Annotated in this window: 55 protein-coding genes and 7 pseudogenes (1 of these 62 only partly in view); 28 read left to right on the top strand and 34 right to left on the bottom strand. The window is 43.8% G+C overall.

Annotated elements, in window-relative coordinates; genetic code table 11:
- Positions 1-252 carry the 5' end (the start) of a sodium-dependent bicarbonate transport family permease gene (locus tag MiAbW_RS07860; protein ID WP_151695635.1) on the bottom strand. The gene continues 729 nt to the left of window position 1, outside the view, so only the first 252 of its 981 coding nucleotides appear in the window; the start codon lies at positions 250-252; its stop codon lies beyond the left edge, outside the window.
- A 234-nt stretch (positions 253-486) separates the two neighbouring features.
- Here MiAbW_RS07860 and rimI point away from each other — a divergent pair, with 234 nt between their 5' ends.
- The 4 genes from rimI to MiAbW_RS07835 all read left to right on the top strand — a co-directional run bounded on the left by rimI (position 487) and on the right by MiAbW_RS07835 (position 3611).
- Complete coding sequence (gene rimI, locus MiAbW_RS07850) at positions 487-1065, top strand: ribosomal protein S18-alanine N-acetyltransferase (RefSeq protein ID WP_151695633.1); 579 nt, start codon at positions 487-489, stop codon at positions 1063-1065.
- Between the two features lie 38 nt (positions 1066-1103).
- Positions 1104-2294 carry a glycosyltransferase family 4 protein gene (locus MiAbW_RS07845; protein WP_151695632.1) on the top strand — a complete coding sequence of 397 codons (1191 nt, stop codon included), beginning with the start codon at positions 1104-1106 and terminating at the stop codon, positions 2292-2294.
- A gap of 95 nt (positions 2295-2389) precedes the next feature.
- Entirely contained in the window at positions 2390-3007 is a 618-nt protein-coding gene (locus tag MiAbW_RS07840) for a CP12 domain-containing protein (RefSeq protein WP_036388153.1), read from the top strand.
- A gap of 97 nt (positions 3008-3104) precedes the next feature.
- On the top strand, positions 3105-3611 hold the full coding sequence (locus MiAbW_RS07835) for a DUF1269 domain-containing protein (RefSeq protein ID WP_151695631.1): 507 nt from the start codon (positions 3105-3107) through the stop codon (positions 3609-3611).
- 225 nt (positions 3612-3836) lie between these two features.
- Here MiAbW_RS07835 and MiAbW_RS07830 read toward each other — a convergent pair whose 3' ends face one another.
- Together MiAbW_RS07830 and acs are read right to left on the bottom strand one after the other, a co-directional pair.
- Positions 3837-4244, bottom strand: coding sequence for a hypothetical protein (locus MiAbW_RS07830; RefSeq protein WP_151695630.1), 408 nt, complete (start codon positions 4242-4244; stop codon positions 3837-3839).
- Between the two features lie 417 nt (positions 4245-4661).
- Positions 4662-6632, bottom strand: coding sequence for an acetate--CoA ligase (gene acs, locus MiAbW_RS07825; protein WP_151695629.1), 1971 nt, complete (start codon positions 6630-6632; stop codon positions 4662-4664).
- Between the two features lie 251 nt (positions 6633-6883).
- On the opposite strand from acs, the gene psaC reads away from it, so the two are divergent.
- Positions 6884-7129, top strand: coding sequence for a photosystem I iron-sulfur center protein PsaC (gene psaC, locus MiAbW_RS07820; RefSeq protein WP_002764973.1), 246 nt, complete (start codon positions 6884-6886; stop codon positions 7127-7129).
- 102 nt (positions 7130-7231) lie between these two features.
- On the opposite strand, the gene MiAbW_RS07815 is transcribed toward psaC, so the two are convergent.
- Positions 7232-7921, bottom strand: coding sequence for a Uma2 family endonuclease (locus MiAbW_RS07815; RefSeq protein WP_151695628.1), 690 nt, complete (start codon positions 7919-7921; stop codon positions 7232-7234).
- Between the two features lie 75 nt (positions 7922-7996).
- On the opposite strand from MiAbW_RS07815, the gene MiAbW_RS07810 reads away from it, so the two are divergent.
- The gene (locus MiAbW_RS07810) at positions 7997-8725 is read left to right on the top strand and encodes an ABC transporter ATP-binding protein (protein ID WP_151695627.1); all 729 of its coding nucleotides are present in this window, start codon (positions 7997-7999) and stop codon (positions 8723-8725) included.
- A 2-nt stretch (positions 8726-8727) separates the two neighbouring features.
- Here MiAbW_RS07810 and MiAbW_RS07805 read toward each other — a convergent pair whose 3' ends face one another.
- The gene (locus tag MiAbW_RS07805) at positions 8728-9498 is read right to left on the bottom strand and encodes a class II glutamine amidotransferase (protein ID WP_151695656.1); all 771 of its coding nucleotides are present in this window, start codon (positions 9496-9498) and stop codon (positions 8728-8730) included.
- 443 nt (positions 9499-9941) lie between these two features.
- Between MiAbW_RS07805 and thrC the strand changes: the two genes are divergently transcribed.
- Entirely contained in the window at positions 9942-11051 is a 1110-nt protein-coding gene (gene thrC, locus MiAbW_RS07800) for a threonine synthase (protein WP_151695626.1), read from the top strand.
- Between the two features lie 30 nt (positions 11052-11081).
- On the opposite strand, the gene hisB is transcribed toward thrC, so the two are convergent.
- From hisB to MiAbW_RS07785, 3 genes are all read right to left on the bottom strand, one after another.
- On the bottom strand, positions 11082-11711 hold the full coding sequence (hisB, locus tag MiAbW_RS07795; RefSeq protein ID WP_151695625.1) for an imidazoleglycerol-phosphate dehydratase HisB: 630 nt from the start codon (positions 11709-11711) through the stop codon (positions 11082-11084).
- A 105-nt stretch (positions 11712-11816) separates the two neighbouring features.
- On the bottom strand, positions 11817-13340 hold the full coding sequence (locus tag MiAbW_RS07790; protein ID WP_151695624.1) for an energy transducer TonB: 1524 nt from the start codon (positions 13338-13340) through the stop codon (positions 11817-11819).
- Between the two features lie 172 nt (positions 13341-13512).
- Positions 13513-14196, bottom strand: coding sequence for a hypothetical protein (locus tag MiAbW_RS07785; RefSeq protein WP_151695623.1), 684 nt, complete (start codon positions 14194-14196; stop codon positions 13513-13515).
- Between the two features lie 577 nt (positions 14197-14773).
- Between MiAbW_RS07785 and MiAbW_RS07780 the strand changes: the two genes are divergently transcribed.
- From MiAbW_RS07780 to plsY, 3 genes are all read left to right on the top strand, one after another.
- The gene (locus MiAbW_RS07780; RefSeq protein ID WP_151695622.1) at positions 14774-14953 is read left to right on the top strand and encodes a replication restart DNA helicase PriA; all 180 of its coding nucleotides are present in this window, start codon (positions 14774-14776) and stop codon (positions 14951-14953) included.
- A gap of 257 nt (positions 14954-15210) precedes the next feature.
- Complete coding sequence (locus MiAbW_RS07775) at positions 15211-16236, top strand: ABC transporter ATP-binding protein (RefSeq protein WP_151695621.1); 1026 nt, start codon at positions 15211-15213, stop codon at positions 16234-16236.
- A 183-nt stretch (positions 16237-16419) separates the two neighbouring features.
- Complete coding sequence (plsY, locus tag MiAbW_RS07770; RefSeq protein ID WP_151695620.1) at positions 16420-17076, top strand: glycerol-3-phosphate 1-O-acyltransferase PlsY; 657 nt, start codon at positions 16420-16422, stop codon at positions 17074-17076.
- Between the two features lie 568 nt (positions 17077-17644).
- On the opposite strand, the pseudogene MiAbW_RS20665 reads toward plsY, so the two are convergent.
- From MiAbW_RS20665 to MiAbW_RS07750, 3 genes and pseudogenes are all read right to left on the bottom strand, one after another.
- Positions 17645-17704, bottom strand: a pseudogene (locus MiAbW_RS20665) (hypothetical protein); the annotation flags it as partial.
- Positions 17701-17925, bottom strand: coding sequence for a hypothetical protein (locus MiAbW_RS07760; protein WP_151695618.1), 225 nt, complete (start codon positions 17923-17925; stop codon positions 17701-17703). The pseudogene MiAbW_RS20665 and the gene MiAbW_RS07760, both read right to left, overlap by 4 nt.
- A 203-nt stretch (positions 17926-18128) precedes the next feature.
- Positions 18129-18377, bottom strand: a complete 249-nt coding sequence (locus MiAbW_RS07750) for a nucleotidyltransferase family protein (protein WP_238707218.1) — start codon at positions 18375-18377, stop codon at positions 18129-18131.
- A 224-nt stretch (positions 18378-18601) separates the two neighbouring features.
- Between MiAbW_RS07750 and crtH the strand changes: the two genes are divergently transcribed.
- The 4 genes from crtH to MiAbW_RS19985 all read left to right on the top strand — a co-directional run bounded on the left by crtH (position 18602) and on the right by MiAbW_RS19985 (position 22726).
- Complete coding sequence (crtH, locus tag MiAbW_RS07745) at positions 18602-20113, top strand: carotenoid isomerase (protein ID WP_151695617.1); 1512 nt, start codon at positions 18602-18604, stop codon at positions 20111-20113.
- Positions 20114-20418: 305 nt separating this feature from the next.
- Complete coding sequence (locus MiAbW_RS07740) at positions 20419-22098, top strand: ABC1 kinase family protein (RefSeq protein WP_151695616.1); 1680 nt, start codon at positions 20419-20421, stop codon at positions 22096-22098.
- A 142-nt stretch (positions 22099-22240) separates the two neighbouring features.
- On the top strand, positions 22241-22411 hold the full coding sequence (locus tag MiAbW_RS19990) for a hypothetical protein (protein ID WP_238707217.1): 171 nt from the start codon (positions 22241-22243) through the stop codon (positions 22409-22411).
- A gap of 9 nt (positions 22412-22420) precedes the next feature.
- The gene (locus MiAbW_RS19985) at positions 22421-22726 is read left to right on the top strand and encodes a DsrE family protein (RefSeq protein ID WP_238707216.1); all 306 of its coding nucleotides are present in this window, start codon (positions 22421-22423) and stop codon (positions 22724-22726) included.
- A gap of 96 nt (positions 22727-22822) precedes the next feature.
- Here MiAbW_RS19985 and MiAbW_RS07730 read toward each other — a convergent pair whose 3' ends face one another.
- Complete coding sequence (locus MiAbW_RS07730; RefSeq protein WP_151695615.1) at positions 22823-23881, bottom strand: tocopherol cyclase family protein; 1059 nt, start codon at positions 23879-23881, stop codon at positions 22823-22825.
- 2 nt (positions 23882-23883) lie between these two features.
- Between MiAbW_RS07730 and MiAbW_RS07725 the strand changes: the two genes are divergently transcribed.
- Positions 23884-25134 (top strand): FGGY-family carbohydrate kinase, encoded by a 1251-nt coding sequence (locus MiAbW_RS07725; protein ID WP_151695614.1) that lies wholly within the window; start codon positions 23884-23886, stop codon positions 25132-25134.
- 121 nt (positions 25135-25255) lie between these two features.
- On the opposite strand, the gene MiAbW_RS07720 is transcribed toward MiAbW_RS07725, so the two are convergent.
- Together MiAbW_RS07720 and glmU are read right to left on the bottom strand one after the other, a co-directional pair.
- Entirely contained in the window at positions 25256-25837 is a 582-nt protein-coding gene (locus MiAbW_RS07720) for a thioredoxin family protein (protein ID WP_151695613.1), read from the bottom strand.
- A gap of 169 nt (positions 25838-26006) precedes the next feature.
- Positions 26007-27350 (bottom strand): bifunctional UDP-N-acetylglucosamine diphosphorylase/glucosamine-1-phosphate N-acetyltransferase GlmU, encoded by a 1344-nt coding sequence (gene glmU, locus MiAbW_RS07715; RefSeq protein WP_151695655.1) that lies wholly within the window; start codon positions 27348-27350, stop codon positions 26007-26009.
- A 191-nt stretch (positions 27351-27541) separates the two neighbouring features.
- Between glmU and MiAbW_RS19555 the strand changes: the two genes are divergently transcribed.
- From MiAbW_RS19555 to MiAbW_RS07700, 4 genes are all read left to right on the top strand, one after another.
- Complete coding sequence (locus MiAbW_RS19555; protein ID WP_172967351.1) at positions 27542-27709, top strand: hypothetical protein; 168 nt, start codon at positions 27542-27544, stop codon at positions 27707-27709.
- A 92-nt stretch (positions 27710-27801) separates the two neighbouring features.
- Positions 27802-28545 (top strand): DUF561 domain-containing protein, encoded by a 744-nt coding sequence (locus MiAbW_RS07710; RefSeq protein ID WP_151695612.1) that lies wholly within the window; start codon positions 27802-27804, stop codon positions 28543-28545.
- A gap of 206 nt (positions 28546-28751) precedes the next feature.
- Positions 28752-30011 carry a dihydrolipoamide acetyltransferase family protein gene (locus MiAbW_RS07705; protein ID WP_151695611.1) on the top strand — a complete coding sequence of 420 codons (1260 nt, stop codon included), beginning with the start codon at positions 28752-28754 and terminating at the stop codon, positions 30009-30011.
- Positions 30012-30275: 264 nt separating this feature from the next.
- Positions 30276-31223, top strand: coding sequence for a PRC-barrel domain-containing protein (locus MiAbW_RS07700; protein WP_151695610.1), 948 nt, complete (start codon positions 30276-30278; stop codon positions 31221-31223).
- Positions 31224-31372: 149 nt separating this feature from the next.
- On the opposite strand, the pseudogene MiAbW_RS07695 reads toward MiAbW_RS07700, so the two are convergent.
- From MiAbW_RS07695 to MiAbW_RS07680, 4 genes and pseudogenes are all read right to left on the bottom strand, one after another.
- A pseudogene (locus MiAbW_RS07695) lies at positions 31373-31609 on the bottom strand (DUF29 domain-containing protein); the annotation flags it as partial.
- Positions 31610-31692: 83 nt separating this feature from the next.
- Positions 31693-32073: a hypothetical protein gene (locus MiAbW_RS07690; protein WP_002794467.1), complete on the bottom strand. Its 381-nt coding sequence runs from the start codon at positions 32071-32073 to the stop codon at positions 31693-31695.
- A 4-nt stretch (positions 32074-32077) separates the two neighbouring features.
- Positions 32078-32344 carry a hypothetical protein gene (locus MiAbW_RS07685; RefSeq protein WP_002733164.1) on the bottom strand — a complete coding sequence of 89 codons (267 nt, stop codon included), beginning with the start codon at positions 32342-32344 and terminating at the stop codon, positions 32078-32080.
- 355 nt (positions 32345-32699) lie between these two features.
- Positions 32700-34364, bottom strand: coding sequence for an AIPR family protein (locus MiAbW_RS07680; protein WP_151695609.1), 1665 nt, complete (start codon positions 34362-34364; stop codon positions 32700-32702).
- A 393-nt stretch (positions 34365-34757) separates the two neighbouring features.
- On the opposite strand from MiAbW_RS07680, the gene MiAbW_RS07675 reads away from it, so the two are divergent.
- Together MiAbW_RS07675 and MiAbW_RS07670 are read left to right on the top strand one after the other, a co-directional pair.
- Entirely contained in the window at positions 34758-37223 is a 2466-nt protein-coding gene (locus tag MiAbW_RS07675; protein ID WP_002732350.1) for an ATP-dependent Clp protease ATP-binding subunit, read from the top strand.
- A gap of 77 nt (positions 37224-37300) precedes the next feature.
- A complete protein-coding gene (locus tag MiAbW_RS07670) occupies positions 37301-37582 on the top strand; it encodes a hypothetical protein (protein ID WP_151695608.1) in 282 nt (93 codons plus the stop codon).
- Positions 37583-38221: 639 nt separating this feature from the next.
- Here the strand turns inward: MiAbW_RS07670 and MiAbW_RS07665 are convergent.
- From MiAbW_RS07665 to MiAbW_RS07635, 6 genes are all read right to left on the bottom strand, one after another.
- Complete coding sequence (locus MiAbW_RS07665) at positions 38222-38632, bottom strand: GtrA family protein (protein WP_151695607.1); 411 nt, start codon at positions 38630-38632, stop codon at positions 38222-38224.
- 17 nt (positions 38633-38649) lie between these two features.
- Positions 38650-39615, bottom strand: coding sequence for a glycosyltransferase (locus tag MiAbW_RS07660; protein ID WP_151695606.1), 966 nt, complete (start codon positions 39613-39615; stop codon positions 38650-38652).
- A gap of 23 nt (positions 39616-39638) precedes the next feature.
- Entirely contained in the window at positions 39639-40271 is a 633-nt protein-coding gene (locus MiAbW_RS07655; protein ID WP_042790398.1) for a class I SAM-dependent methyltransferase, read from the bottom strand.
- Between the two features lie 189 nt (positions 40272-40460).
- Complete coding sequence (locus tag MiAbW_RS07645; RefSeq protein WP_151695605.1) at positions 40461-41213, bottom strand: class I SAM-dependent methyltransferase; 753 nt, start codon at positions 41211-41213, stop codon at positions 40461-40463.
- A gap of 19 nt (positions 41214-41232) precedes the next feature.
- Positions 41233-42405 (bottom strand): glycosyltransferase family 2 protein, encoded by a 1173-nt coding sequence (locus MiAbW_RS07640; RefSeq protein WP_151695604.1) that lies wholly within the window; start codon positions 42403-42405, stop codon positions 41233-41235.
- A gap of 337 nt (positions 42406-42742) precedes the next feature.
- Complete coding sequence (locus MiAbW_RS07635; RefSeq protein WP_002756689.1) at positions 42743-42955, bottom strand: Hfq-related RNA-binding protein; 213 nt, start codon at positions 42953-42955, stop codon at positions 42743-42745.
- A 61-nt stretch (positions 42956-43016) separates the two neighbouring features.
- Here MiAbW_RS07635 and dapF point away from each other — a divergent pair, with 61 nt between their 5' ends.
- Positions 43017-43862 (top strand): diaminopimelate epimerase, encoded by an 846-nt coding sequence (gene dapF, locus MiAbW_RS07630; RefSeq protein WP_151695603.1) that lies wholly within the window; start codon positions 43017-43019, stop codon positions 43860-43862.
- Between the two features lie 58 nt (positions 43863-43920).
- On the opposite strand, the pseudogene MiAbW_RS07625 reads toward dapF, so the two are convergent.
- Positions 43921-44031, bottom strand: a pseudogene (locus MiAbW_RS07625) (high light inducible protein); the annotation flags it as partial.
- 226 nt (positions 44032-44257) lie between these two features.
- On the bottom strand, positions 44258-46336 hold the full coding sequence (locus MiAbW_RS07620) for a thioredoxin domain-containing protein (RefSeq protein WP_151695602.1): 2079 nt from the start codon (positions 46334-46336) through the stop codon (positions 44258-44260).
- Positions 46337-46413: 77 nt separating this feature from the next.
- Here MiAbW_RS07620 and MiAbW_RS07615 point away from each other — a divergent pair, with 77 nt between their 5' ends.
- The gene (locus tag MiAbW_RS07615) at positions 46414-47022 is read left to right on the top strand and encodes a chromophore lyase CpcT/CpeT (protein WP_151695601.1); all 609 of its coding nucleotides are present in this window, start codon (positions 46414-46416) and stop codon (positions 47020-47022) included.
- Here MiAbW_RS07615 and hemB read toward each other — a convergent pair.
- The 3 genes from hemB to MiAbW_RS07600 all read right to left on the bottom strand — a co-directional run bounded on the left by hemB (position 47019) and on the right by MiAbW_RS07600 (position 50108).
- Entirely contained in the window at positions 47019-47999 is a 981-nt protein-coding gene (gene hemB / locus MiAbW_RS07610; RefSeq protein WP_151695600.1) for a porphobilinogen synthase, read from the bottom strand. The genes MiAbW_RS07615 and hemB overlap by 4 nt on opposite strands.
- Positions 48000-48115: 116 nt before the next feature.
- A complete protein-coding gene (gene folE, locus MiAbW_RS07605; protein WP_002752393.1) occupies positions 48116-48772 on the bottom strand; it encodes a GTP cyclohydrolase I FolE in 657 nt (218 codons plus the stop codon).
- Between the two features lie 661 nt (positions 48773-49433).
- Positions 49434-50108: a cadmium resistance transporter gene (locus MiAbW_RS07600; RefSeq protein ID WP_151695599.1), complete on the bottom strand. Its 675-nt coding sequence runs from the start codon at positions 50106-50108 to the stop codon at positions 49434-49436.
- Between the two features lie 336 nt (positions 50109-50444).
- Between MiAbW_RS07600 and MiAbW_RS07595 the strand changes: the two genes are divergently transcribed.
- The gene (locus MiAbW_RS07595) at positions 50445-51707 is read left to right on the top strand and encodes a sulfonate ABC transporter substrate-binding protein (RefSeq protein WP_151695598.1); all 1263 of its coding nucleotides are present in this window, start codon (positions 50445-50447) and stop codon (positions 51705-51707) included.
- 458 nt (positions 51708-52165) lie between these two features.
- On the opposite strand, the pseudogene MiAbW_RS07590 reads toward MiAbW_RS07595, so the two are convergent.
- Positions 52166-53091, bottom strand: a pseudogene (locus tag MiAbW_RS07590) (LysR substrate-binding domain-containing protein).
- Positions 53092-53237: 146 nt separating this feature from the next.
- Between MiAbW_RS07590 and MiAbW_RS07585 the strand changes: the two are divergent.
- Both MiAbW_RS07585 and MiAbW_RS07580 read left to right on the top strand, forming a co-directional pair.
- Positions 53238-53921, top strand: coding sequence for a cadmium resistance transporter (locus MiAbW_RS07585; protein WP_151695597.1), 684 nt, complete (start codon positions 53238-53240; stop codon positions 53919-53921).
- Positions 53922-54055: 134 nt separating this feature from the next.
- Positions 54056-54193 (top strand): annotated as a pseudogene (locus MiAbW_RS07580) (DUF202 domain-containing protein); the annotation flags it as partial.
- Positions 54194-54286: 93 nt separating this feature from the next.
- Here MiAbW_RS07580 and MiAbW_RS07575 read toward each other — a convergent pair.
- The 4 genes from MiAbW_RS07575 to MiAbW_RS07560 form a co-directional block, all read right to left on the bottom strand.
- On the bottom strand, positions 54287-54472 hold the full coding sequence (locus MiAbW_RS07575) for a type II toxin-antitoxin system HicA family toxin (protein ID WP_151695596.1): 186 nt from the start codon (positions 54470-54472) through the stop codon (positions 54287-54289).
- On the bottom strand, positions 54469-54681 hold the full coding sequence (locus MiAbW_RS07570) for a type II toxin-antitoxin system HicB family antitoxin (RefSeq protein WP_151695595.1): 213 nt from the start codon (positions 54679-54681) through the stop codon (positions 54469-54471). Before MiAbW_RS07570 ends, MiAbW_RS07575 begins: the two co-directional genes overlap by 4 nt.
- A 219-nt stretch (positions 54682-54900) precedes the next feature.
- Complete coding sequence (locus MiAbW_RS07565; RefSeq protein ID WP_151695594.1) at positions 54901-55413, bottom strand: hypothetical protein; 513 nt, start codon at positions 55411-55413, stop codon at positions 54901-54903.
- A gap of 215 nt (positions 55414-55628) precedes the next feature.
- Positions 55629-56078: a hypothetical protein gene (locus MiAbW_RS07560; RefSeq protein WP_151695593.1), complete on the bottom strand. Its 450-nt coding sequence runs from the start codon at positions 56076-56078 to the stop codon at positions 55629-55631.
- 288 nt (positions 56079-56366) lie between these two features.
- Between MiAbW_RS07560 and MiAbW_RS20660 the strand changes: the two are divergent.
- Both MiAbW_RS20660 and MiAbW_RS07545 read left to right on the top strand, forming a co-directional pair.
- Positions 56367-56488: pseudogene (locus MiAbW_RS20660) on the top strand (IS4 family transposase); the annotation flags it as partial.
- Between the two features lie 103 nt (positions 56489-56591).
- Positions 56592-56997: pseudogene (locus MiAbW_RS07545) on the top strand (cadmium resistance transporter); the annotation flags it as partial.
- Positions 56998-57193 lie beyond the last annotated feature (196 nt).

Here is a 57193-nt window from a genome sequence, read left to right as displayed (position 1 = left end):
AGTGTAAATGGGAACGATGCAAGCCATAACCACAGAGGCAATCAAAGTTAAAGCAATTTGGTTATTGATGCCACTTTCCGCTAGTTCATAACCTCCCTTGAACCCAATCGCCATCAACAGATAGAGAGAAAAGAGTTTAGGCAGTGGTTGGGGAATCTCTAGGTCGGATTTAAAAAATACTGCCAGCATTCCCAAGAAAAAGAACAAAACCGGCGGATTGAGAATATTGAACAGGATTAAGCTGCCATCCATAGGTTTGCGTACATTGAGTTATTTCAATCTATACTATTCGATTTTGACAATATTGAGAAAATGTTAAGAAGCCGATTAAAACGCTTAACGATGGCCGCTCAAAAAAATTAAGATGGACGATGTTTCAGTGATCGGTGATCAGTTAAGCTGTACTGAATCTAAACTGCGTCTTGAAAATTTTAGTACAAATGCTCGAACTGCCTCTCCTCGCTCCCTTCTCCCTTTCCCCGATAAATGCAAAAAATCCAGCTTAAAACCCCAAAATCTGCCCATCTTGCCGCCATGGTGTCCATCGATCGCAGCAGTCTAGGGGGCATTTGGACCCTATCCGGTTATGAACGGGAATTAAACAGCCCCAACAGTGAATTATTAATTCTTACCCTGGACCAGAAGGACGAAACCCTAATCGGATTGGCTTGTTTTTGGGCAATTCTCGAAGAAGCGCATATTACCCTCCTGGCAATTTATCCCGACTATCAAAGACAAGGATTAGGAAAACTGCTTCTCTACAAACTGCTTGAGAAGGCTGTACAAAGACAACTGGAAAGGGCTACGCTAGAGGTGAGGGTATCGAACCAGTCAGCGATCGCACTCTACGAGCATTTTGGCTTCCGCGTCGCTGGAGAGCGGAAAAATTATTATTCGCAAACTGGTGAATCAGCCCTAATTTTCTGGCGCAACGATCTACAAACGGCCGCTTTTCAGGAACAATTAAGCAAGTGGCGACAAGAAATCCTCTCCAGACTGGCGCGGGGAGAGTGGGAATTAGAGGAAGAAACCAGAGCCAAAATAGATACCATGGGGATGTCATGATTACCTACAAGCTTAAATCAGGTCGAGGTTAGGGAAAAATGAGGATTTTAGTGTTGGCGTGGGAATTTCCACCGCGATTAGTGGGCGGTATCGCCCGTCATGTCGCCGAACTCTATCCCGAAATCGTCAAACTTGGTCATGAAGTCCATTTAATCACGATCGAATTCGGTCAAGCCCCCAGTTACGAACTGGTGGAAGGTATTCACATCCACCGCGTCCCCGTACCCCCCGGCAATGACTTTTTTCATTGGGTGGTCAACATGAATAACAGCATGGGGCAACAAGGCGGCAAAATAATCGCCGAATACGGAAAATTTGACCTTGTTCATGCCCACGATTGGTTAGTAGGGGATGCGGCAATTGCCTTGAAACATCTCTTTAAAATACCCCTGATTGCCACTATTCACGCCACGGAATACGGACGTTATAACGGACTGCACACCGACACCCAACGCTATATCGCCGGCAAGGAGGGAACCCTCGTCTATAATGCTTGGCGCGTCATCGTCTGTACCGGCTATATGCGTCATGAAGTCCATCGGGCCTTGGGCGCACCTTGGGATAAAATCGATGTGGTTTATAACGGTATTCGGGCCGAGAAAAAGCAAAGAGACCCTAACTTTGATTACCAAGCTTTTCGTCGTCAATATGCGGGCGATCACGAAAAAATCGTCTATTACGTCGGGCGCATGACCTTTGAAAAGGGGGTTTCGGTGTTACTCAACGCTGCCCCAAAAGTCCTCGCTCAGACCGAGGCTAAAACTAAATTTGTCATTATCGGTGGCGGCAATACCGACAAACTCAAACAACAGGCTTGGCATCTCGGTATCTGGCATCATTGTTATTTTACGGGCTTTATGTCCGATGAAAACCTCGATCGCTTCCAAACCGTGGCCGATTGTGCCGTTTTTCCCAGTCTTTACGAACCTTTTGGCATTGTCGCCCTGGAAAGTTTCGCCGCTAGGGTTCCCGTGGTAGTTTCCGATACCTGCGGTTTTCCCGAAGTAGTCCGTCATGGTCAAACGGGAATCGTCACCCGGGTCAATAATCCTGATTCCCTCGCTTGGGGCATTTTGGAGGTTTTAAATCATCCCGGATACGCCCAAGAATTAGTTAATAACGCCTACGAAGACCTAGAAAAACGCTTTCATTGGGCGAATTTAGCCCGTCAAACCGAGACAGTATATGGTTTGGTCGTCCAAGAACGACAACTGGTGGAATGGCGTTAATCAGGGATCGGTTTTTTGGCCGTCGGCCGTCAGTATTAGGGGTCAGTTTATACCCTAAAATAACAAAGGCACAACTTAACTTCTCCAATCCAAATATGACTATGAAAGCAGCTGAAATTATGACCACGGAGGTGGCCAAGATTAAAGGTTCTGAAACCGTTGCCAAAGCGGTACAATTGATGAGAGAAAAGAACATTAGAACTCTCATTGTTGATCGCCGTCACGATGAAGATGCTTACGGAATTATCACCGAAACCGATATTGTCTATAAAGTCGTCGCTTTCGGTCAAGATCCGCAAAAAGTGCGCGTCTATGAAGTAATGAGCAAACCCTGCATCGTGATTAATCCCGACCTCGGGGTTGAATATGTGGCCCGCTTATTTGCTAATACCGGTATTCGTTTCGCACCGGTAATTAAAGGCGGTTTGCTCGGTGTTATCTCTGTTAGTGACATCCTCCATAAAGGTAACGCCGTCGAAAAGCCCCGCAGTCTTGATTTAGAAGCGGAGATTATCAAAGCTAGAGATATTGCCAGGGCAGTCTGTGCGGAAAAAGGCGGAAATTCTCCCGATTGTGCCGCAGCTTGGGATGTTGTTGAGGAATTACAGGCAGAATTGGCACACCAACGCGCTAAAAAACCAGAAAAGACCTATTTTGAGGAATACTGTCAAGAAAATCCCGATGCTTTTGAAGCGCGTATTTATGACACCTAATCTCCATGGTTTTTCGGTATTCTCCGATACCTCAAATTTTTTAATCCGGCAAAAGTAGTGTATAAAGGTTTTATTTGCTAATAATCGAGGAAAAACTATGGCTGATCTATTTGTCATCGCCTATGAGGACGAATTTAAAGCGGAAGAAGTTCGTTTAACTTTGGCTAAACTGCAACAGGAACATCTGATCGAGTTAGAAGATGCTGCCGTAGTGGTTAAAAACAAAGATGGCCAGATTAAACTCAAGCAAGCGGTCAATTTAACAGCAGCGGGAGCCGCTAGTGGCAGTTTCTGGGGATTATTAATCGGAATGCTCTTTTTATCCCCTTTATTAGGGGCCGTCCTCGGTGCTGCTGGTGGCGCTTTGGGAGGTGCGTTAAGTGATATCGGTGTGGATGACAATTTTATGCGCGAATTGGGAGAAACCATGCAGCCCAGTACCTCTGCTCTCTTTGTTCTCGTCCAAAAAGTTACCCCCGATAAAGTCCTCGATGAAGTGGCCCCCTACGGAGGTAAAGTGTTACGCACTTCTTTGACCAAAACCGACGAAGCTGAATTACAGAAAGTTCTCGACCAAAGAGGTGTTAAACCCGAAACGGTTTAGGATATGAGTCCATAAAAGCTAGAAAAAGGGAATATATTTCCCTTTTTGCTTTTTTAGATAATTTCCTGCTCTCATGAGGTATAAAAATTAATAGTATTAGTTATTAGTTATCAGTTATTTGAAGTAGTCGGACAAAATTAAAGTTAATCCTAAGAGAAGGGAACAGCGATGATTAATTAACAGCTTTTCTCATAAAACTGTTATATAGCAATTCTCTTGCTGAGATTAGGGATTACTGTCGATAAAAAAACTTCTAAATCCCACAGCTAGTAGGGAACCACTTAAGACAGTTATCAATGTCCAAATTTGATTTTTTTGGGTTCCTTCGACTTTCTCTAAGCGTTTATTCATGTCATCAAATTTACTATCAAGAGTTTTAATATCACCTTTAACTTCCGTGAGTTCAATCTTTAAATCAGTAGTATCTTTTTGAACAGTTTTGACATCAGCTTTCATGTCCGCTTGTCCATTCTCGATCACCTTCAATCGATTGTCCACCTCAATCAGTCGAGTTTCCATGGTAGTGAGTCGATTGTCGATCTCGTTGAATCGATGTTCGATTATCTTCTGTCCATTGAGGATTAAATCTTCTAGTCTTTTTAAATCATTATCCGTAGTAGTGGTGGTGGTCATTGATTAAACTCTTATAATTTCCCTTCGCTCTTATCTTTATTATTACAGCCTTTCTTATAAACATGAAGTATGATCGGATCTCTTGGGTTTGGTGGGTAAAATATATTATAGGATACATTCCTGCAGGCGGTCGCAACGCGCTCGCTACGCGAGACCAACTGGAACGAAACTTCCCAATCTCCTATACCTTTTATAGCGGTTCTCGTACCTGTGCGGCACACTTAAAGCTTTACTGATTAAGCTGTTTAAGGTCGAGAATGTACCTTTTGTGAATGGGAAACGCTATAAACAGGATTTATTATTAGTTATAGCTTTGCTGCTTGAGCAAATATATTCCCCGATCATCACTCCCGTTAGAGTGAGATAAGATTAACTCTTATTCCTCACCCTAACTACTAGGAAAAACTGGCAATTAAATTAGGTACCTTGCCGTAATTTGTCCAAAACCGATCGATCTTCTAGAGTAGAAGTATCACCGGAAATCTCTTGACCTGATGCTAAAGTTCGCAAGAGACGACGCATAATTTTACCCGATCGCGTTTTTGGCAGTACATCGGTAAAACGGATTTCTCCCGGTCGGGCAATAATGCCAATTTCCTTGACAACGTGATCCTTTAATGCTTGCGCTAACTCCTGACTCGCTTCATAATGTCCCTCCAGAGTCACAAAAGCATAGACTTCTTCCCCTTTAATTTCATCTGGCCGTCCCACCACAGCCGCCTCCGCTACCGCTGGATGAGATACTAAAGCTGATTCGATCTCCATTGTCCCTAAACGGTGGCCAGAAACGCTAATCACGTCATCAACGCGCCCCATTACCCAGAAATAACCGTCCTCGTCCTGACGACTACCATCCCCAGCAAAATAGAGATATTGGCCATCTTTGGGGGCGATCTGTTCCCAGTAGGTATTGCGGAAGCGATCAGGATTTTTATAGACTGTTCGCATCATACCGGGCCAGGGATGTTTGACCACCAGATAACCCCCCTCATTCGCTTGGGTGGGATTGCCCTCTAAGTCCACCACTGCGGCGATAATACCGGGAAAAGGTAGGGTTGCTGACCCCGGTTTGGTGGCAATTGCCCCAGGTAAGGGAGTAATCATAATTCCCCCAGTTTCCGTTTGCCACCAAGTATCGACAATCGGACATTTTTCCTTACCGATAACCCGGTGATACCACATCCAAGCTTCCGGGTTAATCGGTTCTCCCACGGTTCCCAGTAAGCGCAAAGAGGATAAATCCCGGCTATTGGGGATATCTTCCCCCATTTTGATAAAAGCGCGGATAGCAGTGGGGGCAGTATAAAAGATATTAACGCGATATTTCTCGATTACATCCCAAAAACAGCCTAAATTAGAGGGACGGGGAACCCCTTCATACATTACCGTCGTTGCACCATTGGAAAGCGGTCCGTAAACGATATAACTATGGCCAGTAATCCAACCCACATCGGCAGTACACCAGTAAACATCGGTGTCTTTCAGGTCAAAAATCCATTTGCTGGTGACATGGGTGTAAAGATTATAACCGCCGGTGGTGTGGACGACTCCTTTCGGTTTGCCGGTGGAACCACTGGTATAGAGGATAAATAACATATCTTCGCTATCCATCGGTTCGGACGGACAATTAGCAGATACCTGTTTTTGTAGATCATGCCACCAGTAATCGCGATCGGGAACCATATTGATTGCTTCCTTGCTGCGCTGGACAACGAGAACTTTTTCCACACTGGGGGCGCTATTATCGGCTAGAGCCAGATCCACCTGTTCCTTGAGGGCAACGACTTTATCCTTGCGGAAACCACCATCGGCAGTGATTACTACCTTAGCGGCCGCATCATTAAGACGATCGCGCAAAGCATCGGCACTAAATCCCCCAAAAACTACACTGTGGGGCGCGCCAATTCTGGCACAGGCTAACATAGCGATGGCCGCTTCGGGAATCATCGGCATATAAATTCCGACCACATCGCCTTTTTTCACGCCTAATTCCTTTAAAGCGTTGGCAAATTGACACACTTCTCGGTGTAGCTGTTCGTAGGTAATGGTGCGGCTGTCTCCCGGTTCTCCTTCCCAAATGATGGCGGCTTTATTGCGTCTCCAGGTGGTGAGATGTCTGTCAATACAGTTGTAACAAATATTAATCTTGCCGTTGACGAACCATTTAGCAAAGGGGGGCTGCCAGTCAAGAGTCTCTGACCATTTTTCAAACCAATGTAGTTCTTTTTCGGCTAATTGGGCCCAAAAAGCCTGGGGATCAGCCTTGGCTTTGGCGTAGAGTTGCCGGTATTCTTCAAAGCTTTTAATGGTGGCATTCTGGGCAAATTCGGCACTGGGGGGAAACAGCCGATTTTCCTGTAGGATCGATTCGATCGCTATTTCTGTCATACTGGCAAACGAAATAAATTATCTTGCGATCCAGATTACCTTTTTCGGTTCCCCCCGTAACCTTGGCAAGCAATTCTTTAAGGCTATTTTAGGATTACTCGATCCCCAACTAGCGATCGCCACTTGGCCCCAAGTGTTACAGAGTTTAAAGTTATGTCACCGATCGAGCGATGAACAGATCGCTGTAAGGTAAACTAACCGATAAACCCGAAATTTAACATGGAGAACACTCGGTAAGGAGTCATAATTCAATGTCTCATAGCGTTAAAATTTACGATACCTGTATCGGTTGCACCCAATGCGTTCGGGCTTGTCCCCTCGACGTGCTGGAAATGGTTCCTTGGGATGGCTGTAAAGCTGCCCAGATTGCCTCTTCCCCCCGCACTGAAGACTGTGTTGGTTGTAAGCGTTGCGAAACCGCTTGTCCGACGGATTTCTTAAGCATTCGGGTTTATCTCGGAGCAGAAACCACCCGCAGCATGGGTCTAGCCTACTAGGCCCGGCAATCATTCTGTGTTTAACATTTAGCGAAAACTAATCTTGTTAAGAGGACTAACCAGTCCTCTTTTTTTGTTATACTCCCGTCGCTAGTGAAGATTTTAGTTAGGTAATTCCCCAAAAAGTTGACGATATTTTTGCAGTTTTGCCTCCATTTCTACTAACTGCTGATTAGCCTGTTCAGCCCGTTGGCGTTCATTTTCAGCCCGTTGCTTTTCCTGTTCCAGTAGTTGATTAATTTCGCTGTAGGACAAGAATTGAGTACCATCAGGACGATAAATTTTTAACTCGTCGGTTAAGTCAAAACGAATGCCTAAACGGGGACTCACCCAATTATTAACCTCACTAACACTGTCTAAACTGTCACCAATTCGCTGCCAAGCTTCTAGACTATTATCATCCGGATCATAGACGTAGTATTCTTGGACTCCATAGCGATCATAAAATAGCAATTTTTTGGCCATTTCGATGGAGGTATTACTGGGAGAAAGAATCTCAAAGACAACTTGAGGAGCAAGATTATCTTCTTGCCATTGTTTATAGGAACCTCGATCGCCTTTCGGTCTGCCAAATACTACCATCGTATCAGGAGCGGCGGCTATTTTGGGCTGGCCTTCCACGGGATACCATAACAGATCCCCCGCCACAAATACCTGGGGATCATCGATATATAACCAGTCGAGATTCTGATTAATCGTTACTATCCAGTTAAATTGTTTAGTATTATCTGCCATCGGTTTACCGTCGCTCTCAGGATAGATAATCTCGGTTTTGTTAACTTGACTAACCATGGGGAATACCTGCCGAACTCATTGGGCTATTTTTATTATATAATAAACTTGAACTAAGTAAGGAAAAGAACGCTCTTGATTTTAGAACTACAGCAAGTAAATTTAGCTATCCGACGCAGCAGTGCTTATCTGTTAGAAGATATTACTTTTAGCATCAAGCAAGGAGAAAAGTTAGCTATTGTCGGAGCATCTGGGGCAGGAAAAACGACTATTTTACGATTGTTAAATCGTTTGCAGGAACCAAGCACGGGAAATATTTATTTTCAAGGTAAATCGATTAAGGAAATACCGGTTATTTCCCTGCGACAACAGATAGTTTTATTGCTACAAGAGTCGAAGTTATTAGGGATGACTGTTCGAGATGCTCTCGCTTATCCTCTGCAATTTAAAAAACTTAACCCTGCTGAAATTAATCAGAGAATTGACCGTTGGGCATCCCTGTTAAAAATTCCTCAACAGTGGTTTGAACGCGGGGAGTTAGAATTATCTTTAGGACAAAGACAATTAGTGGCAATTACTAGAGCTTTGCTGTTAGAACCGAGCATACTGTTATTAGATGAACCTACGTCTGCTCTAGATACAGGCACGGCCAGCAGGTTATTAGAAGTATTAAATAATCAAAGTTCAATGACGATAATTATGGTCAATCATCAACTAGATTTTTTAGAGGAATTTGCCGAGAGAGTTATTTATCTAGAAGCGGGAAAAATTGGTTCAGATTGCCTCGCCAATCAATTAGATTGGTTAGGGTTAAAAACTCAGTTAATTGATTTAGAAAAATCTCGACAAAGTGACCACTGGTAAGATTAACTTAAAACTGCTGCGCCCTCATGAAAAACTAATAATTCCCCTGCATTAATCGGTGTCCAAACTTCATTATCAGTTAAGGGAGTAGTGGCAATAATTGCCACTTGATCGCCGGGATGAGCTAAAGCTTGAAAATCAACGCTAACATCTTCATCGATTAAATGAGCTGCGGCAAAAGGATACTGACGGATTATATAGCTTAATTTCGTCGAACAATGGGCAAAAAAATGTTCACCATCGGATAAAAGATAATTAAAAATACCTTGACAAGCGATAGAGTTTGTGATAGTTTTTAGGACTTGATAGAGTTGTTCTAGGGAAGGCTTGCCCTGGGGAAAAGTCTCTCGCAGGGTATTAAGAATTAAACAGAAAGCTCTTTCCGAATCCGTCTCCCCAACCGGTTGATAAAAATCTCCCGCAGCAGGTGAGAAATTTTCTAAATTACCATTATGGGCAAAAACCCAATATTTTCCCCACAATTCTCGCCGAAAAGGATGACAGTTTTCTAGTTTAATTTCTCCTTGGGTGGCTTTGCGAATATGGGCGATAACATTGGTAGAATGGATGGGATAGTTTTTAATTAATTCCGCAATCGGAGAAGCGATCGAGGGTTTAACATCAATAAAAGTTCGACAACCTAAACCTTCAAAAAAAGCGATGCCCCAACCGTCTCGATGTTCGTCGGTTTTGCCTCCCCGCGCACAAAATCCCTCAAAGGAAAAACAGATATCCGTGGGGACATTACAATTCATGCCTAGAAGTTGACACATAGTTGCTTGAGTTTGAATATCAGATGCTGGCAAAATTACTGCCAGCAGCCGTGACAGGAGACAGGAGAATTTTTTCCAGCTGCCTCTTGCCTATCCTAGCTAAGAAATTAATCTGGCACTACTACTAATTAGCGTTTGCTGAAAAAGTTTCTTGGTGTGTGTGGGGTTTTACCCATTTTCAGAAGGTTTTTAGATTTATTCAGTAAACCCTAATTAAATCAACCTCTGAAAGACAAAAAGAGCAAAAAATCAGATTTATAGCGATAAAATAACTATTTTTTTGCCTAAAAGCCCATTTATTTGCTGTTATTGCCTTTTATCTTTCCGCATCCCTGTTTTAACCCCCATGAATCCCAATCGGGCGATCGAGATTAATTTTTTTGCCTGCTTATTGGATAAAATGGGAAATCAGGCCATCTAATCAAATCTGTATCCTTAAGGCTATGACAACTATTGCTCGATCGAACCCCCAATCACCCACTAAATCCTCGTCTATCGGCGGCTGGCGCGGTTTGATCGAAGAATATCGCCAATTTCTGCCCGTAAGCAGTAACACCCCTGTAATTACCCTCCTAGAAGGCAATACACCCCTGATCCCCGCCCCCTATCTCTCAGCACAAATCGGGCGCGATGTCAAGGTTTTTGTCAAATATGATGGTTTAAATCCCACCGGCAGCTTTAAAGACCGGGGCATGACCATGGCCATCTCGAAAGCGAAGGAAGAAGGGGCAAAAGCGGTGATTTGTGCCAGTACCGGGAACACCTCGGCGGCGGCGGCAGCCTATGCAAGAAGGGCCGGGATGCGGGCCTTTGTGATTATCCCCGACGGTTATGTGGCCTTAGGAAAATTAGCCCAAGCTTTATTGTACGGAGCCGAAGTCATCGCTATTAATGGCAACTTCGATGATGCCCTCAAGATTGTCCGCCAACTATCAGAAAATTATCCCGTAACTTTAGTCAATTCCGTCAATCCCTACCGTTTAGAGGGTCAAAAAACCGCCGCTTTCGAGATTGTCGATGTCTTGGGTAATGCTCCCGACTGGTTATGTATTCCCGTGGGTAATGCCGGCAATATTAGCGCCTATTGGATGGGATTCTGTCAGTATCACCAGATAGGTAAATGTGACCGACTGCCGAAGATGATGGGTTTTCAGGCCGCCGGGGCTGCCCCTTTTATCTCTAAACAACCGGTTGACCATCCCGAAACCCTAGCCACGGCTATCCGTATCGGCAACCCCGCTAACTGGGAAAAAGCTTGGGCCGCTAGTCACGCTAGTCAAGGACAATTTCACGCGGTCAGCGATGAGGAAATATTGGCAGCCTATCGGATTTTAGGGGGCCAGGAGGGGGTTTTCTGTGAACCAGCCAGCGCCGCTTCTGTGGCAGGATTATTAAAAGTGCATCAACAGGTTCCCGATGGGGCTACCGTAGTGTGTGTTTTAACGGGAAATGGACTAAAAGACCCAGATTCGGCGGTAAAATACAGCAATAATCAACTAAAATCTGGGATTGATCCCGAATTAACCCAAGTGGCTCAAATTATGGGCTTCTAAGCTAACGTTAATTCGGGTTAAGCAGTGCTTCTATAAAACTCCCTTAGAACTGGGAATTATACCGGCGCGACGGGGATCGATCGCTATGGCCATACTCATCGCCCGGGCAAAAGCTTTAAAAGTAGCCTCAATAATATGATGGGAATTAATCCCGTCTAATTGGCGAATATGTAGGGTCATTTGACTGTGATTGACCAAAGCAACGAAAAATTCCCGCACTAGCTGAGTATCGTAGGTTCCCACTCTTTGGGTGGGAATTTCTAGACCATAACTGAGGTGGGGGCGACCGGAAAAATCGAGGGCAACTTGCACTAAAGCTTCATCGAGAGGGGCGACAAAATGCCCGAAACGGACGATCCCTTTTTTGTCTCCCAAAGCTTGCAGTAAAGCTTGTCCGAGGGTGATTCCCACGTCTTCATTGGTGTGATGGTCATCAATTTCTAGATCTCCAGTGGCACGCACATCGAGATCGATCGCAGCGTGGGAGGCGATTTGCTGCAACATATGATCAAGAAAGGGAATTCCTGTCTGGGGGCGACAATTGCCGCTACCATCAAGATCGATCGTCACCTGTACATCGGTTTCTTTGGTAGTACGACTAACCGAGGCGCGACGGCAAGGTGAGACAAAAGAATCGGGTATCTGGGAAGTGGAAATCATTTAAGTAAAAATATGGACTAGGAAGATGAGAGTTTTTTTCAGTAATCAGTAAACCTAAAACTCACATCTGATCACTGATTACTGATCACTGAAAAGGCTGACGGCCTAACTTTCTGGCTCAACTTTAGCTTCCGCCGGGGGACTGGGGGGCAACACTTCCTCGCCCAGGGGTTGAGGATTTTGGCTAGTGGGGGGACTAGCGGGGGAAACCTCTGGCTGATTGAGAGCGGGGGTTTGGGGAGGAGTTTCCGGGGCTTTTTCCTCGATTATCGCATCTTTGGGCGCTTCTGGCTGGGTTTGGGCTGGATTTGTCCCTGGGGTTGCGGGGGGCTTGACGTTATCCGGTTGGGGACTAACGGCGGGTTGCGGGGGTTGATTGGGACGAAGCGGGGGTTCAATTGCCGGCGTTGCGGGGGGGGAGTTACGCGTATTGAGGTTGCTACCCTCCGGTTTTGGGGGATTAGCGATCGTACCTCGGCACACTTCCGGGTTAGGGGCAAAACTGACGCTCACCTGATAGATTCTCGACTCACCACTGGGATTATTAAAGCGAGTTAAGCGTACCTCCCTGGCCCCCTGTTGATTGAAAATCGGGAAGCCAGCACTTTTAATTAACTGGGGTTCACTGCTGAGGCGGCCTTGGCTATCCACCGTCACCCCATAAACCGCCGTCCCCGCTAATTGACGGGAACAAGCCGTAGCGGGATAATTACCGGTCAAATTGACGGTAGTTATGCCTCTGCTGCCCTGATTGGGCTGATTTAGTTCATTTAAGGCGTTAGGATTACTTTTTTGGACTCTGGCCAGCCAATCCACCTGATTTCTCCTGGCCTCCTCGTTACTGGTATTACTTTTATCCGCCTCTAGGGAGCGCAAACGTTCCCGCATTTCCCACATTAATTGTTGACGACGCTGTTCATCGATGGGCGATTGACCATTCGGATCTGGCGTGCGGGCTAAGGAATTGTTTAATTGTTGCTGCGCCTGTTGCGATGCACTAAGAGGGGAATTTCGCAATCTATCTAAAGTTAGATTATCTTGGTAGGGATCGAAGTAAGGCCGGACCTGCTGGTTATTAGTCTCCCTCGGCAGATTATTATTATCTGGCAGGGTGGGAACAGAAGGAGGACTGGGTAAACTGGGGGTAGAAGTGGGAAAATTGCGAGGAATCGGTAATCTCCCCAGGGAGGGGATAGATGCCATGGGAGGAGAATAGATATTGACGGGGGGTAAAGAGGAGAGGGGAGGTAAAGCAGGTAAGGAAGGTAAGGGAGGTAAGGGAGGAAGGGAAGAAACCGAGGGTAAAGGAGGTAAGGTGCTGTTATGGATACCATCCATGGGGGGGAGAGGAGGCAAAGAGGAAGAAGACGAATTGGGGTTAGGCAGTTCCGGTAAGCTGGACAGGGAGGGGTCGAGATTGGGAAGACGTGACTGCTCTAGAGAGTTCAATTCAATCAGATTGACGTTGCGTAATTCCTTTTTTGGCTCCTGCGCTGGATTATTGAGGAAATTAGGTAAGATAATCGCTAAAAGTAGGCCATGAATACCAAGAGAAGCGGCGAACGAGAGATTATTAGAGTTAATTAGTTTATTTTCTTCGGTTTCTAGACCAAAATAGGAGGATGTCATAATCTAGTTAATTGAGCAGAGCCTTGAGGGGAAAAGTTAACTCTATTCTAATCGTCAAGGCGATTTTTTTTTCTTGAGGGCGGGGAATTAATTGGTGTCAGTACCCCACCACCCCACACCCCACACCCCACACCCCACACCCTGCCCCTAGGAAAAACTTTTTCAGCCAACCCTACTTATACTGCGATCGAGCCACAGCTTTTAATTTAGGATATAATTCCGAAGGGTCTAACAAAGGGGTAAACTCATCGATTACCGGCTTAAAATTAGCCGGAAAATTCTCCCTAGTTCCATGGCCGTTAGCCGATTTAGGCACTGATTCTAATTCAGGGAATTTGGGCGTTTCCGTGGTTAACTGTGAGAATAATTCCTCCACATCACTCATTCCTTGGCGAGGATCATCAAAAAGAGAAGTTTCTAGGTTGAATAAAGAATCTTTAGCCATGGCTACTGTGCCATTATTATCGGTTTTTAGCGCTTGTGGCTCTGGATCAGGCCGCTCAAGGGTGGCAGAAAGCATATTGACCTGTTCCTCTTTAGGGATAACTACCGTTTTTTTGCCATTTAACTGGGAATCTGGCAAGTTTTTACAAACCAAGCGCTCGAATTCCCCCGTAAAATGAAAGGTAGGATGGCCGCGACGGTGCCAAATTTTGAGAATTTCCTCCACCGAAATGACTTTGTAACGTCCCTGATAGAGTGCCTCTAAAATCGCCATGCGAATCCAATTTAGCGAATAGGTGGGCAACCAGCGCTCGATTAATTCCTGCGCTTTATATCCTCTCATTTCAAATCGATATTGGTTGAGTATAGTCGCTATCTGCATGAGGTTGATCTCTGGGTTAATCTCTGCCATAGAATTTACAAAAACAGTGCGCGCAATCGTTATGGCTACTAGGCATTCTATATATTAAGATTCTATTCAGGTTTTTCCTAGTGGTTTTTACTTATTCTCCCCACACTTACCCTTGCGAGCATCTCCACTCAAGGTCAGTTGACTCCCTAGAGTCGGGTTCGCTTTTGGTGGCAATTTATCTCCTCTGGCGACCTTAAGATAGTTTTTGTCTTTCCATTGATCAGGCGATCGAGTTTACACCTCTTTGGTACCACAACTTGAGTAATTTGTCAAGGAAAAAGCAATATTTCCTCTGAGATAAATTTCCCTCTTGACTAAGTTGGTAGAGCAAGTTTCTTTGTTCTATGTTAGGATGTTGGGGGCTTCGTTTTTGGGTCTGATTTGTTTTTGTATTGATCGGACAGTACCTGATGAGCCTTTTTCTGTCAACTCTTGAGGATTCGTGCGTTTCATGTCTTAATTGGCGATCAGATTATCGGTTTTACGATGGGGATCAAGGAAAAAATAGGCTTAAACCGATTGGGATCAAGAAAAACTAGCTTTATATACAGAAGATAACTAATCAAAGAGGTTTGCTATGATCACCTGGCAACAAGTACGCTGTCCTAATTGTGGAAATTTTGCCGAAAGACAGCATATTTTAGAACACCATCTCGTTAGCACGGCCTGTCCTCGCTGTGATTATCTGTTAATTAGTTGCAGTCTGACGGGAAATGTACTAGAGTGCCATGCACCTGGTATTGGGTTAAGAAGTTAACTAAGGGAGAGATTCTGGAGACAAGGACAGAAATTAAATAGGGCAGGCTGAAAAACAACTGCCTGTAAGCATCTCACGGAAAAACTAATGCGTCCTGGGTTTTAGCGATTCTACCCTCAAAAGCTGGGGAGTGATCAAATCGCAAATAACGTCCAATTTTAGCTGAGAGTTTCCTTTTGAAGTGGGGAATGTGGGTTAAAATAGACCGAGAAAGTTAACAAAAAAATTGTCTCGCTCAAGTCGGCGAAAATCAGCTTATGACCCTTGCGGTGGCGATCAAAAAGTTAAAAAAATCCTACGGTCAGACGGCAGCGGTTAAAGATATATCCTTTACCGTGGCAGCGGCAGAAATCTTCGGTTTACTCGGTCCCAATGGTGCGGGGAAAACCACCACGATTCGCTGTCTTTGTACCCTTGCTAAACCCGATGGCGGCAAAATCGAGGTGGGGGGTGTCGATGCCCTGAATAACCCCAAATCCGCCCGTAAACGCCTAGGTTACGTTGCCCAAGAAGTCGCCCTCGATAAAATGCTCACGGGCCGGGAACTGTTGCAACTACAAGCGGCTCTCTATCACATTCCCGCTCAAAAGTCAAGAGATCGCATCAAAGAATTAATAAATCTTTTAGGATTAGAGGAATACGCCGACAAAAAAACAGGAACCTATTCCGGCGGCATCAAAAAACGGCTGGATTTAGCGGCGGGATTGCTGCATCAGCCGGAAGTTTTGGTGCTGGATGAACCGACTGTGGGACTAGATATCGAAAGTCGTTTGATTGTCTGGGATTTTCTGCGACAATTGCGGGCGGCCGGAACCAGTGTATTAATTACCAGCCATTATCTCGAAGAAATCGACGCTTTGGCCGATAACTTGGCAATTATCGACAATGGTATCGTCATTGCTCGCGGTACGCCCTCACAACTGAAGGAACAACTGGGCGGCGATCGCATTACCCTAAAAGTGCGGGAATTTTCCCCAGAGGAAGAAGCTTTCAAAGCAAAAGAGTTATTATCCCGTCTGCCTTTTGTCGAGGAAGTGATCGTCAATACCGTCCAGGGTAACTCCCTGAATCTGATTGTGACGGCGAATAGCAATCCTTTAAGCAAAATTGAACAAACCCTAGCCGAATCGGGATTACCCGTGTTTAGCATCGCCCAATCCCGTCCTAGTCTCGATGATGTCTATCTAGCGGCCACCGGACGCACCCTGATGGATGCGGAAATTGCCGCCGCCAGCAGTCGCGACCTCAAGGCGGAGAAAAAACAAGCGATGAAGGAATCCTAGCCCGGCGAGAAAGGCTGTAATATTGCCTAATTGACTAGTTAAATCATCTTTCTGGCGGGGGAAGGGGCGAAGGACTTGCGCAGGGCGGCAATTCCCGTCTATGGTTCCCTGTGAGTGTTTTTTTGTCTTCAAGTTGATACACTGATAACGGCACTCGCTCTTGCTAAAAATTGGGGTTAATTTATGCTTATTCCGATTCTTATCAGTCTTACTGTCTTACTTTTATCCTATCTGCTCGGTTCGATTCCCACGGGTTATTTAATCGGTAAATACAGCAAAGGTATCGATATTCGTGACTATGGTTCCGGTTCCACGGGGGCCACCAATGTGCTGAGAACTCTGGGAAAAACTGCTGGGGCGGCGGTGTTATTAATTGATATGTTAAAAGGAATGGCGGCGGTGTCCCTGGTACGAGGACTATATTTTATTGATGTCAATCCTCTTCCGGAAAGTTGGTATTATTGGTTAATTATCGGGGCAGCATTGGGGGCAGTCATCGGTCATAGTAAATCGATTTTCTTGAATTTTAGCGGTGGTAAATCCGTTGCCACCAGTTTAGGGGTTTTATTAGTGATGAATCCCTTAGTGGCTTGCGGAACTTTGGCGAGTTTTTTAGTTATGCTCGCACTTTTCCGGATTGTTTCTTTAGGTTCGATTATCGGGGCGCTGGTGGTGAATATTTTAATGATTGTTTTGGGTCAACCTCTCCCCTATATTTTATTTAGTTTGATTGCGGGGATCTATGTGATTGTTCGTCATCAGGGTAATATTAAAAGATTGTTGGCAGGGACGGAACCGAAAATAGGTCAGAAAGTACAGCAATCATCGGCAGTAGGTTAAATAACTTTCTCAAGTCAGAATAACCACTGTCAAATAAAGTTGACGGTTCAGAGAAAAAGTCAATTTAAATGGATTAAACTCTTGCCCTTAGTCGGTGGTAAGCTTAAGGCTTATGGGTTCTTTTATGAATATTTGAGAGGGGGAAAGATAGCGAGGAAATCATGGTTCGATGCCATAATTTCTGAACCTGTTCATTTATTAGTCAACTTATCGGTGAAAGATTGTGTTTTTTGACTTAACTTATTTAGCTAGTATAGTCATTTCAGATAAGTCTGATACAGTCTGGGCTGACAAAACCCGTATGAAATCTGGGATTGATATTCTCAATCTTAATTGAAATGACTATAAATCTCGATATAGCTTTTCTCATACCTGTGTGGCACAGTTAAACCTTTGCTGATTAAGCTTTTCGATATTGATAATGTACCTCTTGCGAACAGGAAATGCTATAAATTTGCTCGGTTTTTTCTGCTAATCGTTGCCAAGGGAATTTTTCTTCTACTTTTCTTTGACCGGCTATTCCGAGACTAGCGGCTAAATTATTAGCTAATAATACTTGACAAATTGTCTCGGCTATGGATTGAGATTCTTGAGGTACTAAAAAGCCATCAACCCCTTGAGAAATCACCTCAGCAACCGCAGGAATATCACAACCGATGACGGGTTTAGCAAAACTCCAAGCTGGAGTTTGAGGGCTAAACTTTTAGCACAAATATCGGCTAGTGTCGGGTTGGTTAGCATTGCCGCTTGAACTAAACGCATTTGGCTTTCTAGCTGATTTAATCTATTAACTTCCGTGGCAATATCAAGGGCGATTTCTTGTAATTCACTGGCACTCATCGGACGCATAAAGACATTCTCCTATTTGCAAAACTCTGTTAAGGAAATGAGGTTATAAGTCTTCTATGGGCTTTAAATCAAACCAGCGCTCGCTAATTATAGCAAAAAATGGGTTATTTAGGACGCTTTCAATTTTCAAACTCTTATCGGTCAAGGGTTTCAGCGATTGATTGTCCTAACCACCCCGATCTTTGCTATATAATTAACTTTTCCTAAAGCTTGAAAAAAAAACTTTCTGGGTGTATGCCAGCCACTGCTAGATCAATATCAGAAGTTTCATGAAATTTACCTTTAACTAGAGAACCAAATAGGATAATTTTGGTAATTGGAAAATTTTCTTTTAGATAATCAATAACTGGCGGAAGATTTTTCCTGGCTTCTTGGTCTAATTTTTGATTATATTCCTGCTGTTCTTTTTGGCGTTTTTGCCAGTATTCAAGATAGGGGTTACTTGCCGACATACTAATTATAGTATCGAGAATTTAGCTTAAGTTTCAAGCTCTTTTTCTAAGTTGCTGTAGATTTTTCTTGCCCTGTCTAAATTAATTTTCAATTGTCCATAATCAATATTGGTGCCGTAGTCATATTGATCGCCAAATTTTTGGCTCCCAAAAATTAGCTGATAACTGACCGCTAGTCAAGGGTTACAATAGAAGACTGAAACAAAAATTTATAAAGTTGGGTTATGAGTAATCAGTACGATGCGATCGTGATTGGGTCGGGAATCGGGGGATTGGTGACAGCGACGCAATTAACGGCAAAAGGGGCAAAAGTCCTAGTTTTAGAGAGTTATCTGATTCCGGGGGGCAGCGCGGGTTATTTTGAACGAGAGGGTTATCGTTTTGATGTGGGCGCTTCGATGATTTTTGGTTTTGGCAAAAAGGGGACGACTAACCTCCTAACCAAGGCTTTGGCAGCGGTGGATATGAGTATCGAAACCATTGCGGATCCCGTCCAGATCCATTATCATCTCCCAGACGGATTAGACTTAAAAGTTCATCGCGACTACGAACAATTTTTACAGGAATTAATTAGCCATTTTCCCGCAGAAAAAACCGGTATCCGGCGCTTTTACGATGAATGCTGGCAGGTGTTTAATTGCCTCAATAGTATGGATTTACTATCGCTGGAAGAACCCCGCTATCTGACTAGGGTTTTTTTCCAGCATCCCTTATCCTGTTTGGGATTGGTCAAGTATTTACCCCAAAATGCGGGAGATGTGGCCAGAAAATATATTAAAGACCCGAAATTATTGAAATTTATCGACATGGAGTGTTATTGTTGGTCGGTAGTACCCGCCGATCGCACTCCGATGATTAATGCGGGGATGGTCTTTAGCGATCGCCATTACGGCGGAATTAACTATCCTCGAGGGGGAGTGGGACAGATTGCCCTCAAGTTAGTCGCAGGATTGAAAAAAGCCGGTGGTGAAATCCAGTATCAAGCGAGAGTAGCTGAGATTATTTTAGATGCAGGACGGGCGATCGGGGTAAGATTGACCAATGGTAAGGAATATTACGCTAAAAAGATTGTTTCTAATGCCACCCGTTGGGATACCTTCGAGAAACTACTCCCCCCGGAATCTCTCCCCCGCAGTGAAAAAAATTGGCAAAAACGCTATCAAAAATCCCCCAGTTTCCTAAGTTTACATCTGGGAGTCAAGGCCGATGTGTTACCATCAGGAAGCGAATGTCACCATATTTTACTAGAAGATTGGGAAAATATGGAAGCAGAACAGGGAACTATCTTTGTTTCTATTCCTACCTTACTCGATCCCTCCCTAGCACCCCGGGACCATCATATCATTCATACTTTCACCCCTAGCTGGATTGATCAATGGCAAAAACTGCCCCCCCAAGAATATCAACAGAAAAAAGAGGCCGCTGCTAATCGTCTCATCGATCGCCTGAAAAAACTCTTTCCCAAACTAGATACAGGATTAGATTATATCGAAATTGGCACGGCCCGCACCCATCGCCGCTTTTTGAATAGAATCGATGGCACTTACGGCCCAATACCGCGAAGAAAACTGTTAGGCTTGTTAGGAATGCCCTTTAATCGCACAGCTATTCCTAATCTTTATTGTGTGGGAGATAGTACCTTCCCCGGTCAAGGATTAAACGCGGTGGCCTTTTCCGGTTTTGCTTGCGGTCATCGTCTAGCGGTAGATCTCGGTTTGCCTCGTCCCAGAGATTAAAGGCTGAAAATCAGGCTTTTTACCGGCGAATTCTTCAACAGGTAGAGAATATTTGAGGGCGTTTCTCAGATAGATGAGCTGCATTTTGGCTACTGGAGTTTTTACTGGGGTTAGGAGTCGGTCTTCGATACCAAATTAGGTTACACTTCATCTTTATGAGAAACGCTGTGGATATTAATAATAATTTAGCTGAAAAAACAGCCCATTTAGAAACTGGCTCCTAACACCTCCTGGCCATTTTAGAGGAATTACTCACCAATGCAGCCAATAGAAACTAATAACTAATAACTAATAACTAATAACTGATGCTTACTCCCTTTGATTCCCCCAAATCTTTACATTGGCAGCAAAGCTTGAGATCGCCAATTATTCGTCAATTGGAAATATTTAGCTTTACAATGCAGTTTTTGACTTTTTTGCTCTGGGATCGTTTAACTGGGGCTAATAGGGGCAAAAAACGGCAAAGGAGAGCGAAATGGTTAGTAGATCACCTCATGAATTTGGGACCAACTTTTATTAAAATTGGACAATCTTTATCGACGCGAGCAGATTTAATTCCGCTCGAATATATCGAACAATTAACCAAATTACAGGATCGAGTTCCCGAATTTAATAGTCAAGAAGCGATCCGAGTTATTGAAACAGAATTAGGACAAACCATAGATAATTTATTTGAAAGTTTTACTGTTTCTCCCCTCGCTTGTGCCAGTTTAGGACAAGTGCATCGAGCGCGATTATTAAGTGGGGAAGAAGTCGTTATTAAGGTACAAAGACCGAATCTAGAAGGCCTATTTAATCTCGATTTTGAATTGTTGCATCGTCTCACCCGTTGGTTAAATATTGTCCCCGCGGTGAAAAAATATAATTTAGAAGCTATCTATCAAGAATTCTTTGAACTACTCTTTCAAGAAATCGATTATATTCATGAGGGCAAAAATGCTGATCGCTTTCGGGAAAATTTTAAGAATTATCCCCAGGTAAAAGTTCCTTTAGTGTACTGGCAATATACCACCCGCAAGGTGTTAACTTTGGAGTATGTGCCGGGGATTAAAGTCGATGATCGAGAGACTTTACTAGCTAATGGTATTAACGTAGATGGGATTATTCAACTGGGGATCTGTTCCTATCTCAAACAATTATTACAGGATGGTTTTTTCCAATCAGATCCTCATCCAGGTAATATGGCAGTTAGTCAGGAAGGGGAGTTAATTTTCTACGATTTTGGCACGATGTTCGAGGTAAAATCTGTTGCTAAAGATCAAATGATCGAAACCTTTTTCGCTGTCTTGAGAAAGGATACGGAAACAGTATTAAAAACTCTGGTGTATATGGGGTTAATTGAACCCGTTAGAGATCTGCAACCTGTGCGAAATATCTTGCAGTTTCTTTTAGATGAATTTCGCGACAAACCGGTAGATGTGAGGGCATTTGAACAAATTAGCGATCAAGTGTATTTAATGTTTAAACAGCAACCTTTTCGCTTACCTCCCCAAATGACTTTTATTATTAAATCTGTCACTACTTTGGATGGGATTGCTCGCTCTTTAGATCCCCAGTATAATTTATTAGCAGCTAGTCAACCTTTTGTGAAAAGTCTAGCGGTATCTGGAGGAACTACCAACACCATGCTTACCCTAGCTAATCAAGCGCGCACTTTTCTTAAACAACAATGGCAAAAAGGTAATAAAAACGAGAGAATGATCCGTCAATTAGAGGAAAAAATCGAGCGAGGAAATTTAGTTTTTCAAGTTAAGTCACGGGAAAATGAACGACTTCTCAAAACAATTTATCTAGGAATTAAAGTATTAATTAATGTCTGTCTATTGGGATTTAGCATTATCTCAGCTATATTTTTATTGGACAGCAACTATAGCAAGCTAGCTATTATTCCCTTCAGTCTAGCGGGGTTATTTGGTTTATTTTTTCTGCGTTCTTCCATGGCTTTATTGATTCAGGAAAGATTAGATAAAATGTTAGAAAAGTAAATAATTATCATTTTTATTAGTAGATGATTTTTGTTGCGGATAACAAAAATTAAAGTTTGACGGGCTGTCTGTTGACAAGATTTTTCAGAAGTTATCATAATGAAAATGTTTTCATTGTACCCAGCAGTAAGAGGACAAGAAAATGTTATTAAAATCTTTAGCGCTTGGTTCCCTTGTCGGATTATCCTTAGTTACATCGGTTCCAGTCTTGGCTAATCCTTCCCTTTCTCCAGTACAAACTAACGAAGCAATAATCGCTGTCGGTCAACAAAAATCCGATTTATTTGTTAATTTAACCACCGATGATCCTTGACGAGCTGCCATGGCAATCGGTGTCGCTACCAATATGCTAAAAAAAGGTCACTCAACCACTATTTTTTTGAATATTACAGGGGTACACCTGGCCGCGAAGACAATTCCTCAACACAGTAACGGTATCACCGGTAAAACCCTGCAAGCAATGTTAGTAGATTTCATCAGTCAAGGGGGAAAAGTCTTAATTTGTCCCTCCTGTATGAAACAAGCAGCCATAAAACCCGAAGATCTAATTGCTGGTGTGGTGACAAGTTCCCCCGATTCCCTAGAAGCAAATTTATTTAAGGAAACGGTTAAAGTAATTAGCTGGTAATCGAGCATCTTCCAGAGAATATCGAGGCTGCCTCTCAGACAACCTTGAGAGGCAGCCAGATAACTGGATATTCTCCCGTCGTAATGGTGATTTAAATCACTGTTTAATCCAAGCTGATGGCCAAATACCGCCAATTTCGAGGCCAGCTAGACGACTAGAGGCATTTATAATGGTTTTACCGCGACTATCAGCTAATTTTATCGATAATTTACCTTTGAGGGTATCTTGACAAGCAAAAGAGAGACCTTTTTCTGTGGGTACACGCACGTGATCGGGAGGATGATCACTGATACCGATTAAGACAATGGTATAATTCTCGTTGGTTGCCCTCATTTCCCAGTATCCCCAGGGTTGCACTGTCCAAGTTAGTTGAGAATTCCAGATATCAAACTTATAAAAGCGATTTTGCCAGTGAATACCGATAATTCCCACCGATTCCGTCCAGTGGAGAACTTTCCTGGTAGAACCCACTGCGGTTAAGGTTAAATCGGGATTTTCAGGGAAAGCATTACAATTAATCCAAAACCACTTTTCCGGGAAAGAATAACCCCAATTTTTCTCGCTATAAAAAGGTACATTCTCAAATGGGTAATTTTTTCCCCGATAGGTAATCATTCCCGTTGCTAAACCATGAGCAGTTAAAATCTGCCAACCAGGGTCAAAAATCGGTAAATAAGATAATATTCCTGCTGTTGCTTGGGGTGGACGCTTGTTATCTCCCCAACTGTACCTAGTTTCAACGTGATAATCCCATTGACAGATTTCTCCAGTGACGGGATCATAAATTCGTCCTTGCTGCTGGTTTGCTGTTGCTTGATAACCTTCTCGAATGGACTCAAAAAAATCTGACGGAGAAAGCAGGCGGGGACGGGTTTTTAAGTTAGTTTTTCCCCAATGGATGATAGCTAATTCCTGACGACTTGCCCAAAATTTATCCGTATCGGGAAAAGTGCGACAAAGATAATTAGATTCTATGGCTAAAATTTGTACTGCTCCACCGCTATTGACTTGACCGCCCCTTGGGTCTTGAATAGAATACATAAAGGCGAATCCGTCGGCTAATTGCGGAATCATGACTCGGAAGTACCAACCTTCAAAGAATCGAGGAGTGATACCATCCCAATGGTAGCCAGAATGAGGGGGTTGTGAAGACATCAATGAGTTTATCTTTAGGTATTGATTTTGGCACATCGGGAGCGCGAGCGATTGCTATTGATTCTAGCAAAAATATCGTCGCTGAGGTTCATTATCCCTTCACTAATGCCAATTTTCAGGATTGGCAAAAGGCCCTATTTTATTTATTGGATAATCTAAGGGATTCGGTGCGTTCAGAACTTAAATCGATCGCTATTAACGGCACTTCCTCGACGGTGTTATTATGTGATAATTCCGGTCATCCTCTTTCTGAGGCAATATTATACAATGACGGGCGAGGAATTGCATTTTTAGAAGCAATTAAAGCTATAGCACCCCCTCACCATCCCGTGATTAGTGCCACCTCCAGTTTAGCTAAATTACTCTGGTGGAGTGAACAAGAAATTTTTTCGCAAGCGCGTTATTTTCTCTCGCAAGCGGATTGGTTAGCATTTCTGCTGCACGGTAAACTGGGAATCAGTGATTATCACAATGCCTTAAAGTTAGGTTATGATCTCGAAAATCTCTGTTATCCCGATTGGTTAGAGAATTTACCGATGTTTAATTTGTTACCGCAAATTTTTGCACCGGGTACAGCGATCGATACTATTAAACCGGATTTAGTGACTCGTTTTGCTATCCCGAAAGATTGTTTAATTTATACGGGAACCACCGACAGCATAGCGGCATTTTTAGCCAGTGGTGCTAATTCTTTAGGGGATGCGGTGACATCTTTAGGTTCAACTTTAGTTTTAAAATTATTAAGTAGCCAGAAAGTTGATGATAGTAACTATGGCATCTATAGTCATCGCTTAGGAAATTTGTGGTTAACCGGTGGGGCATCCAATACGGGGGGAGCGGTGTTAAAGAAGTTTTTTTCTCATGAAGAATTGAGAAATTATAGTTTAGCAATAGATGGAGAAAAAGAAAGTAATTTAGATTATTATCCCCTACTAAAAGCGGGCGAGCGCTTTCCCATTAATGATCCTTTTTTACCCGCAAAACTGACTCCCCGCCCCGATAATACTCTAGAATTTTTGCATGGTTTACTAGAAAGTATTGCCCGCATTGAAGCTTTAGGTTATCAGCGTTTACAGGAATTGGGGGCCAATAAATTAGAGCGAGTTGATAGTGCAGGTGGTGGGGCAAAAAATCCGACTTGGAGAATAATTCGTCAGCGTCATTTAGGGGTTCCCGTGCTTTTATCTAAACAGGATCAAGCAGCCTATGGTACTGCCTTATTAGCACAGCAATCGGTTACGCTATTGAAATAGTCTCATAAGTAGGGTTTGCGGCAAAAAGTTTGTTGGTGGGGTTAGGAGTCGGTCGTCGGTCGTCGGTGGGTATTACACCCCTCTATCCCTTTCTAGGAAAGAGGGGTTGGGGTGATGGCAATTAACCATAATAGGGTGGTTCATTACCCGGTTTCCATTTGATATTACAGCCTAAACTGGGTTTTTGCTCCGTCGGCACCGGTTGACCGGTTAAAACCTTGTCAATAGCGGCACGGAGATCTTTGCCTGTCACCGGTACGCCATTACTAGGACGACTATCATCCAATTGACCGCGATAGACTAGAATACGCTGACTATCAAAGAGGAAAAAATCGGGAGTACAGGCTGCCGTGTAAGCTTTCGCCACTTCTTGGCTTTCGTCATAGCATAAATTGAATTTAAAGTCAAGAGTTATCGCCATTTTTTTCAAATTTTCGGGCGAATCATCGGGATATTTCTCCACATCATTAGAACTAATGGCGAGGATGCCCAGATTGGTGTTAGCATAATCGCGACCTAGACGGGCAAGTTCTTCTTGAATGTGTTTAACAAAGGGACAATGTTCACAGAGGAAGATGACTAACAGAGCGGTTTTAGCCGCAAAGCTGTCCAGAGAGATAGTTTCACCCGAAACCACATCGGGTAAGGCAAAACTGGGAGCTTTTGTCCCCAAATCTAACATTGTGGACTCGGTGCGTGCCATAAAGTTTCTACTCTTTTCTATAGGGAGGACTGAGATTTTTATAGCATTTCATGCTTCATTGCGCAAATTTAACGCCTTAATCAGTATCAGCAAACAGTAATCAGTGAACTGACAACTCACGTCTGATAACTGATAACTGATAACTGATAACTGCCATAACCTACTGAAACTAATTTGACCAATTTTCGATCACACGCTGACGTTCCCGAGCAATAACTAAAGCGTTATCGGGGACATTTTTAGTGATAGTTGAACCCGCAGCCACGGTGACATTTTTTCCTAACTCTAGAGGAGCCACTAAAACACTATTTGCCCCAGTTTTTGTGCCACTGCCGATCATAGTTTGGTGTTTTTTCACGCCATCGTAATTAGCAGTAATTGTTCCCGCACCAACATTAACTTTTTCCCCTAAAGTGGCATCTCCCAGATAGGATAAATGGGCAATATTGGTTTTATTGCCGATATCACTTTTTTTAATTTCAACAAAATTACCGACTCGACAATTAGCCCCAATTTTCGCTTCTCCGCGCAAATGAGCATAAGGACCGATGCGACAACCAGAATCCACCTGACTATCAGAAATAACCGAAAATAAGACCGTTACATCGCTGCCTATGCGACTATTTTCGATTAAACTCCCAGGACCTATACGACAACCAGAAGCGATGATCGTCTCACCGCGCAGATGGGTTTGGGGTTCAATAATCACATCGGCACTGAGGATGACAGTATCCTCAATGGTGACACTATCGGGGTTAATTATGGTGACTCCGGCGGCCATCCAATCATCTTTGACTCTAGTTTGCAGGATATCATAGGCGGCGGCCAATTGTTTGCGATCATTGATGCCGCTAATTTCTAAACAATCCTCCACATCCACAGCCATGACGGGATCGAGAAAATTGACCACATCCGTGAGATAATATTCACCTTGATCGTTATTGGGCGTTAAATTAGGCAGTATCGCCGCTAATTTTGACCAATTAAAGCAGTATATACCCCCATTAATCCGGTGGTTTTGTCGTTGGCCATCGGTACAGTCTCTTTCTTCCACAATCTCCTTAACGAGATTATTGCCATCACAAAAAACTCGACCGTAACCTTTCGGGTTAGGAAGGTTAGCAGTTAACAGGGTGGCAGCGTTACCATGGTCTTGATGAATCTGGAGAAGATTTTGCAAGGTTTCGGGACGCAACAGGGGAACATCGCCATTTAAGACCAACAAATCCCCCTGAAAGTTCTCTAAATGGGGGATTAACTGCTGAATAGCATGGCCAGTGCCTAACTGTTCCTTTTGTTCGACAAATTCGATATCCTCAAGATGCTGTAGAGTATTTCGCACCTGTTGCCCTTGATAACCGATAATTACCAGTTTTCGCCGGGGATGTAAGGATTCGCTGACATTAAGGACCCGTTCCACTAGCGATCGACTGCCGAGGGGATGTAAAACTTTTGGAAGGCTGGACTTCATTCGGGTTCCCTTACCCGCCGCTAAAATTGCTACCGCTACCATGGTCATGCTTGCCAATATCGTTCGCGACTGAGTATATCGCACTCCGATCCCCTTGGCTGCAAGAATTTTTCCCCTCTTTGCTCCTGTGCCAGTTGAGAAACTACCATAAAAAGGTTTTCTTTAAGACATTGTTAAGGTACTATATACAAATTGAAACAATTAAACATAATTAGCACTCTATAGATACCGCTATGACAACTGTACTAACTAAGGAATCCTCCGCCATGAAACAGATTCGCACCACCTACCAAGCTGACCAACAGGTTAAATACCTGCATTTAGAAGCGGAAATCGAGGTACTGCTGCAACAACTGCAAAACCTCAAGCGCAAAAACAAAGAGAATCAACACCTAAATTAAAGAAAATTTCCCTAAGAATTCTCAAATTCCACCATCTGATCAGCGAGAAGGTGGGAAAATGTTTGTTGAGAATTCCAGATAGGTGTAGATTAATGATCAATTTTGCCTTACAGCAAGCCTTCGCCCGTCGTCATGCCCTGAAAGTGATCAGTGGGTTAAATAATTTTGATCGCTCGCAGGTTCTCTCAGTAGTTAAAGCCGCTACGGCCGGAGGAGCAACTTTTGTCGATATTGCCGCTAATGCTGACCTAATTCGGGCGGTAAAAGCATTGACAAATTTACCCGTATGTGTATCGGCCGTTGAACCAGAATTGTTGGTGATGGCAGTGGACGCGGGAGCCGATTTAATTGAGATCGGTAATTTCGATAGTTTTTATGCTCAAGGACGCATTTTTGAAGCGGCGGAAGTTTTAGCCCTCACCCGTCAAACTCGCGACTTACTGCCCGAAATTACCCTGTCTGTGACAGTTCCCCATCTCCTACCCCTCGATCAACAGGTGAGACTAGCGGAAGCGTTAGTTAGTCAGGGTGCTGACATTATTCAAACCGAAGGCGGCACTAGCAGTCAACCCCGTCACGCCGGTATTTTGGGACTGATTGAAAAAGCCGCCCCGACTTTAGCGGCAGCCCACGCTATTTCCCACGCGGTTAAGGTTCCTGTCCTCTGCGCTTCCGGTTTATCCATTGTCACTGCTCCTATGGCGATCGCTGCTGGAGCGGCCGGTATCGGTGTTGGTTCGGCGATCAATCAATTGGATAATGAAGTGGCTATGGTGGCAGCCGTGCGCGGTTTAGTCGAATCTCTGCAAGCACAACCAGTCCATATTGCCAACTAGAACAATTTTTGTCTAGATACGGCGGAGAAGGGGCTGTTTTCCCTTCTCTTTTTTCCTCTGTCACCAGTTACCAGTATTCAGGAGGCAGGAGGCAGGGGGCAGCTTTTATCTATTATCCCCACTTGCCACTTCCCCACACCCCCAACCCCATCAACTGTGGTAAAATGCGCTATGGCTCAAAACATTAGAGATAGAAGCACTCCACCATGATTCGAGATATCTTCATGCCCGCGCTCAGTTCCACCATGACCGAAGGAAAAATAGTTTCTTGGGTGAAGTCTCCCGGGGAAAAAGTCAGCAAAGGGGAAACGGTATTAGTGGTCGAATCCGACAAAGCCGACATGGACGTAGAATCGTTTTATGATGGCTATCTCGCTGTAATTTTAGTCGAAGCTGGCCAGGAAGCACCCGTGGGGGAAGCGATCGCCTATATCGCCGAAACTGAAGAGGAAATTGAACTGGCCAAAGCTCAAGGAAAAACCGCCGCAGTCGCCCCTAGCAAGCCCGTAGAGACACCAGAAATCGCTCCGCCTCCCGTTTCGATCCCCGTCGCCGCCGTTAAAGATAATGGCCGTTTAGTCGCCTCTCCCAGGGCCAAAAAACTGGCTAAAGAATTAAAGGTGGATCTAAAAACCCTAGTGGGCAGCGGTCCCCACGGACGAATTACCGCCGAAGACGTAGAAAAAGCGACAGGAAAAGTCAGCACCGCCCCCGCTCCCGTCATTACTCCCCCGCAACCCGTCAGCGTCCCTGTGGCGGCTCCTAAAGCCCCGATTCCAACCAGCGCCCCGGTCGGTCGGACTGTTCCCCTCACCACTCTGCAAAAAGCCGTCGCTCAGAATATGTCGGTTAGCCTACAGGTTCCCACCTTCCAAGTGGGCTACACTATCACCACCGACCCACTAGATCAACTCTATCAACAGCTAAAATCCAAGGGTGTCACCATGACGGCCCTGTTAGCAAAAGCGGTAGCCAACACCCTCGCTAAACATCCGATCGTTAATGCCAGCTATAGCGACGCAGGAATTCAATACCATGGGGCAATTAACGTGGCCGTAGCCGTAGCTATGCCCGATGGTGGCTTAATTACGCCGGTTTTGCGCTCTGCTAACCAGATGGATATCTATTCCCTCTCCCGCAGTTGGAAGGATTTAGTCGATCGCGCCCGCAGTAAACAACTGCAACCAGAAGAATACAATAGCGGTACTTTTACCATTTCTAATCTGGGAATGTTCGGAGTCGATCGCTTTACGGCTATCTTACCCCCCAACCAAGGCGCGATCCTAGCCGTGGGCGCTTCCCGTCCCCAAATCGTCGTCAATAAAGATGGTTTATTCGGAGTGCAAAAACAGATGACGGTTAATCTCACCAGTGACCACCGAGTTATCTACGGGGCCGATGCGGCCTCCTTCCTACAAGACTTAGCTAAACTGATCGAAACCGAGGTGCAGTCCTTAACTATGTAATCAGAATCTAGACAGCAGGAGCCAAGGGAGTTTCTCTCTAGCTCCTGTTTTGTTGTCACTAAAAAAATGTAAAGAATTAGCTAAAATGGGTTTAACCCTATCTATCACCCGAAACTATCGCCCAAACAAGGCCAAAAAAAGTGTTAATCTCAGGGAACTTTAAGATCTAAGCCAATATCGCTAAATTAACCCTCGATCTCGCCCTATATATTAAGCCTACACTAATTCGTATTCCCACGACCTAACGCCTACCCATAGGAAAAAATGATCACAGAGAATAGTCGCTTACGTTCAGAATTTTTAAATACACAGGTTATCACTCGCAATACAGGCAAAAAACTCGGCGTTGTTAAAGATATCCTAGTAGATATCGATCAACGAGAAGTGGTTGCCCTGGGACTCCGCGATAATATCCTCTCCCTGTCGGGAATGCCTCAATATATGTATTTATCGAGTATCAGTCAGACGGGAGACGTGGTTCTCGTTGAAGATGATAACGTCTTGGAATCCGTCGATATCGATGCTTATACTCCCTTAATCGGTAGTGACGTGATCACGGAAACCGGCGAACCTTTAGGCAAAGTCCGCGATTATCAATTTGATCCCCTTAGTGGTCAATTACATTCCATTATCATCGCTTCCCTGGGATTGCCTCTGATCCCCGAACAATTGATCAGTACCTACGAAATTTCCATTGAAGAAGTGGTTAGCAGCGGTCCGAATCGCTTAATCGTCTTTGAAGGGGCCGAGGAACGTCTCACCCAAGTTAGTGTGGGGGTTTTGGAACGTCTGGGTATTGGTCGTCCCCCCTGGGAAAGAGAAGAGGAAGAAGCTTACTATACCCCCGCTGCTCGTCCAGAAAATCAGTTAGGTACGGGTATTCCCCTCCGCACTCCCGTTGAGGCCGCTAAACCCGTTGAAGAACGCTGGAGTGAAGACGAATGGGAAAAAGAACCCCTGCGCACCACTCCCCCACCGCAAAAACGGGCCGAAGCTCGTTATTATGAGGAAGAATACGAGGAAGAAGAAGATAACTGGGGAGAAGCGCGGTTAGAACGCACAGAAAGCTTTTCTCGTCCTCAGTACGAGGATTACGAAGATAAGGCCGAGGATGATATGTGGGATGATGACGTGGAACCCGATTACAATCCCCCCCGCATCAATATCACCGAGAAGAAAAAGGAAAGAATCCCCGAATACGAAGACGGTTAATCTTTGACAGTCCCCCTATCCATTAGTTACATCTTTCTTAACATAAAATTTGACAAAAAAAGAAAAGTGTGCCATGTGGATCAAGGGGGTTCTCTGGGGGAACTAATTTGATCAGATAGTTTCCCAGTCTGGCTGATATTATTTAACCTTTAATCAAGGCTATCACTGGGCAACCAATCTTCTATAACCTGCGCGATAGTATAGGGACAAAACTCTGGAAAAATGCTCAGGATTAAACCTGTTTTTTTGGAGGCTTCTCGACGCGCTCTGATATATTCCTTGTCCAAAATTTGCGCGGGATAACTGCGTAAACTGGGACTATCCTCTAACTTACGACAAATTTGCGATCGCTAATCATTGATGGAATCCAGCCAACGGCTAAAGTGAGCGGCCGCAGGTATGACAGAAAGGGATGGCAAAGGCCTTGTACCATCTGCTCCACTACGTTGTTAGACCGTTCCTCACCCGATTAGCTTAAACTGTTCAATGACTGAATTACGACTATTCCACCCTCGATCGCATCTAGTTGCATCCGATAGCCGTAGAGCAAGCTCATACCGACCAAAGGCTCTGTTTCGGCTGCGTTAACATCAATATACCGATATTCCCCGTCCCAAATAACAAGACCACTGTAAACGTCAAAGATACAGGTACTTCCATCCCCTAATGTTCCCTCTTCACGGCTATACAAACGTAAGTTGAGGCTGTTGATTACTGTCAGAGGTAAGGTCAAAAAGCCTGTGAACCCTGTATCAATAACAGCATCAATTACCTGCCTCTGTTTACTCTCATTGCTTACGACTAACCGAAGCCTCGCCTCGCAGTTTTGATCAACAATTCCGTTCATCATAAAGTTAAAGCAGACGACCTACGCCAAAGCGGTGAACGCCTTTATGTCCAATTCGGACACGCCAGATTTGAGCATCAGGGTTTCGTTCAAGCAATCGATTAGAAGCAGTTATTGTGTCATTGGCAAGCTCAAAAGCACCTGTTTCGATATCTATGGCTACAATCTTCCCATGATTGCCCTCCTCGACTTGGGGGCGCACCTGAGATTGATAAATCTCATTACCACGTCGGGCGAATTCTTCTTTGCTGTAGCGGAGTTGATTAACTGTCATTGTCCTGACCCCGTTGCAACTTTTGCCCCTCCATTTTAACCTAAACATTGGCAATCTTCGCTAACATTCCCCAACTTAGCCCACAAGAGCGGCATCGCACTTAAACCCACAGTTTCAATCAATGTGCATGGTGAGTTCCCCAAAAATCTATTGGTGGAGCGGTAGAAGTTGTTTTAGGGAACGCACCCTACAAGATTGCGCTCTGCTACGGAGTGCCTTTGGCATCGCACTATATTAATCTGTGAAGTTACACAGCAACAGGCAACTTTGAAAATTCACCAATATTTCAGCTAACGGTGAAGTTAGGTTAAGCGAGTTTGCAAGAAAAGAAGTCGAATTATTGAACCGATTTGATTCATTGAAGTCTACTTATTAAATCACCACGTCGAAATGTTGCAGATAGCTGCTGCAAGGAAATCTCTTGTTCTCCATAAAGATCCTGAAGTGCCTGTTTAATATCCTGTAATGAAGCATTAAAGTAACTCTCCCCATTTTGATCAATAAGCATTTGGGCTGATTGAAAATTTTGATGACTAATATCTTTCATCTGAACTTTCATATCAGCCAAAAGTTTTTGTCCCATCTGCATTGCAATAAAGCATGAAGCATAGCGGACAAAATCTGGGTCAGTAGACTCAGGTCTTTTGCGGCGGTTTTCTGCAATTCTGTAAAGCTGAACAGCTATTACGATTTGCGATCCATTTAATTGGTCAGTAAAGATTGTATCATACAGTTTCCCAAAATGTTCACGAGAGAAAAACTTTGCTTGATGAGGTTTTCTTCGCCAAACGGATAATACTGCCTCAGCAGCTACTCCTGAAGTAATATCAGCAGAGCGAGTAGGAGTATTGGAACGTTTAGGCCTGTAGTTAAATCCTAATTGCTCAATATCCTTTTCCAATATTTTCTGGCGCTCATCATTAGCACGTAAATCTTTGAGGTCTACTGGATTTTGGCTATTGGTTGCGTAGGTAATTCTTTGAACTAAACCTTCATTTTCACGAGGCAATTGATAGAGTCTTAAAAGAACAAAAGCTTGGGCATTTTGATGAATTAAATCTGGTTCTCGCAAGGTTTTAAATATGGTCATACACGTTTGACCACCGTTAATGATTTGTAAATTCTCAACACGCACTTTGTAATCGCCATCTTGCAATGCGTTGTATGAGAAACTATCACAAGTCAACGTGACCCCGTTATTATAAAAGTAAAAATTGTTTTTTTCATCGCTAGTTAAAGTATGACGGATACCCTCATTTACGCGATTTCCTTGTAAACCCAAGTAGCGACGAATATTGCGCTCTAATAAACGTTCTCCATGTCGCTCTATAAGTGTGGCAATTTCTGTCACCGAAATTCTACCCAACAGTACTCGGCTAAACTCCATATCTTCCACAATAGCTTTGCCACTTAGCTGCAAAGTATCTTTTACGGGTTTAGAAGCTTGAAGAATTTTGACTAAACGCTCGTGATTAACATATTCCCATGTCACCTGATCTCCAAACTCAGCACGATCAATAGCCTCTTGAGCAGATAAATTCCATTTCAGCCCATTGTTGCAAGCTATTGTCCGAACTTGGGGAATATAGCCATCTCGGATTAGGCTACGAGCTTCTTCCACTTTCACAAGCAGTCGTTGATTAATATGTTCTAGTTTGGCTGCTGGATTAAATAAGTAATTAATTGCGTTTATTAAACTGTTTATACCTTCTTCAGGAAAGTTAGAGTTTCCTTCTAGGTTGTTCTTATATTTTGCCTGAAATAAACTAACTGTAAATTCACCGTCATATTCTTCTGATATATGTATAGCATCTACTCCAAAGTCACCACCTCCTTCTGTTAAGCAATCAAAAACATCATCTCCATCTAAATCTAAAATGGTTTTAACGCACAGATATACAAAAGCCAAAGACTTAAGCCGGCCATCATCTGTGATTCGTAGTTCTTCAGAAGCTTTTTGACGAATGTCGTTGCTAACTGATACCAAGCGTTGGTCGATGATGGACGCAATGATATTCATGTACTTATTTACCGAACATATTTAAATAGCTTATTTTATTCTGCCTAACTACATATTATACAGAAACTTTCTGCACAACAGTCTCCAGAGCAACGATATGGGTCAACTTTCTGTATATCACCCGTCCTATTACAACATATATACTCATTTGTCAATAGGTAGTAATATTTAATCTGCTTATACTTCCAGTTTTGGTCTGAAAATGGGCGATCAATAGTCGAGCGATCGAGAGATGGGGATGACCACGACCCTAGGGGATTATGCAAGGGTGAACCACTTATCGGCAGGTTTCCAGGCCGCTCCCCAATAACTGATCACTGAAAGAGGGCTAAACTAAAAAGCCGTGCTAAAATCAGCATATCTAGGGTCGCTTGTGTAGGTGATGGATAGGCTATGTTTGAAAGATTTACGGAAAAAGCCATTAAAGTAATCATGCTCGCCCAAGAAGAAGCCCGCCGCCTCGGCCATAACTTCGTGGGAACAGAGCAGATTTTACTAGGACTAATTGGAGAGGGAACGGGAGTTGCCGCCAAAGTCCTCAAGTCCATGGGTGTCAATCTCAAAGATGCGCGCGTGGAGGTGGAGAAAATCATCGGTCGCGGTTCCGGATTCGTAGCCGTGGAAATTCCCTTCACCCCCAGAGCCAAACGAGTTTTAGAACTCTCCCTCGAAGAAGCCCGTCAACTGGGCCATAACTATATTGGCACAGAACACCTCCTTTTAGGACTAATTCGCGAAGGGGAAGGTGTGGCCGCTAGGGTTCTGGAAAATCTCGGCGTGGATCTCTCGAAAGTTCGCACCCAGGTGATCAGAATGTTAGGGGAAACCGCCGAAGTGGCCGCCGGTTCATCTTCCCAAGGTCGCACTAAAACCCCCACTCTTGACGAATTCGGTTCCAATCTCACCCAAATGGCCAGCGAGGGTAAACTCGATCCCGTGGTCGGCCGACAAAAGGAAATCGAGCGCGTTATCCAAATTCTCGGTCGTCGTACCAAAAATAACCCAGTCCTAATCGGGGAACCGGGGGTCGGTAAAACAGCGATCGCAGAAGGATTAGCCCAACGCATTGCTAACAAGGATATTCCCGACATTCTCGAAGAAAAACGGGTTGTCACCCTCGATATCGGCTTGTTAGTGGCGGGAACCAAATATCGCGGCGAATTTGAGGAACGCCTCAAAAAAATCATGGACGAAATTCGCCAAGCGGGTAACGTCGTCCTTGTTATCGATGAAGTTCATACTCTCATCGGTGCCGGGGCAGCCGAAGGGGCGATCGATGCGGCCAATATTCTCAAACCAGCTTTGGCCCGGGGAGAACTACAATGTATCGGGGCGACGACCTTGGATGAGTATCGCAAACATATCGAACGGGATGCGGCTCTAGAAAGACGTTTTCAACCGGTTATGGTCGGTGAACCCTCCGTAGAAGAAACAATCGAAATTCTCTACGGTCTCCGGGAACGCTACGAACAGCACCACAAATTAAAAATCTTAGACGAAGCGCTAGAAGCGGCGGCGAAATTGTCCGATCGCTACATTAGCGATCGCTTCTTACCGGACAAGGCGATCGATTTAATCGATGAAGCTGGTTCGAGAGTGCGCTTGATTAATTCCCAATTGCCACCGGCAGCCAAGGAATTAGATAAGGAACTGCGGCAAATTCTCAAACAAAAAGATGACGCGGTGCGCGGTCAAGACTTCGAGAAAGCTGGGGAATTGCGCGATCGGGAAATGGAAATCAAAACCCAGATCCGGAATCTCGCTTCCACCAAAAAAGGCGAAGATGGCAACGATGAACCCTTTGTGGATGCAGAGGAAATCGCTCACATCGTCGCTTCTTGGACTGGGGTTCCCGTCAATAAACTGACCGAAACCGAATCCGAGAAACTGCTGCACATGGAAGATACCCTACATCAGCGTCTCATCGGTCAAGAGGACGCAGTAAAAGCGGTGTCTCGTGCCATTCGTCGCGCTCGCGTTGGTCTAAAAAATCCTAACCGTCCCATTGCTTCCTTTATCTTCTCCGGCCCGACGGGGGTAGGTAAAACCGAGTTAACTAAGGCTCTGGCCGCTTATTTCTTCGGTTCGGAAGATGCGATGATCCGTCTCGATATGTCGGAATACATGGAACGGCACACGGTTTCTAAGTTAATCGGTTCGCCTCCGGGTTACGTTGGTTACAACGAGGGGGGACAATTAACGGAAGCGGTGCGTCGTCGTCCTTATACGGTGGTGCTATTCGACGAAATCGAAAAAGCTCACCCCGATGTCTTCAATATGCTTCTGCAAATCCTTGAAGATGGACGTTTGACCGATGCCAAAGGTCGCACGGTGGACTTTAAAAATACCCTGTTGATCATGACCTCGAACATCGGTTCTAAAGTCATCGAGAAGGGTGGCGGTGGTTTAGGTTTCGAGTTTGCCGATAATCAGGCCGAGGCCCAGTATAATCGCATTCGATCGCTGGTTAATGAGGAATTAAAACAGTATTTCCGTCCGGAATTCCTCAACCGTCTCGATGAGATTATTGTCTTCCGTCAACTCAATAAGGAAGAAGTCAAGGAAATCGCCGAAATCCTGCTCAAGGATGTGTTTAAACGTCTGACAGAACAAAATATTACTTTGTCTGTCACCGATAAGTTTAAAGAACGCTTGATCGAGGAGGGTTATAATCCGGCCTACGGCGCTCGTCCCTTACGTCGTGCGATTATGCGTCTGTTGGAAGATGTTCTGGCTGAGGAAATTCTCTCAGGACGGGTTTCTGATGGGGATACGGCCATGGTCGATATCGATGAGGAGGGTAAGGTGAAAGTTATTTCGGGGGAAAGACGTGAGTTAATCGCTCCCGTGATCGAATAACTTCTCACTGGAATTAGTTAAATAAAAGGTGGGCTTCTTGCTCACCTTTTATTGTAAAAATAGGGGAAAAAAGTGCGATGAAAGTTTGGTTTGTGGGCTGTGTTTTGTTATTTTTGTTGGTGGAATTCTATCAATGGGCCAAGGGGTTTATTTTGCCTTTACCTCTCTATATTTTTGCCGGAGCTTTATTATCGATCGCTTCTAATTATTCTCAAGATATGAGCAATTTATTTGCTAGAAATGAACAGGTTTATCAAACTGCCAGTTTAAGTGATACTCCTGACATTTTGACGGCAGAAACCTCAATTACCAGCCTAGAAGCGGCAGCATCGGAGGATGGTAAAAAGCTATCAAATTAGCTAGTATCATAACTAACCTGAGTTCGGGATCAGCCGAAACCCTAATTTTACCCTAGCCGGTCAGCCCTATTCTTTACTGGAAGTCAACAATAGTACTGCGTGCGTCATCCTGAATACTGTACTCGCTACCGAAAGCGATTTGTAAGAATAGGATACTGTACAAAATGGAGAATAGGATGCTGAGACTGAACCAGAAGGTTCTGGAAAGCATCAATTCTCTTAGAGGAGTGAGATCTAAAAAATACGAGTTCTTTGTCTGCATAATTACCTTTACGTTTTATACAAGTATTTTACCTTTAATATGGATACCCGAAGAGCTAGGATGATTGTCGATTTCTTGCTATTTTTAATTTGCCATTAGGATCTAGCCTAAATAATCTTTTAGATGCCCTAGAATTTCACTATTTCTAATCATAAAAAATTTCATGGCAATTATAAATAGTAAAGTCAAGAGAAAGTATTATTTCTTGCCATCTATAAGCTTTAGAACCATATTAACTGTTACTTTATTAGATAAAAGATTGAGGACTAGAGTGATTGTTATTGATGCTTGACATTTGCTTAGTTGATAGGTTGATCAGGAAAAATGGTAATGAATTATCTGGGAATTTTGATTGCAAAAAAATTCAATAAAGACCACTATTTTCGATTAAAAGTCCATTTTTTATGGGCAATAAAATTATAAATAGTCATTAGTATAGTAAGGATTATGTAAGCGGACAAGTACCATACTTTCAACAAATCAACCAAGAAATACATAGCGATAGCGACCGCGAAAAAACTAGAAAGCATGATCGCATGATACTTGATTAATTCTCCCAAAATACTTCCAATTTTTACTCGCCCTGTAAATGTATATTTTCGATTCAGATAGAATCCCAATGTATTTGAATAGAACATTTGCACGAAAATCGAGAGAACGTAATGCAATTTTAGATAATTGGTTAAAAGGTATAGAATTAGTATATTTTGGAATGAACAAAAGACACCCACAAGGCAAAACCTAAAAAATGAGCTTCTGAATAAACGATTAACCGCAATAAATTTCATGTTAAACCTAATCGTTACTAAATTATATTAGCTTTTAGTCTAGCAATTATGCGCTCATGGATGCGCGAATATCGTAAGTATTTGTAAACTCCTAAAAAACCAAGCGAACAACTCGATAGGAGTAACTTAATTAACTCTAATCGAGAACCTTTACCATGCGCCATCCTCGCTAAAATAGTATTCACTTGTATTGAGAATTCAGCAAGTGATCGAATTCTTTTTTTTCTGTAAGCTGACACGTCCCATCTATCTAGACAGTCGTGAGCAACCACATTCAATTGATTATAAAACTCTCCAGTTTTGGAGCTTCTGACAACGGTTTGAGAGCTTGAATGAATGCGGAATGCACTCAATGGATAAGGATAATAAATGATTTTTTCATCTCGTTTATGAAAAGCGATTTTTAACCAGAGATCCCAGTCGGCTGTATACCAAAGTTTTTCGTTCATTCCCCCCACCTGTAAAGCAATTTCTCTTTTAAAAATTGGAGCAGGAATGGAGATAAAATTTTGAATCAACAGGCTCTCGATTAAAATATCTCTATCAACATATTTTGGAAAAGCTGGTAAAGGACAAGTCCATAAACCTAACTTTTTCCCTCGGTCATTGATAAAGATTGAAGGGTGTAAAAGTAAGTCGGTATCTGGATAATCATTAAGGATTTCCTTGATTATTTTTAAACGATTGTTCAACCATAAGTCGTCTTGATGTAATAAACATACATAGTCTCCCGAAGCATTCTGTAAAGCGAAGTTAGTGTTAGCAACCCAATTGCCTATCCTTTTACGCTCGAAAAGCTTGATAGGAATTTTATCCTCGTAATTTTTGATAATAGATAAAGTTCGATCAGTAGAGCCATCATCAATGATAATATACTCGACGTTTCTCTCATTTTGTTCAAGGATTGAATTAAGAGTATCCTTTAGATACTGATCTCCATTATAAGTGGGAATTAATACGGACAACCAAGGATGAGCATTCATAAAAACTTTTTGAAATAACAGTATTATGAAGAAATTTTAATCAGAAAAACAATATTGTTTTTCCAAGGACGAACGGTAGACTCAAGGATAATCGATTGTTTACCAAAGAGTTTATATATCATATCTCGAAATTGTTCGGTCGTTTTATGCTTGACCTTATCACCAGTAATATACAGATCCAATAGATAGCATAAATAATGGATCGGTGAATTATTTTTACGCCAATCCTTGAGAACAATATATCCGTTAGGTTTTAAGGATTTACCAGCGTAAGTTAAGAATTCTTCATGCATTGACCAAGGAACATGGTGCATAACATCACTAATGACGACTAAATCGACACTTTGGGGGGTTTCTGCAACGAATTCTTGAATTGATTTTTGTTCAAACCGAACATGATCGAGATTTCCTTGAAACATCCGTCCTACCCTAGGAGTAATATCGATTCCTATAATATGTGAACTAGGATAGGCACTCGCTAAAAGTTCAGTTAAAGCACCTTCCCCACAGCCTAACTCTAGAATTATCTCAGGATTAACCCATTTATGGATTTGATGAGTTAAATCAGCTTGATTAATAAAAATGTTTCGATAAATATCAGAAATTGGTCTTTCCCAAGGACCTAACAAGCTCCGAACAAAAGTTCCTATCGGCATAAAAATTAGTTAACCCCCTATAAATTTATCTTCGGCTGTTTTCATCTTTGTTTTAGTCCCAAAACACTTAAAAAGAAACTGGAAAAAAATCACCTGTGCTACCAAGGCTAAAGCGGGTACGGAAGGAATGACAATTCTCATGGTCACGGACGTATCTAAGGCTCCATAAAACGGAGTGACGAACCATCTTTAGGGTTTTTGAGCGACAGTAATCAGTTGAAGTCCTCGAGAAGAAACCAGAAAATCATCTACCCTAAATACAAACTGCAAAAATCGAGAGGTAATCTTAGTCATAAATGTTACCTTCGTTTTCATTACCTTTTCTGGACCGAGAGCGGAAACCATCCGATAATAGATTAACCCTAAAAAAGTACCCCATCCATAATTTTTTTTGACAGAAAATCCACTATTAGTTACTAAAGAGGCGAACTCTTTCATTCCAAAACGCCGATAATGACCCGCAACCTCGTCCTGTTTAGACCAATAACGCATATTACAAGGTACGGTCAGAAGGGCGATACCTCCTGGTTTTAATAAAGAGAAAATAATGTTGAGAGCTGCTTCAGGTTCGGGAAGATGCTCGATGACTTCACTACAGATCACTAGATCATAAGAACAGCGAGGCAATCTTTCAGCAACTTCGTACAAATCTCCTACCTGAATGACATTGCGAATTTCCGGATGGGCGGATTTCTTTCCTTCCTCGGAATATTCTATTCCTGACAAGGTAGCTTTTGGATATTTATTTTTAAGTAGGCTTAAAAATGCTCCACGGCCACAACCAAGATCGAGAATACTACAATCTTCCATAGAAGATTTAGGTAGCTCGCGTAGCATTAAACGATAGCGATTATGGGTAAGTGGACCTATATCTTGTAGGTTTTGCCATTGCTGCGACCAAAGATGGTCGTACATTTCCATGTCGTAGTCACTGTTATTCATAGTTTGAATGTAAATAGAATTACTTGCGTTTTAATTGTAATACACTTAAAAAGAAACTGGAAAAAATCACCTGTACTCCCAACGCTAAAGCGGTTACGGAAGGAATGACAATCCGCATGGTTACGGCTGGATCTAAAGCCCCATAAAGTCGAGCATTCCAAATGTATAAAGCATACAGTGAACCGCCCATACCTAGCAAAAATAAAATTACGCCAATGATCAATCCCACCTCCAGATTAATATAACGCAAAAATCGTCTTAATTTTCGGTCTTCCGGTAATAAACCTTCGCTGATAGCAAAAGCTTTCGTAAAGATGGCAAAACTGACGATTTGAAAGCCGATAATCAAAGCTGTGGCTGAATAGAGAAGAGTATGAACTCTGGGTTGGGTCATAAACCAAATCGTCGCCACAAATCCCAGAAACATTAAAGCCAGTCCGGGGTAGAGAAACAACCAACGAGGACTATACATTAAGAGAAATCGCAGATGTCGCCAGCCATCGCGCCAAGTTTTTAGGTGGGGGGGACGACTACGACCGTCAGGGGATAAAGTGGTTGGTACTTCGGTAATTTTCAGACCGTAGAGGGATGCTTTCACCACCATCTCGCTGGCGAATTCCATGCCAGTGGTGCGTAGGTTCAATTGTTCGATCGCCCGTTTACTAAACCTGCGCAATCCACAGTGAAAATCACCACAGGGGCTGCCAAAAAATAACCGTCCTAACCAAGTCAAGACAGGATTGCCCAGATACTTATGCAATACTGGCATCGCCCCAGGTTGAATTCCCCCCTGAAAACGATTGCCCATCACCAAATCGTAACCCTGCCGCAATTTTTCTAGGAAAGGCGAGAGATTGGTAAAGTCATAGCTATCATCGGCATCCCCCATAATAATGTATTGACCTTTGGCGGCGGCGATACCTCCCCGCAGTGCGCTACCATAACCCCTTTCCGGGATAGGAACCACCCGCGCCCCTGAATTAGTGGCAATTTCTTGGGAACCATCGCTACTGCCATTATCGGCGATTAGCACCTCTCCCGCAATTTTGTGTTGTTCCAGATAATCTCGCGCTTTGCCGATACAGGTGGCTAGGGTTTCCGCCTCGTTGAGACAGGGCATGATGATCGATAATTCTAGAGTAGGTATCTGCTCATTAGAGGCGGCATCTGCCATGACCTGATTTTCCAGCATAACAATCGAGGTGGAGTTGTTTTGCCCAAGAGTATAACAGGTTATGTACAGCAGTGGCCTGAATTGTTAGCACACAAGCGGCAATCCATATCTGAAATTAGATGGCGATCGCTCTGCTGGACTCTCTGACTTTCTTTATTGGGCAATTTAACCCAAATTTTCGAGCAACTGAAATTCTGATGCTATCCTCGCCATCCCACCTGATTATTTGCTAGAAGTCATGGCCAAATCTCCTTAACCCCAACTGACGTTAAATTTACTCAAAAGCTATCTGCTTGCTACTGAATTTTTGATGCGTCCAGGACGCATCCCACGGGCAAATATCGCCAATTTCCCCCTAGGCTTTAGGTCTTAAATAAACTAGAGACTGTTGCCAAATTAAAGTGGGTTTATCGTAGTGATCAACTAGGTATAGACAGTTAACATCTTGCCAAAGGATGCGACCAACGAGCAGATCATCTGTACTTAACTTAATTTCTACTTCCCGTTTCTCTTGAATATAGCTCTGTACTTGTTTGATACTCGGCAGACCAGGATCGAATTGAGACATAATGAGTTTATCGATGGGGTGTTCATCCTCTATTATTCCTGTTGAGTAGCTTTTATTGACCATGAAAATCCCCTTTACCAAATATCAAGGCCTGGGCAATGATTTTATTTTGATAGATAACCGTCACAGTCCCGAACCCCTGATCACAGCGGAAATGGCCGTGGCTATGTGCGATCGACATTTTGGTATCGGTGCCGATGGCGTGATTTTCGCGCTTCCCGGCCAAGCGGAAACCGACTATACCATGAGAATTTTCAACTCTGATGGCTCGGAACCGGAGATGTGTGGTAACGGTATTCGCTGTCTAGCCCAATTTATCGCCCGTTTAGAGGCTAACAACACCATTGGCCGCACCTATCGCATTCATACTCTAGCAGGAACGATAATTCCCCGTTTAGAAGCCAATGAACAGGTAACGGTTGATATGGGACCGCCGCAACTTTTAGGCAGTGAAATCCCCACCACTTTAGTCAAGGGGTCTGAAAAAGTCCTCGCGGTTCCCCTAGAGGTGGAGGGTAAAGATTGGTTAGTTACTTGCGTTAGTATGGGTAATCCCCACTGTGTCACTTTTGTGGGTGATCTGGCCTCTATTCCCCTAGCAACTATCGGGCCAAAATTTGAACATCATCCGGTTTTTCCCCAACGGACTAATGTGGAGTTCGTGGAGGTAGTTGCGCCAGATTATATGAAGATGCGGGTATGGGAAAGAGGGGCGGGAATTACTCTCGCTTGTGGTACTGGCGCTTGTGCTGTGGTGGTGGCGGCCGTGTTGACGGGCAAATGCGATCGCCGTTGTACCGTGGAACTGCCCGGTGGCTGTCTTCAGATTCACTGGTCCCAAACCGATAACCGGGTTTACATGACAGGTCCTGCTAAAGCTGTTTTTGAGGGCATTTACTTGGTCTAAACCAATCCCCTAGGACGGGGACTGAACGCCCCGAACAGCGCGACGGGATTGTTAATTCTTAGAGACTGGTAATCCAAGCAATGATTCCTTTACCGGTTAACAATTCAATGGCTAAAAGAGAGACAAAGCCAATCATAGCTAGTCTGCCATTCAATTTTTGGCGTTGCTTAATCAAGGTATGAATGCCAACTGTGCATCTTATCCAAAAGTTAGTTTGGGTCTAGGGTTTAAAAATCCCACAAGAGAAGATTCATAGCTTAATTCAGAAACGCCGTAATTTGTAGGAATGGAGATTCGTGCGATCGCTCTGTATCATCAATAATCCTCAACCTTGGTGATTAAAAAAGCGTTAATTGCTTTTTTCTCCCTGCTCTCTGCTTGAGAGAGAAAAATCCCTAACCGATCAGCATTGACGGACCTGTCATCACCCCGGCAATTTGTCGGTCTAACTGTTCTAAATTTTCCGCTGGTTCAAGGCAGCATAACCCTTGACAAATTAACCCAAATGTGCTATGCGGCAAACTGGCATCGACTCGATACACCGCAGTGGGCAAATAGCGACCTAACAGCCGCTCGATCGAGCTTTCCGCGGCACGCAGACAGAAACCGTGACGATAGTGATCGAGGGCAACAAATAAACTGGGGCAAGCGGTGGGGGACTGTTCTAGAATGCTACTAAAAGATTGCAAGGCCTTTTCAGCCCGATCGAGATATTCTAGATTTTCCGTCAATCGCGACAGACGCAATAAATTAGCGATCGCAATTCCGTTGGCCGAAGGAGTGGCATTATCCGTATAACCCCGTTCTCGCACGATCAGATCGAGACTATGATCGGAAGCGGTATTAAAATATCCCCCCTCATCCTCGGCCCAAAACCAGCGATCAAATTCCCCTTGTAGATCGATAGCCGCCTCTAACCAGCGAGTTTCTTGGGAATTAGCCGTTTGCAAGTCCAGTAAAGCCTTAATAAAATAGGCAAAATCCTCCGATTGGGCCAAAACCGAGGCCTGACCCTGATAATTCAAGCGCTGAAAACGTCCATCTAACCACTGATGCTGGAGAATAAACTCGGCCGCGACCGTAGCCATTTGCCAGTACAAAGGTTCGCCAAAGACAGCAAAAGCCCGGGCTAAACCAGAAATCATCAAACTATTCCAAGCGACGATCATTTTCGTATCCGTTACCGCCGGAATGCGTCCCGGCCAAGAGACGGTTTTCGCCTCTTGATTGTCTCTGGCTGGGGGAAAAAGAGCTAATTGGGACTGAGAACTGCCATAACGCCGAATAAATAACTTATCGAGCATATTTTCTATATCCTTCCCTAATTTTCCCCCTTGCCGACGTTGCAGCACATTACGACCCTCAAAATTCCCCTCCGCAGTGACGGTAAAATTAGCCTGCAGCAGCCCCAATTCCTCGGTCGAGAGATAATCCCTTAACTCCAGATCCGACCAGACATAAAAGGCCCCTTCCTCTGGTTCCCCATCCGTGGCCTTCTCAAAACTATCGGCATCTTGGGCTGCGTAAAAATAACCTTCTGGGGCGGTCATTTCCCGTTTTAGCCAGTTAACCGTGCCTTTAATCCCTCTCTCAAAGGCCGCCTCTCGATTACCCGCACTCCACAAATTGGCTAAATATTCGACAATTTGCCCGTTATCGTAGAGCATTTTTTCAAAATGGGGAACTGTCCACGTCGAATCCACCGTATAACGATGGAATCCTCCCCCCACATGGTCATAGATTCCCCCCAGGGACAGATCTTCCCCCCGTTGATAGGCTGCTTGCCGGAGGGAATCCTCAAAATCGTCACCAAAGCGACCGCCCTGCAAAGCCAGATTAGAATAGGGAATCATCGGAAAACTGGGCCGACCGTAGTTATTGGGATTAACCCGAATCACCGCCGTATTTGTCTCGATTCCTGTGGCTAAAAGGGAAGGTTCGGCTAAATTGGTCTCTGCTCGGGGTAAAATGGCCGATTGACGCAGCGCGCCCAGCATTTCGGCCGTGAATTTGCTTAATTTCTCCTTTTCCTCGTCATAATAGCGACGTACCGATTGCAACACTTGCAGAAAACCGGGCCGGTTAAAGCGCGGTTGCACGGGAAAATAGGTGCCACCATAGAAGGGAATTAAACTATCGGGTGTTAGGAAGACATTCAGAGGCCAACCCCCTTGACCGACCATCATCTGCAATGCTTGCATATAGATGCTATCGATGTCCGGTCTTTCCTCGCGATCAACTTTGATCGGCAAAAAATACTGATTGAGATAATCGGCAATGGCCCGATCGGAAAAAGCTTCTCCTTCCATAACCGTACACCAATGACAGCTAGAATAACCGATCGAGAGAAAGATCGGTTTATCTTCCCTCCTGGCAATTTCTAGGGCGCTGTCACACCAATACCACCAATCGATCGGGTTTTCGGCGTGTTTTCGCAGGTAAAGACTTTCAGATTCAGCCAGATGATTAGCCATGGGAAAAGGGGTATTTTTGCTCTTGCTGCTTATTAGTTTAAGCTAATTAGAGACTAACCGGAATCAAGCCTCTGCTTATGCTGAAAACTTCGATCGCTCTGGTATTTTTTCTCACTCAATCTTTGCCCCTTAACCCGCAAGTGCAGGGGGTGGCTAATCATTTAATTGGGGTCATGGATACGACGCAACAAGCGCAGACTAACCCCCGCATTGCTAAGGTGCAAATGACTACCTGTGCCGTGGATTTTTCCCCCAAACAGGATAGTATTTATCTTTATCAAGAACAGGCAATTATCGATAGCTTAAATCAACCCTATCGTCAAAGAATTTTAGTCATTCAACCTAGCCCCGATAATTCCACTGTGGAATCAAAAGCTTATAAGTTAAATAATGCCGACAACTTTATTAATTTTTGTAACAAAGACTTGACAGAAAGAAAATTAAATGTATCAGATTTGTCCGAGTCGGTGTGTACTGTGTTTTTAAAACCGATAGCGGGCGGTTATCGGGGAGAAACTCCCCCCCAGGGTTGTCCCACTAATGCCAGAGGTGCGGTGAAAATAACTAATACAATTATTCTACATTCCCAGGGCATGGATACCAGCGATCGAGGTTATGATAGCCTTGGCCGGCAGGTATGGGGAGCGCAGGATAATTTCTATCAATTTCGCTGGCAAAAACCCTAAAATCGGCTTTCTTGTTTCATTAATGCTACATCGAGAGCAAAATAGGTCAAAATCAAATCGGACCCCGCTCGTTTCATACTGGTTAAAGTTTCCAAAATCAGGCTTTTTTCGTCAATCCAGCCCTGTTTTGCCGCCGCTTTAATCATTGCGTATTCACCACTGACGTTGTAAGCGGCGACGGGAAGATGGCTACTATCGCGCAGACGACGGATAATATCGAGGTAAGCGAGAGCGGGCTTAACCATAATAATATCTGCCCCTTCTGTGATGTCTAAACTGGCTTCCCGTAACGCTTCCCGACTATTAGCCCCATCCATTTGATAGGTTTTCTTATCACCAAATTTTGGTGCTGATTCTAAGGCATCTCGGAAGGGACCATAATAAGCAGAGGCATATTTAGCCGTATAAGCGAGAATTCCCACATCCAAATAGCCAGCCGCATCTAAAGCTCGACGGATCGCCCCAACCCTACCATCCATCATATCGGAAGGAGCGACGAAATTAGCCCCGGCTGCCGCTTGTGAGAGCGACATTTTCACTAAAACTTCTAGGGTTTCATCGTTGAGAATTTTACCGTCCTTAACAATACCATCATGACCATAAATCGAAAAAGGATCGAGAGCAACATCGGTAATAATAATTATTTCAGGGACTTCTTTTTTGATCGCTTTCACTGCCCTTGGCACTAAACCATCGGGATTATAACTTTCTCTGCCGAAATTATCTTTTTTATCTTGGGCAATCAGGGGGAAAAGAGCGATGGCATTAATGCCTAAATTATAAGCATTAACTACTTTTTTGAGCAATAAATCGAGGGAATAACGATAACAATCGGGCATAGAAGGAATAGCCACCTTTTGATTTTCTCCCTCCATGATAAAGAGGGGATAAATCAAGTCATTAACGGTTAATTCGGTTTCACGAACAAGACGGCGAATCGCTGGAGTATAACGAAGACGACGGGGACGAATCAGCATGATAACAGCGCATCAAAAATAAAAAGTAAACAGTAAATAGCTGCCTTGACTCTGGTTTTTTGCCTAGGAAAAAACCGGGGATAGGACGATCAAATAATCCCGATCCCCCTGAGTAATTAGTGAAAATCGGGACTATGACGAATCAAACTCATAAACTCTTGACGAGTCTTAGCAGAATCGGCAAAAATACCGCGCACGGCACTCGTAGAAGTCCAGGAACCGGGTTTTTCAACCCCGCGCATTACCATACACATATGAGTCGCTTCAATCACGACAGCTACCCCTTGAGGTTGTAGTAATCCTTGCAAAGCATCGGCAATTTGTGCGGTTAAACGTTCCTGTACTTGCAGTCGTCTGGCATACATTTCACAGATGCGGGCAATTTTCGATAAACCGATCACTTTCCCATTAGGAATATAGGCAACATGAGCGCGGCCGATAATTGGTAAAATATGGTGTTCACAGGAGCTAAAAATATCGATGTCTCGGATTAAAACCATCTCGTTAGCATCCTCATGAAAAACTGCCCCATTCAGCAATTCATCGAGGGATTGCTGATAACCAGAAGTGAGAAATTTTAGGGCTTTTACTACTCGTTTTGGAGTGTCTCGTAAACCTTCGCGATCAGGATCTTCTCCTAATCCTAACAGCAGTGTTCGTACCGCTTGCATCATCTCGGCTTCCGATACCGGCGATTTAGGTTCGGTAATCACTTCGGGAAAGTGATTGTAGTCATCATTATCGAAAATTGCTTTGGACTTAGCTAAGGTCATAGATATTTTTACGGACTCCAATAGTTAATTGATCGGCAAAGTTTTCTGATTTTACCAATGTCAATAAATACCCTTTGCTAAAGTATTTATTTTTCTGGGCATCTAGACGATAACTAATGAAAGCTATCGGGTTATTCCCTCGTCTCTGGGGTTATCTCCGTGCGGAAATCTGGAAAAATTGATTTTCCTAGTCACCGAAAAAGTCTTGAGTATCTCCCTAGTTAATTGAGGGCATAGTTCTTCATCATAATTAATTTATTTTGTCAAGTAGTTCATTTGTTTGTTGCTTGAAGCTTGCTAGAATGATAATCGTTATCATCTTAGCAAAAAACTTAGATTTACCAACAAAAATTTTGTCGTCAGATATATATAGTCCCGTTAAGTTATTTAACTTATTTTGAAGATTTAGGCGGATTTTGCGATTTTATCGATAAAATCGGCTCTAAAACCTCGCATTAAGGCGAAAAGTTTTTGGAGCGAGGCATAAATCCCCGTTACAAAAACGGCCTCCGTTCGGCGGTTCGGCGGTTCGGCGGTGATCTCACCGTCGAAGCCTATTGCAAGAGTGCCTTTTGCCTATCCTTATAAGTAGCCTATACTCAACGGATTTAGTATGACCCCCGTGCGAGCCAGAGATTTTCAATTTTTACGGAGACCTAATTTACCCGGTGGGAATCAACAGGCGATAGGAGCCGTTATCGAGAATAATCCGTAGGCCCAACCACATCAGCACAAAAGGGAAAAGCTTACTCGCATAACGGCTGAGGACAACCGCGATCCCCGGTTGGCGGGTTAGATTATAGGAGAGAAATAACCAAGTACAGACGATTAGATAGCAGATCGGGATGATTACGGCTAACTGCGCCACGGTACTATTGGCGAATAGGGGAATATAGATACCGAGATTATTGCCGCCATTGGATATCGTGACTGCGGAAACTTTATAGGTTTGGCGATCTCTGAGGACTTGAGCGAGGGATAGTCTGCGGGAGGCGAATCCATGAAATTGGGCGTTTCTTTGCAAATTCACCTTGCGATCTGCGGTTTCCCTCTCGTTATCCCGATTTAACGTCAGTAAATTTCTCACACCGATGAGGAGCGGCAAGATTCCGAGAAGACCGATATAAATCGGTGGGATGATTAGGCCGAGTAGAAAACCCAGCAAGCTAACCGATACCAAGACCGTAAACCCGACTAGCTCGCCGACGACAACGTGAACCGGGCGAAAGGTACGATTTACCTCGCTAAAGAAGCCAGTTAAATAAATATTGTCGTCGAAGGTGGTGGCTATGCCGGTGGCCACCGCGATTTTGACGATTTCGATCAACCAATCCATCCATATTACCTCGATCTCTCAAAGGCGGGCGCAATTTTGTTTTAAAACTATATCATTTTCAATACATTTATAAATGTACTTTGTTACACAATCGAGGAGTCGTGGATTTCTATAGTATGTAGATAAGTAGGGAGGCACAATTATTTGTAGGATGGGTTAGCGGTAGCGTAACCCGTGCTGGCGTTGGGTTTCATGCTTCAACCCAACCTACGTTTATCTTATATTTAATTCCACCCACCCACTTAAAACTAATGGAACCTCTCCCGATCGAGTTGGGAAACCCTTCCTTCTTGTCTCCTTGCCCGACGATAAATCTTGTTTTCTGCGAGAAATCCCATGCTCCACCGTTCGATCAAGTGTCTCTGGAAACCGTGGCGAAATTGCCGGGGAGTTCTTCCCGCGCTGCTTTTTTTGACCAGTCTGGTCGGGAGCTTTCTCCTGGCTGGATTTTCCGACACGAACGCAAAGCGCTCGCTACGCGAGATCGCCGTCGGTCAAAATTCTCGATCCGATAACCTGATTCTCAACCTCGTCGATAGCTTTAAATTCCCCCGGAATACGACTCCCCGGCTATTGGAAACCGTGGGATTATTTATCGCTGGAATTCTCTTCTGTATCCTGATCGATCGCTGGTTCAAGCGCTCGACCCCCTCCGATATCACTCCCCTGGCCAAACAAGCCCGGCGGCTAGGAACCCTCAAGATCGGCTATCCCGAGGGCATGACCAATCTGGAAGTTCTCCGCGCCCAGGCCTTTCTGGAAAGACGCTTAAAACCCTTGGGGGTGACGGTAACGTGGACGAGTTTTCTTTCCGCTTCCTCGCTGATCGAGGCTTTGAGCAACGGAACGATCGACTTCTGCGGTGGTGGCGGTACGGCGAGTATTTTCTCCCAAGCGGCCGAACACGTCTTTGTCCGGGTAGCCAAAGAAAAATATACCGCCCCGAAAGGTCAGGCGATCCTCGTGCCTGAGGATTGGCCAATACAGACCTTGGCGGATTTAAAAGGAAAAAGAATCGCCTTCGATCGAGGTTCGAGCGCCCATTACGTCCTCATCCGCGCACTGATGAGAGTGAATCTAGAATTAAGCGATATCGAACCGGTGTATGCGACTCAACCGGAAGCGCTGGTGCTTTTCCGTCGCGGTGAGATCGACGCTTGGGTGGTCTGGGTTCCCTATTCTCCCACGGAGACGCGCACCTATCCGGGAAGATCGGTGGCCGATCTAGAGAGTATCTTCGGGGAAAACGCCTCTCTAGAAGTGCCGACCTATTATTATGCGGTTCCCGAATTGGTGCGGGATTATCCCGATGTCCTGAAGGTGATTTTAGAAGAGGTGAACGAGGCGGGGGCCTGGGCGAAACAACAGGAGTTAGAGGCGACGAGACGCTTGGCAGCTCACCACGAGATCGACCCGGCGATCATCACTAATCTTGAACAACGGGCCTCTGAACGTGCCATTATCCCGATCGACGATCGCTCTCTGACGGACCTACAACACCAAGCTAATATCTTCCGAGACCTGAAGCTGATTCCCCATCGGGTCAATGTGCGCGACGGAACCTACACCCTACAGACGAAACAAAATTGGACATATTAGACCTCTTGTCGTAGTTAGTGAGGAGTCAGAGACCTGAAGCTGATCCCCCATCGGGTCAATGTGCGCGACGGAACCTACACCCTACAGACGAAACAAAATTGGACATATTAGACCTCTTGTCGTGGTTAGTGAGGAGTCAGACTTCGTCCGTGAGACTTCGTTAATATCGCCAATTTCTTGGGTTAGAAAAAGATAAACTGGAGACTCTTAAATCAAGTTTATTAACTCAAAATTAGCCCTGCTTAATTTAGCTGAAATTTATAGCTATCTTTGCCAATTAAATCTAACTAAAAAATGGGACAACTAAAAACATTTTTTTGTAATTTTTTTAAACAAAAATACTTTTATTGAGATAAAATTAGTTCAATTTTTATACCTAATTTCTCTCTTTTGCCAAAGATAATTTCCCTTACATATCTTTATTTTTACTAGATTAATTTTTGGTGATTGCTATCAGATTACAACATCTGCTCAAAAACTTGACAGACGCGGGGTTGAAAGCGCTGACGGTGTTTTATTTTTAAAAAAGGGCGCATAAACTCGAGATAGCGAGGGGATAAACCGGAAGTATCGATGACTCGAATTGATCGCAATGTGCCTAATTCTAATTCCTTTTGAACCATCAATTCGGAAATTCCGGCAGCTGCCGAACTATTCTCAATGATTGCCTTGACCATTTCTCCGGTATTTAACAGCAAAGTCACCTTTAATGTCCGTAAATCGATGCCCCAATTCCGTAGTGCTTCCTCGAATCTTTGTTGAGTTCCCGATCCCGATTCTCGCATTACCCAAGGGGTTTCCACTAACTCGGGTAATTCGATCGCTTCTCTTTTATACCAAGGATGAGAACGTCCGACAATGATTAATAGGCGATCGCTGCCGACGATCTCCTGTTCTAAACAATTTGTTAAATCACTCTTGACTTCTCCCTCGATTAATGCTAGGTCAAAACGTCCGTTAGCCGTACCCAGACAGATTTCTTCCGTATTAGCTAGGGTGCAATTGATCTTAATTGCCGGATAGCGCTCCTGAAAATCGCTAATTTTTGCTGGCAGCCAATAGTTACCAATAGTCAAACTCGACCCTAATTGTAGTTCTCCCCGTTGCAAGTCGTTGAATTCCGCCAATCCCCTTTCTGTCAAAGTTACCTGGGTAAGAATGCGTTGCGCTTCTAATTGCAGTAAACGTCCTGTTTCCGTGATCTCGATGTGACGACCGATGCGATGGAATAATTTCACCCCGTATTCACTTTCTAGGGAGGCAATGGCGGCACTGACGGCCGGTTGGGTGATATGATATATAAAGCTTCTGCTGCTTTGGTGAAGTGGAGATGTTCAGCAGTCGCTAGAAAGATTTCCAGTTGATCTAGGGTCATTCTGGCCATGGCAAGGGGTTTTTTGTCTCTATTGGTCTTTCCATCATTTTAATTTATTAAATCAACAAGAAAGAATATTTGATTTTATTAATGGCTCTTTCTAGAGTAGAAGTAGGGCGATCGAGACTAGAAGACCCGATTAAGAAAAAAATCCTATGACTACCATGATTACTGCCATATCCACAGCAATAGCGGCCTTTATTGCCACCAATCTCGATGACATCCTGATTTTGACGATTCTTTTTACCCAAGTCAATAAACTTTTTCGCCGTCGTCATATCGTTATCGGTCAGTATTTAGGCTTTATACTGCTGATTTTGGCGAGTTTAACCGGCTTTTTCGGGAGTTTCTTGATTCCGGCTCAGTGGATTCGTTTTCTCGGTCTTTTGCCAGTGATTTTCGGGATTCGGAGTCTCTGGCAGCGAGAGGAAACCGAGACGGATAATCATCTGGAGGTAGCTGTAGAATCAGCAGCGTCTTCTCCTTTGGTGGCTTGGTTTTCTCCTCAAACCTGTGGTGTGGCGGCAATTACGATCGCCAATGGCAGTGATAATATCGGCATTTATGTGCCTCTGTTCGCTAGTAATACCTGGCCAAATTTAGTCACTATCGTCAGCGTTTTTCTGATCTTGGTGGGTGTTTGGTGTTTTACTGCTCATCAGCTAACGAATTTACCAGCGATCGCTAATTTAATTACCAGTCACGGCAGCCACTTTGTCCCCTGTGTGTTGATCGGTTTGGGTGTGTTTATGATCAAGGAAAGTCTTCCCCTGGCTTTCCTGGCCTTGTCCTTAAGCTATGGGTGGGCAATTCTCAATCAGGAAACTGAATCCACTTGATTTTTTAAATGCAATGTGAATACCCTTAAAAAGGGATTTTAGATTTTTTCAATAACATTTACAATTCAACTGCCATACAATAACATTATCTTCTCAAGCGATCGATTTAAAACTGAACCTTAGTCATCCCGATCATGTTATTTTTTCTCAAATCGCAAGTGACCGAAACCAAGACTAGCAGTCAACCGAAAAAAGTTAATCCCAATCGTATCCGCGATCATTTGGCCAATGAACGCACCTATCTGTCTTGGATGCGAACAGCGATCGCAGTAGAAATGAATTGATCGATAACGCACCCTACAAGCTCCGCGTACTGCTACGCAGTGCCTTCGGCATCGCACTACACTCATCGGTGATCACATTGATTATAGTGATGGAATATCGAGATCTTTACAAATTTTCTTGGCTAAAAACTCTTTTATTTCTCTATGACGAGGAATGGCTGTTTTATCTTTTGTTGCTGGGTTCCACCAGATAGAATGTCGAGATCCTTCACGAAGCAACTCACATCCATGTTGTTCAAGATGTCGAATCAAATCACTTCGCTTCATAGAGTAATTAGAAGTTCTTCGTAGTTTTCGGCTGCTTCTTGGCGAGCTTCTTCTCGATTTAGCTCTAAAATGTCTTTTAGGGCTTCTCTTAGACTTTCAATAAGTTCTTCTTTTGTCGATTCCTGAGCGTTGACTCCCTTTACTTCTTCGATCCATCCAATCCACCAATCCCCATCTTTTTTAATAATTGCTGTAAATGGAGTATCCATAAATAATTTGATCTCATACAAAGGTTTAAATTACTCATTTATAATAGTTTAACAAAAATCTCATCTGATGGCTATCGCCTATTTATTAGGTTATTATCGTTGGGTTTTGTTCCTCAACCCAACTTACAAGATATGCGACCGCACTGCGGCTCACCGGACGGCAATAATGCTTGTATCATAACTGATAGCGTAACGATCCGTTCCGAGTGCAGCCGCTGGTTAGACCGGAGTTGTGGGTAAAGATTTCTTTTTTTCCTTTTGACTCCATTTACATACCTCTCTCGCAAGTTTTTCTCCTTCTTCAGCCGTGTCTTTAGCCTTTTGCAAGAACTCGTCAATGGATTTGGTTGGTTTCCCTGGTTCAGATTTTACAATTGCATGAATTGCTTTGTTCCTCATACATCGCCATTGATCAACCGCCTCTATTAAATCTAGATATAAACCAGACTGAAGTGCATCTGGGAACTCCAAACGCCAATGCTCTATGAGCTCACCAAACGAAGGAAATTGTCCATTCTTTTTCTTAGAAAGTGGTTTGGGAGATTCGGGGCGAGATAAAAAGCTGATGAGACGATCAGTGATAATGCTTTCTTGAATTGTAATTGCTTCCAAGAAAAAATGATTTTCTTGAGCTAATTTAATACGTGACCATGCCTCACGATATGATTCATATTTACTGACATTTCCAAGAATCTTTTTCGACGGAACTTGGCTTTTTCTATAGCTACTCATTTTTTTTATTTACTTTTCAGCGCAAACACAATTTTATTTGATATCTTTAATCAGTAATGATTTCTCATCACAAACTCTACTGCAAACTTAGGTCTAACGAAACTAACTCCATCAGGGGCGCAATAGAGTTCCTTTAAAACACTGCTACGTAGCATAAATCGAGCGTTCCTTGTATGAGGTGGTTAGAAATTACCATAATCTTCTACTTATCTATATCAATGAAACATCGTCATATGTTTTTTCCCTTCTTCAATATAAAAACTGACAAAAGTATCAGAGTTATCTGAATCTAAGAAAGCGATGAACCCGTCAATCATACTATCCATGCTTTCAGTTAAGCTTTCTTTCGCCTTAGCAGCACAATCAGGCCATTCCTGATCAGTTAATTCGCGCCGAATCTCTTGTAAAGCAGCAATTCGAGGTGGCAATGACATTCTAGATGTGCTGTCAGCAAGCTTTAGCTCATTGCGCCATTTATCTTCTATCTCTTCAAATAACTTGTGTGCTGTGACATCTTCCTTTACAAAGCAAATTATATCTCTATTAACCCAAAATGTTTGATACCCCAAATTCACTCCATAGGCTGCTGCTCCAAAAAGCCCCACACCCAGAATTCTAAGTATAACAGTTTCAATTCTATTGAACTTCCATTTCGGCCATTTCATGATCACGCACCCAAATTATTCAGTCATAGAAGCGATGTACTATGCTATAGCGGTAAGCGCTTGAGTGAGATACAAACCAAGCTTTGCCTAGCATGGTTTATAGCTCGTGACACTGTACCTCATACGACTGCACACCGCTATATTATACCCAACATTGATGAAAACACATCAGCTTAGGCTCTGTACAGGACAAAAAATCCAGAGAAAGGTTGCAAAGAGTGACAGGAAAAGGGTTTCATAGAAAGTTACCAGACATTTCCCTGAAACCCTATGAACCAGATTAACTGATTGCGGGATACCTTAAAACCCTATCTGGGATGGCATGGCGCACGCCTCAACTTCCTCGCCCTCTTTTAATTGCCCTGTTCGGAGTCAAAACCATTAACCTTGTAGAGATAGCGGCAGGTTTTCCGAGTCATGCCCAATTAGTGGGAGAAAAATTACAGCAAAAGGAGTAAAACCCTACGGAAAGGTGCAATGGAAATTTCAAGCGACCTATATTTATGGAGTAGTAGAACCGATAATAATGTGGAGGTGGCTCTAGAATCAAAGCCTTCTTTTCCTTTTGGTGGCCTGGTTTTCTCCTCAAACCTGTGGTGTGGCGGCAATTACGATCGCCAATGGCAGTGATAATATCGGCATTTATCTGCCTCTGTTTGCTAGTAATACTTTGCCGAATTTAGTCACTATCGTCAGCGTTTTTCTGATTTTGGTGGGTGTTTGGTGTTTTACTGCTCATCAGTTAACCCAATTACCGGCGATCGCTAATTTAATTACCAGTCACGGCAGCCACTTTGTCCCCTGTGTGTTGATCGGTTTGGGTGTGTTTATGATCAAGGAAAGTCTCCCCCTTGCTTTCCTGGCCTTGTCCTTAAGCTATGGGTGGGCAATTCTCAATCAGGAAACTGAATCCACTTGATTTTTTGAATGCAATGTGAATACACTTAAAAAGGGATTTTAGATTTTTTCAATAACATTTACAATTCAACTGCCATACAATAACATTATCTTCTCAAGCGATCGATTTAAAACTGAACCTTAGTCATCCCGATCATGTTATTTTTTCTCAAATCGCAAGTGACCGAAACCAAGACTAGCAGTCAACCGAAAAAAGT

This window comes from Microcystis aeruginosa NIES-4325 (assembly GCF_008974145.1).
GTDB lineage: Bacteria > Cyanobacteriota > Cyanobacteriia > Cyanobacteriales > Microcystaceae > Microcystis > Microcystis aeruginosa_G.
The sequence above is the reverse complement of the archived record's forward strand: the minus strand, read 5'-3'. Positions and strand labels throughout refer to the sequence as shown.

Excerpts from the sequence above, each read along its gene's own strand:
- MiAbW_RS07665 (WP_151695607.1), bottom strand. The coding sequence starts at position 38,632 with ATGAAATTTATTGCGGTTAATCGTTTATTCAGAAGCTCATTTTTTAGG.
- MiAbW_RS07640 (WP_151695604.1), bottom strand. The coding sequence starts at position 42,405 with ATGCTGGAAAATCAGGTCATGGCAGATGCCGCCTCTAATGAGCAGATA.
- dapF (WP_151695603.1), top strand. The coding sequence starts at position 43,017 with ATGAAAATCCCCTTTACCAAATATCAAGGCCTGGGCAATGATTTTATT.
- folE (WP_002752393.1), bottom strand. The coding sequence starts at position 48,772 with ATGACCTTAGCTAAGTCCAAAGCAATTTTCGATAATGATGACTACAAT.
- MiAbW_RS07740 (WP_151695616.1), top strand. The coding sequence starts at position 20,419 with ATGCTTACTCCCTTTGATTCCCCCAAATCTTTACATTGGCAGCAAAGC.
- MiAbW_RS07775 (WP_151695621.1), top strand. The coding sequence starts at position 15,211 with ATGACCCTTGCGGTGGCGATCAAAAAGTTAAAAAAATCCTACGGTCAG.
- MiAbW_RS07815 (WP_151695628.1), bottom strand. The coding sequence starts at position 7,921 with ATGGTTAGTCAAGTTAACAAAACCGAGATTATCTATCCTGAGAGCGAC.
- MiAbW_RS19555 (WP_172967351.1), top strand. The coding sequence starts at position 27,542 with ATGACAACTGTACTAACTAAGGAATCCTCCGCCATGAAACAGATTCGC.
- MiAbW_RS07710 (WP_151695612.1), top strand. The coding sequence starts at position 27,802 with ATGATCAATTTTGCCTTACAGCAAGCCTTCGCCCGTCGTCATGCCCTG.
- MiAbW_RS07760 (WP_151695618.1), bottom strand. The coding sequence starts at position 17,925 with ATGCGTCCGATGAGTGCCAGTGAATTACAAGAAATCGCCCTTGATATT.
- MiAbW_RS07790 (WP_151695624.1), bottom strand. The coding sequence starts at position 13,340 with ATGACATCCTCCTATTTTGGTCTAGAAACCGAAGAAAATAAACTAATT.
- plsY (WP_151695620.1), top strand. The coding sequence starts at position 16,420 with ATGCTTATTCCGATTCTTATCAGTCTTACTGTCTTACTTTTATCCTAT.
- MiAbW_RS07570 (WP_151695595.1), bottom strand. The coding sequence starts at position 54,681 with ATGGATACTCCATTTACAGCAATTATTAAAAAAGATGGGGATTGGTGG.
- MiAbW_RS07700 (WP_151695610.1), top strand. The coding sequence starts at position 30,276 with ATGATCACAGAGAATAGTCGCTTACGTTCAGAATTTTTAAATACACAG.
- MiAbW_RS07575 (WP_151695596.1), bottom strand. The coding sequence starts at position 54,472 with ATGAAGCGAAGTGATTTGATTCGACATCTTGAACAACATGGATGTGAG.
- MiAbW_RS07595 (WP_151695598.1), top strand. The coding sequence starts at position 50,445 with ATGCTCCACCGTTCGATCAAGTGTCTCTGGAAACCGTGGCGAAATTGC.
- MiAbW_RS07725 (WP_151695614.1), top strand. The coding sequence starts at position 23,884 with ATGAGTTTATCTTTAGGTATTGATTTTGGCACATCGGGAGCGCGAGCG.
- MiAbW_RS07585 (WP_151695597.1), top strand. The coding sequence starts at position 53,238 with ATGACTACCATGATTACTGCCATATCCACAGCAATAGCGGCCTTTATT.
- glmU (WP_151695655.1), bottom strand. The coding sequence starts at position 27,350 with ATGGTAGCGGTAGCAATTTTAGCGGCGGGTAAGGGAACCCGAATGAAG.
- MiAbW_RS07600 (WP_151695599.1), bottom strand. The coding sequence starts at position 50,108 with ATGGATTGGTTGATCGAAATCGTCAAAATCGCGGTGGCCACCGGCATA.
- MiAbW_RS07780 (WP_151695622.1), top strand. The coding sequence starts at position 14,774 with ATGATCACCTGGCAACAAGTACGCTGTCCTAATTGTGGAAATTTTGCC.
- MiAbW_RS19985 (WP_238707216.1), top strand. The coding sequence starts at position 22,421 with ATGGCAATCGGTGTCGCTACCAATATGCTAAAAAAAGGTCACTCAACC.
- hemB (WP_151695600.1), bottom strand. The coding sequence starts at position 47,999 with ATGCTGATTCGTCCCCGTCGTCTTCGTTATACTCCAGCGATTCGCCGT.
- MiAbW_RS07840 (WP_036388153.1), top strand. The coding sequence starts at position 2,390 with ATGACTATGAAAGCAGCTGAAATTATGACCACGGAGGTGGCCAAGATT.
- MiAbW_RS07675 (WP_002732350.1), top strand. The coding sequence starts at position 34,758 with ATGTTTGAAAGATTTACGGAAAAAGCCATTAAAGTAATCATGCTCGCC.
- MiAbW_RS07560 (WP_151695593.1), bottom strand. The coding sequence starts at position 56,078 with ATGAAATGGCCGAAATGGAAGTTCAATAGAATTGAAACTGTTATACTT.
- MiAbW_RS07645 (WP_151695605.1), bottom strand. The coding sequence starts at position 41,213 with ATGAATAACAGTGACTACGACATGGAAATGTACGACCATCTTTGGTCG.
- MiAbW_RS19990 (WP_238707217.1), top strand. The coding sequence starts at position 22,241 with ATGTTATTAAAATCTTTAGCGCTTGGTTCCCTTGTCGGATTATCCTTA.
- MiAbW_RS07805 (WP_151695656.1), bottom strand. The coding sequence starts at position 9,498 with ATGTGTCAACTTCTAGGCATGAATTGTAATGTCCCCACGGATATCTGT.
- thrC (WP_151695626.1), top strand. The coding sequence starts at position 9,942 with ATGACAACTATTGCTCGATCGAACCCCCAATCACCCACTAAATCCTCG.
- hisB (WP_151695625.1), bottom strand. The coding sequence starts at position 11,711 with ATGATTTCCACTTCCCAGATACCCGATTCTTTTGTCTCACCTTGCCGT.
- MiAbW_RS07635 (WP_002756689.1), bottom strand. The coding sequence starts at position 42,955 with ATGTCTCAATTCGATCCTGGTCTGCCGAGTATCAAACAAGTACAGAGC.
- MiAbW_RS07660 (WP_151695606.1), bottom strand. The coding sequence starts at position 39,615 with ATGAATGCTCATCCTTGGTTGTCCGTATTAATTCCCACTTATAATGGA.
- MiAbW_RS07680 (WP_151695609.1), bottom strand. The coding sequence starts at position 34,364 with ATGAATATCATTGCGTCCATCATCGACCAACGCTTGGTATCAGTTAGC.
- acs (WP_151695629.1), bottom strand. The coding sequence starts at position 6,632 with ATGACAGAAATAGCGATCGAATCGATCCTACAGGAAAATCGGCTGTTT.
- MiAbW_RS07615 (WP_151695601.1), top strand. The coding sequence starts at position 46,414 with ATGCTGAAAACTTCGATCGCTCTGGTATTTTTTCTCACTCAATCTTTG.
- MiAbW_RS07845 (WP_151695632.1), top strand. The coding sequence starts at position 1,104 with ATGAGGATTTTAGTGTTGGCGTGGGAATTTCCACCGCGATTAGTGGGC.
- MiAbW_RS07785 (WP_151695623.1), bottom strand. The coding sequence starts at position 14,196 with ATGGCAGAGATTAACCCAGAGATCAACCTCATGCAGATAGCGACTATA.
- MiAbW_RS07750 (WP_238707218.1), bottom strand. The coding sequence starts at position 18,377 with ATGTCGGCAAGTAACCCCTATCTTGAATACTGGCAAAAACGCCAAAAA.
- MiAbW_RS07655 (WP_042790398.1), bottom strand. The coding sequence starts at position 40,271 with ATGCCGATAGGAACTTTTGTTCGGAGCTTGTTAGGTCCTTGGGAAAGA.
- MiAbW_RS07670 (WP_151695608.1), top strand. The coding sequence starts at position 37,301 with ATGAAAGTTTGGTTTGTGGGCTGTGTTTTGTTATTTTTGTTGGTGGAA.
- MiAbW_RS07565 (WP_151695594.1), bottom strand. The coding sequence starts at position 55,413 with ATGAGTAGCTATAGAAAAAGCCAAGTTCCGTCGAAAAAGATTCTTGGA.
- crtH (WP_151695617.1), top strand. The coding sequence starts at position 18,602 with ATGAGTAATCAGTACGATGCGATCGTGATTGGGTCGGGAATCGGGGGA.
- rimI (WP_151695633.1), top strand. The coding sequence starts at position 487 with ATGCAAAAAATCCAGCTTAAAACCCCAAAATCTGCCCATCTTGCCGCC.
- MiAbW_RS07830 (WP_151695630.1), bottom strand. The coding sequence starts at position 4,244 with ATGACCACCACCACTACTACGGATAATGATTTAAAAAGACTAGAAGAT.
- MiAbW_RS07835 (WP_151695631.1), top strand. The coding sequence starts at position 3,105 with ATGGCTGATCTATTTGTCATCGCCTATGAGGACGAATTTAAAGCGGAA.
- MiAbW_RS07620 (WP_151695602.1), bottom strand. The coding sequence starts at position 46,336 with ATGGCTAATCATCTGGCTGAATCTGAAAGTCTTTACCTGCGAAAACAC.
- MiAbW_RS07720 (WP_151695613.1), bottom strand. The coding sequence starts at position 25,837 with ATGGCACGCACCGAGTCCACAATGTTAGATTTGGGGACAAAAGCTCCC.
- MiAbW_RS07705 (WP_151695611.1), top strand. The coding sequence starts at position 28,752 with ATGATTCGAGATATCTTCATGCCCGCGCTCAGTTCCACCATGACCGAA.
- MiAbW_RS07730 (WP_151695615.1), bottom strand. The coding sequence starts at position 23,881 with ATGTCTTCACAACCCCCTCATTCTGGCTACCATTGGGATGGTATCACT.
- MiAbW_RS07690 (WP_002794467.1), bottom strand. The coding sequence starts at position 32,073 with ATGATGAACGGAATTGTTGATCAAAACTGCGAGGCGAGGCTTCGGTTA.
- psaC (WP_002764973.1), top strand. The coding sequence starts at position 6,884 with ATGTCTCATAGCGTTAAAATTTACGATACCTGTATCGGTTGCACCCAA.
- MiAbW_RS07685 (WP_002733164.1), bottom strand. The coding sequence starts at position 32,344 with ATGACAGTTAATCAACTCCGCTACAGCAAAGAAGAATTCGCCCGACGT.